57 protein-coding genes and 1 riboswitch (2 of these 58 only partly in view) are annotated in these 55,573 nt (G+C 68.9%); of the genes, 25 read left to right on the top strand and 32 right to left on the bottom strand.

Annotation, left to right across the window (positions count from 1 at the left end; translation table 11 throughout):
• Positions 1-380 carry the 5' portion of a hypothetical protein gene (locus nbrcactino_RS04580; RefSeq protein ID WP_161926293.1) on the bottom strand. Its footprint begins 127 nt before the window's first position, so the window shows 380 of its 507 coding nt (coding positions 1-380); the start codon lies at positions 378-380; the stop codon falls past the left edge of the window.
• A 49-nt stretch (positions 381-429) separates the two neighbouring features.
• Between nbrcactino_RS04580 and nbrcactino_RS04575 the strand changes: the two genes are divergently transcribed.
• Entirely contained in the window at positions 430-2,445 is a 2,016-nt protein-coding gene (locus tag nbrcactino_RS04575; RefSeq protein ID WP_228460674.1) for an NAD(+) synthase, read from the top strand.
• A 22-nt stretch (positions 2,446-2,467) separates the two neighbouring features.
• On the opposite strand, the gene nbrcactino_RS04570 is transcribed toward nbrcactino_RS04575, so the two are convergent.
• Together nbrcactino_RS04570 and nbrcactino_RS04565 are read right to left on the bottom strand one after the other, a co-directional pair.
• Entirely contained in the window at positions 2,468-3,262 is a 795-nt protein-coding gene (locus nbrcactino_RS04570) for a fibronectin type III domain-containing protein (protein WP_161926291.1), read from the bottom strand.
• Positions 3,259-5,097 carry a serine/threonine-protein kinase gene (locus nbrcactino_RS04565; protein WP_228460673.1) on the bottom strand — a complete coding sequence of 613 codons (1,839 nt, stop codon included), beginning with the start codon at positions 5,095-5,097 and terminating at the stop codon, positions 3,259-3,261. The genes nbrcactino_RS04570 and nbrcactino_RS04565 overlap by 4 nt, the downstream gene beginning before the upstream one ends.
• 54 nt (positions 5,098-5,151) lie before the next feature.
• On the opposite strand from nbrcactino_RS04565, the gene nbrcactino_RS04560 reads away from it, so the two are divergent.
• The 5 genes from nbrcactino_RS04560 to phoU all read left to right on the top strand — a co-directional run bounded on the left by nbrcactino_RS04560 (position 5,152) and on the right by phoU (position 10,815).
• Positions 5,152-5,679 (top strand): nuclear transport factor 2 family protein, encoded by a 528-nt coding sequence (locus nbrcactino_RS04560; RefSeq protein ID WP_161926290.1) that lies wholly within the window; start codon positions 5,152-5,154, stop codon positions 5,677-5,679.
• 141 nt (positions 5,680-5,820) lie between these two features.
• Positions 5,821-6,822, top strand: a complete 1,002-nt coding sequence (locus nbrcactino_RS04555; protein WP_161926289.1) for an acyl-ACP desaturase — start codon at positions 5,821-5,823, stop codon at positions 6,820-6,822.
• On the top strand, positions 6,819-7,967 hold the full coding sequence (gene dusB / locus nbrcactino_RS04550) for a tRNA dihydrouridine synthase DusB (RefSeq protein WP_161927587.1): 1,149 nt from the start codon (positions 6,819-6,821) through the stop codon (positions 7,965-7,967). The genes nbrcactino_RS04555 and dusB overlap by 4 nt, the downstream gene beginning before the upstream one ends.
• Before the next feature lie 168 nt (positions 7,968-8,135).
• Complete coding sequence (locus nbrcactino_RS04545) at positions 8,136-10,091, top strand: LCP family protein (protein WP_228460672.1); 1,956 nt, start codon at positions 8,136-8,138, stop codon at positions 10,089-10,091.
• A 46-nt stretch (positions 10,092-10,137) separates the two neighbouring features.
• Positions 10,138-10,815: a phosphate signaling complex protein PhoU gene (gene phoU, locus nbrcactino_RS04540; RefSeq protein ID WP_161926287.1), complete on the top strand. Its 678-nt coding sequence runs from the start codon at positions 10,138-10,140 to the stop codon at positions 10,813-10,815.
• Between the two features lie 6 nt (positions 10,816-10,821).
• Here phoU and mshD read toward each other — a convergent pair whose 3' ends face one another.
• Positions 10,822-11,691 (bottom strand): mycothiol synthase, encoded by an 870-nt coding sequence (mshD, locus tag nbrcactino_RS04535; protein WP_161927586.1) that lies wholly within the window; start codon positions 11,689-11,691, stop codon positions 10,822-10,824.
• Positions 11,692-11,746: 55 nt separating this feature from the next.
• Positions 11,747-12,484, bottom strand: coding sequence for a response regulator transcription factor (locus tag nbrcactino_RS04530; RefSeq protein ID WP_161926286.1), 738 nt, complete (start codon positions 12,482-12,484; stop codon positions 11,747-11,749).
• 124 nt (positions 12,485-12,608) lie between these two features.
• On the opposite strand from nbrcactino_RS04530, the gene nbrcactino_RS04525 reads away from it, so the two are divergent.
• The 3 genes from nbrcactino_RS04525 (at position 12,609) to nbrcactino_RS04515 (ending at position 14,958) form a co-directional block, all read left to right on the top strand.
• Positions 12,609-13,529 (top strand): LmeA family phospholipid-binding protein, encoded by a 921-nt coding sequence (locus nbrcactino_RS04525; RefSeq protein ID WP_161926285.1) that lies wholly within the window; start codon positions 12,609-12,611, stop codon positions 13,527-13,529.
• Between the two features lie 281 nt (positions 13,530-13,810).
• Positions 13,811-14,650, top strand: coding sequence for a sulfurtransferase (locus nbrcactino_RS04520; protein ID WP_161926284.1), 840 nt, complete (start codon positions 13,811-13,813; stop codon positions 14,648-14,650).
• A 2-nt stretch (positions 14,651-14,652) separates the two neighbouring features.
• Complete coding sequence (locus nbrcactino_RS04515) at positions 14,653-14,958, top strand: DUF1416 domain-containing protein (RefSeq protein ID WP_161926283.1); 306 nt, start codon at positions 14,653-14,655, stop codon at positions 14,956-14,958.
• A 90-nt stretch (positions 14,959-15,048) separates the two neighbouring features.
• On the opposite strand, the gene nbrcactino_RS04510 is transcribed toward nbrcactino_RS04515, so the two are convergent.
• Positions 15,049-15,363, bottom strand: a complete 315-nt coding sequence (locus tag nbrcactino_RS04510) for a DMT family transporter (protein WP_161926282.1) — start codon at positions 15,361-15,363, stop codon at positions 15,049-15,051.
• A gap of 11 nt (positions 15,364-15,374) precedes the next feature.
• Positions 15,375-15,438: riboswitch (guanidine-III (ykkC-III) riboswitch) on the bottom strand.
• A gap of 134 nt (positions 15,439-15,572) precedes the next feature.
• Here nbrcactino_RS04510 and nbrcactino_RS04505 point away from each other — a divergent pair.
• Positions 15,573-16,340, top strand: a complete 768-nt coding sequence (locus nbrcactino_RS04505; protein ID WP_161926281.1) for a crotonase/enoyl-CoA hydratase family protein — start codon at positions 15,573-15,575, stop codon at positions 16,338-16,340.
• A 2-nt stretch (positions 16,341-16,342) separates the two neighbouring features.
• On the opposite strand, the gene nbrcactino_RS04500 is transcribed toward nbrcactino_RS04505, so the two are convergent.
• Positions 16,343-16,885, bottom strand: a complete 543-nt coding sequence (locus tag nbrcactino_RS04500; RefSeq protein ID WP_161926280.1) for a TetR/AcrR family transcriptional regulator — start codon at positions 16,883-16,885, stop codon at positions 16,343-16,345.
• 44 nt (positions 16,886-16,929) lie between these two features.
• Here nbrcactino_RS04500 and zapE point away from each other — a divergent pair, with 44 nt between their 5' ends.
• A complete protein-coding gene (gene zapE, locus nbrcactino_RS04495; protein WP_161926279.1) occupies positions 16,930-17,889 on the top strand; it encodes a cell division protein ZapE in 960 nt (319 codons plus the stop codon).
• A gap of 161 nt (positions 17,890-18,050) precedes the next feature.
• Complete coding sequence (locus nbrcactino_RS04490; protein ID WP_161926278.1) at positions 18,051-18,668, top strand: heme-binding beta-barrel domain-containing protein; 618 nt, start codon at positions 18,051-18,053, stop codon at positions 18,666-18,668.
• A gap of 59 nt (positions 18,669-18,727) precedes the next feature.
• Here nbrcactino_RS04490 and cydC read toward each other — a convergent pair whose 3' ends face one another.
• The 5 genes from cydC to nbrcactino_RS04465 form a co-directional block, all read right to left on the bottom strand.
• Positions 18,728-20,395: a thiol reductant ABC exporter subunit CydC gene (gene cydC, locus nbrcactino_RS04485; protein ID WP_161926277.1), complete on the bottom strand. Its 1,668-nt coding sequence runs from the start codon at positions 20,393-20,395 to the stop codon at positions 18,728-18,730.
• Complete coding sequence (gene cydD, locus nbrcactino_RS04480) at positions 20,392-22,101, bottom strand: thiol reductant ABC exporter subunit CydD (RefSeq protein WP_161926276.1); 1,710 nt, start codon at positions 22,099-22,101, stop codon at positions 20,392-20,394. Before cydD ends, cydC begins: the two co-directional genes overlap by 4 nt.
• Entirely contained in the window at positions 22,098-23,123 is a 1,026-nt protein-coding gene (gene cydB, locus nbrcactino_RS04475) for a cytochrome d ubiquinol oxidase subunit II (RefSeq protein ID WP_161926275.1), read from the bottom strand. Before cydB ends, cydD begins: the two co-directional genes overlap by 4 nt.
• 27 nt (positions 23,124-23,150) lie before the next feature.
• Positions 23,151-24,713, bottom strand: coding sequence for a cytochrome ubiquinol oxidase subunit I (locus nbrcactino_RS04470; RefSeq protein WP_161926274.1), 1,563 nt, complete (start codon positions 24,711-24,713; stop codon positions 23,151-23,153).
• 157 nt (positions 24,714-24,870) lie between these two features.
• Entirely contained in the window at positions 24,871-25,764 is an 894-nt protein-coding gene (locus nbrcactino_RS04465) for an aminodeoxychorismate lyase (RefSeq protein ID WP_161926273.1), read from the bottom strand.
• 44 nt (positions 25,765-25,808) lie between these two features.
• Between nbrcactino_RS04465 and nbrcactino_RS04460 the strand changes: the two genes are divergently transcribed.
• The 3 genes from nbrcactino_RS04460 (at position 25,809) to nbrcactino_RS04450 (ending at position 28,551) form a co-directional block, all read left to right on the top strand.
• Entirely contained in the window at positions 25,809-27,038 is a 1,230-nt protein-coding gene (locus tag nbrcactino_RS04460; RefSeq protein WP_161926272.1) for a lipase family protein, read from the top strand.
• 9 nt (positions 27,039-27,047) lie between these two features.
• The gene (gene ygfZ, locus nbrcactino_RS04455; protein ID WP_161926271.1) at positions 27,048-28,229 is read left to right on the top strand and encodes a CAF17-like 4Fe-4S cluster assembly/insertion protein YgfZ; all 1,182 of its coding nucleotides are present in this window, start codon (positions 27,048-27,050) and stop codon (positions 28,227-28,229) included.
• A 151-nt stretch (positions 28,230-28,380) separates the two neighbouring features.
• Positions 28,381-28,551, top strand: coding sequence for a DUF3073 domain-containing protein (locus nbrcactino_RS04450; protein ID WP_161926270.1), 171 nt, complete (start codon positions 28,381-28,383; stop codon positions 28,549-28,551).
• Between the two features lie 123 nt (positions 28,552-28,674).
• On the opposite strand, the gene purM is transcribed toward nbrcactino_RS04450, so the two are convergent.
• The 10 genes from purM to purL all read right to left on the bottom strand — a co-directional run bounded on the left by purM (position 28,675) and on the right by purL (position 38,283).
• Positions 28,675-29,769, bottom strand: coding sequence for a phosphoribosylformylglycinamidine cyclo-ligase (gene purM, locus nbrcactino_RS04445; RefSeq protein WP_161926269.1), 1,095 nt, complete (start codon positions 29,767-29,769; stop codon positions 28,675-28,677).
• An 82-nt stretch (positions 29,770-29,851) separates the two neighbouring features.
• Complete coding sequence (purF, locus tag nbrcactino_RS04440; protein WP_161926268.1) at positions 29,852-31,447, bottom strand: amidophosphoribosyltransferase; 1,596 nt, start codon at positions 31,445-31,447, stop codon at positions 29,852-29,854.
• 61 nt (positions 31,448-31,508) lie between these two features.
• Positions 31,509-31,904, bottom strand: coding sequence for a sterol carrier family protein (locus tag nbrcactino_RS04435; protein ID WP_186343302.1), 396 nt, complete (start codon positions 31,902-31,904; stop codon positions 31,509-31,511).
• A gap of 67 nt (positions 31,905-31,971) precedes the next feature.
• Complete coding sequence (locus nbrcactino_RS04430) at positions 31,972-33,069, bottom strand: NAD(P)H-dependent amine dehydrogenase family protein (RefSeq protein WP_161926267.1); 1,098 nt, start codon at positions 33,067-33,069, stop codon at positions 31,972-31,974.
• A gap of 35 nt (positions 33,070-33,104) precedes the next feature.
• The gene (locus tag nbrcactino_RS04425; protein ID WP_161926266.1) at positions 33,105-33,650 is read right to left on the bottom strand and encodes a hypothetical protein; all 546 of its coding nucleotides are present in this window, start codon (positions 33,648-33,650) and stop codon (positions 33,105-33,107) included.
• A 50-nt stretch (positions 33,651-33,700) separates the two neighbouring features.
• Positions 33,701-34,129 carry a DUF2752 domain-containing protein gene (locus nbrcactino_RS04420; protein WP_371864551.1) on the bottom strand — a complete coding sequence of 143 codons (429 nt, stop codon included), beginning with the start codon at positions 34,127-34,129 and terminating at the stop codon, positions 33,701-33,703.
• A 50-nt stretch (positions 34,130-34,179) separates the two neighbouring features.
• Positions 34,180-34,644, bottom strand: coding sequence for a CD225/dispanin family protein (locus nbrcactino_RS04415; RefSeq protein ID WP_161926265.1), 465 nt, complete (start codon positions 34,642-34,644; stop codon positions 34,180-34,182).
• A 94-nt stretch (positions 34,645-34,738) separates the two neighbouring features.
• A complete protein-coding gene (locus nbrcactino_RS04410) occupies positions 34,739-35,236 on the bottom strand; it encodes a CD225/dispanin family protein (protein ID WP_161926264.1) in 498 nt (165 codons plus the stop codon).
• 115 nt (positions 35,237-35,351) lie between these two features.
• Positions 35,352-35,960: a hypothetical protein gene (locus nbrcactino_RS04405; protein ID WP_161926263.1), complete on the bottom strand. Its 609-nt coding sequence runs from the start codon at positions 35,958-35,960 to the stop codon at positions 35,352-35,354.
• Positions 35,961-35,979: 19 nt separating this feature from the next.
• Positions 35,980-38,283 (bottom strand): phosphoribosylformylglycinamidine synthase subunit PurL, encoded by a 2,304-nt coding sequence (gene purL, locus nbrcactino_RS04400; protein ID WP_228460671.1) that lies wholly within the window; start codon positions 38,281-38,283, stop codon positions 35,980-35,982.
• A 159-nt stretch (positions 38,284-38,442) separates the two neighbouring features.
• Between purL and nbrcactino_RS04395 the strand changes: the two genes are divergently transcribed.
• Both nbrcactino_RS04395 and nbrcactino_RS04390 read left to right on the top strand, forming a co-directional pair.
• Complete coding sequence (locus nbrcactino_RS04395; protein WP_161926261.1) at positions 38,443-38,649, top strand: hypothetical protein; 207 nt, start codon at positions 38,443-38,445, stop codon at positions 38,647-38,649.
• Positions 38,650-38,667: 18 nt separating this feature from the next.
• A complete protein-coding gene (locus nbrcactino_RS04390) occupies positions 38,668-38,931 on the top strand; it encodes a hypothetical protein (RefSeq protein WP_161926260.1) in 264 nt (87 codons plus the stop codon).
• Positions 38,932-38,938: 7 nt separating this feature from the next.
• On the opposite strand, the gene nbrcactino_RS04385 is transcribed toward nbrcactino_RS04390, so the two are convergent.
• Genes nbrcactino_RS04385 through cysD form a run of 3 tightly spaced genes read right to left on the bottom strand, consistent with a single transcriptional unit; the run spans position 38,939 to position 42,523 of the window.
• The gene (locus nbrcactino_RS04385; protein WP_186343301.1) at positions 38,939-39,730 is read right to left on the bottom strand and encodes a 3'(2'),5'-bisphosphate nucleotidase CysQ; all 792 of its coding nucleotides are present in this window, start codon (positions 39,728-39,730) and stop codon (positions 38,939-38,941) included.
• A 1-nt stretch (position 39,731) separates the two neighbouring features.
• Positions 39,732-41,588: an adenylyl-sulfate kinase gene (gene cysC / locus nbrcactino_RS04380; protein WP_161926259.1), complete on the bottom strand. Its 1,857-nt coding sequence runs from the start codon at positions 41,586-41,588 to the stop codon at positions 39,732-39,734.
• Positions 41,588-42,523, bottom strand: a complete 936-nt coding sequence (cysD, locus tag nbrcactino_RS04375) for a sulfate adenylyltransferase subunit CysD (protein WP_161926258.1) — start codon at positions 42,521-42,523, stop codon at positions 41,588-41,590. Before cysD ends, cysC begins: the two co-directional genes overlap by 1 nt.
• 30 nt (positions 42,524-42,553) lie before the next feature.
• Between cysD and nbrcactino_RS04370 the strand changes: the two genes are divergently transcribed.
• From nbrcactino_RS04370 to fdxA, 3 genes are all read left to right on the top strand, one after another.
• The gene (locus nbrcactino_RS04370; protein ID WP_161926257.1) at positions 42,554-43,450 is read left to right on the top strand and encodes a helix-turn-helix domain-containing protein; all 897 of its coding nucleotides are present in this window, start codon (positions 42,554-42,556) and stop codon (positions 43,448-43,450) included.
• A 157-nt stretch (positions 43,451-43,607) separates the two neighbouring features.
• The gene (locus nbrcactino_RS04365) at positions 43,608-44,222 is read left to right on the top strand and encodes a DUF2249 domain-containing protein (RefSeq protein ID WP_161926256.1); all 615 of its coding nucleotides are present in this window, start codon (positions 43,608-43,610) and stop codon (positions 44,220-44,222) included.
• Between the two features lie 8 nt (positions 44,223-44,230).
• Complete coding sequence (gene fdxA / locus nbrcactino_RS04360; RefSeq protein WP_161926255.1) at positions 44,231-44,581, top strand: ferredoxin; 351 nt, start codon at positions 44,231-44,233, stop codon at positions 44,579-44,581.
• A 6-nt stretch (positions 44,582-44,587) separates the two neighbouring features.
• Here fdxA and nbrcactino_RS04355 read toward each other — a convergent pair whose 3' ends face one another.
• Entirely contained in the window at positions 44,588-44,740 is a 153-nt protein-coding gene (locus nbrcactino_RS04355; RefSeq protein WP_186343300.1) for a hypothetical protein, read from the bottom strand.
• Between the two features lie 77 nt (positions 44,741-44,817).
• Between nbrcactino_RS04355 and nbrcactino_RS04350 the strand changes: the two genes are divergently transcribed.
• Genes nbrcactino_RS04350 through nbrcactino_RS04335 form a run of 4 tightly spaced genes read left to right on the top strand, consistent with a single transcriptional unit; the run spans position 44,818 to position 48,958 of the window.
• On the top strand, positions 44,818-45,747 hold the full coding sequence (locus nbrcactino_RS04350) for an enoyl-CoA hydratase (protein WP_161926253.1): 930 nt from the start codon (positions 44,818-44,820) through the stop codon (positions 45,745-45,747).
• Positions 45,748-45,751: 4 nt separating this feature from the next.
• Entirely contained in the window at positions 45,752-46,912 is a 1,161-nt protein-coding gene (locus nbrcactino_RS04345) for an acyl-CoA dehydrogenase family protein (RefSeq protein WP_161926252.1), read from the top strand.
• A 1-nt stretch (position 46,913) separates the two neighbouring features.
• Positions 46,914-47,885, top strand: a complete 972-nt coding sequence (locus nbrcactino_RS04340; RefSeq protein ID WP_161926251.1) for an acyl-CoA dehydrogenase family protein — start codon at positions 46,914-46,916, stop codon at positions 47,883-47,885.
• Positions 47,882-48,958 (top strand): acyl-CoA dehydrogenase family protein, encoded by a 1,077-nt coding sequence (locus nbrcactino_RS04335; RefSeq protein WP_161926250.1) that lies wholly within the window; start codon positions 47,882-47,884, stop codon positions 48,956-48,958. The genes nbrcactino_RS04340 and nbrcactino_RS04335 overlap by 4 nt, the downstream gene beginning before the upstream one ends.
• A gap of 17 nt (positions 48,959-48,975) precedes the next feature.
• On the opposite strand, the gene nbrcactino_RS04330 is transcribed toward nbrcactino_RS04335, so the two are convergent.
• From nbrcactino_RS04330 to hsaA, 6 genes are read right to left on the bottom strand one after another with little or no spacing between them, the layout of a single operon-like run.
• Positions 48,976-50,121: a sulfotransferase family protein gene (locus tag nbrcactino_RS04330; RefSeq protein ID WP_161926249.1), complete on the bottom strand. Its 1,146-nt coding sequence runs from the start codon at positions 50,119-50,121 to the stop codon at positions 48,976-48,978.
• Positions 50,114-50,896: an SDR family oxidoreductase gene (locus tag nbrcactino_RS04325; RefSeq protein WP_161926248.1), complete on the bottom strand. Its 783-nt coding sequence runs from the start codon at positions 50,894-50,896 to the stop codon at positions 50,114-50,116. The genes nbrcactino_RS04330 and nbrcactino_RS04325 overlap by 8 nt, the downstream gene beginning before the upstream one ends.
• Entirely contained in the window at positions 50,893-52,083 is a 1,191-nt protein-coding gene (locus nbrcactino_RS04320; protein ID WP_161926247.1) for a hypothetical protein, read from the bottom strand. The genes nbrcactino_RS04325 and nbrcactino_RS04320 overlap by 4 nt, the downstream gene beginning before the upstream one ends.
• Positions 52,074-52,646, bottom strand: a complete 573-nt coding sequence (gene hsaB / locus nbrcactino_RS04315) for a 3-hydroxy-9,10-secoandrosta-1,3,5(10)-triene-9,17-dione monooxygenase reductase subunit (protein ID WP_161926246.1) — start codon at positions 52,644-52,646, stop codon at positions 52,074-52,076. The genes nbrcactino_RS04320 and hsaB overlap by 10 nt, the downstream gene beginning before the upstream one ends.
• A gap of 7 nt (positions 52,647-52,653) precedes the next feature.
• A complete protein-coding gene (hsaC, locus tag nbrcactino_RS04310; protein WP_161926245.1) occupies positions 52,654-53,571 on the bottom strand; it encodes an iron-dependent extradiol dioxygenase HsaC in 918 nt (305 codons plus the stop codon).
• 35 nt (positions 53,572-53,606) lie between these two features.
• Complete coding sequence (gene hsaA / locus nbrcactino_RS04305) at positions 53,607-54,800, bottom strand: 3-hydroxy-9,10-secoandrosta-1,3,5(10)-triene-9,17-dione monooxygenase oxygenase subunit (protein WP_161926244.1); 1,194 nt, start codon at positions 54,798-54,800, stop codon at positions 53,607-53,609.
• A gap of 219 nt (positions 54,801-55,019) precedes the next feature.
• On the opposite strand from hsaA, the gene nbrcactino_RS04300 reads away from it, so the two are divergent.
• A protein-coding gene (locus tag nbrcactino_RS04300; RefSeq protein WP_161926243.1) for a 3-ketosteroid-9-alpha-monooxygenase, oxygenase component crosses the window boundary here: on the top strand, positions 55,020-55,573 show its 5' end (the start). The gene runs 631 nt beyond the window's last position; only the first 554 of its 1,185 coding nucleotides appear in the window; the start codon lies at positions 55,020-55,022; the stop codon falls past the right edge of the window.

The raw sequence follows: 55,573 nt of genomic DNA, 5'->3' as shown, positions 1-55,573 counted from the left end.
GCGATCACGGCGGTGACCAGGGCGTAGCACCGGGCGACCAGCACCAGCAGCACCGCACTGGCCGGGACGGCCACCAGGTGCCAGGCCAGCATCGGGCCCGAGTCGTATGCGTGTCCGGACGCCCCGTCGCCGATCCCGGCGGCGAGGTGGCCGGCCGCCTGTCCGACGGTGAGCACCGCCAGGGTGCGCGGCATGGAAATCCCGCCCGACGGGCCGCCGACGACGAGGGCCAGCAACCCACCGAGTCCGAGACACGCGGCGAACGCCGCCGCCTGCGGCATCATCCCGGTCGCCGTCGCGTGCGCCGTCAACGCCAACGCCGGCACCGCCACCGCGACACCGGTCCGCAGGGCGGGCAGGCCGGGATGCGGAGCAGACATGGTCCAAGCATCCCACACGGGTGCACCGGTCCCCGACTACGCTCGTGGCGTGAGCGCCAAACGCACCGCGAGGGCCAAAACCAGCGCCAAGGCCCAAGACTCGGCCGCCGACCACGGCTTCGTCCGGGTCAGCGCCGCCGTGCCCGTCGTGTCGCTGGCCGACCCGCAGGCCAACGCCCGGCGGACCGTCGACCTGCTGACCGCCGCCGCCGACGACGGCGCAGCCGTGATCGCCTTCCCCGAACTCGGCCTCACCGGGTACAGCGTCGACGACCTGGTCCAGCAGGACGCGCTGCTCGATGCCGCGCTCACCGGCCTCGACACCGTGCGCGCGGCCACCACCGGGCGCAGCGCCCTGGTCTGCGTCGGCGTGCCGCTGCGCATCGGCGACGGCCTCTACAACACTGCGGTGGTCCTGCACGACGGCGACATTCTCGGGGTCGTGCCCAAGTCCTACCTGCCCAACTACCGCGAGTTCTACGAGCAACGGCTGTTCGCCGCGGCCCGCGATGCCCCGGTCGAGGAGGCGACCGTCCTGGGCCGGGAGGTCCCCTTCGGCCCCGACCTGCTGTTCGAGGCGCGCGACGTACCCGGCCTGGTGCTGCACGTCGAGGTCTGCGAGGACGGGTGGGTGCCCATCCCGCCGTCGACGTGGGCCGCACTCGCCGGCGCGACCGTGCTGGTGAACCTGTCCGGCTCCCCGGTCACCGTCGGCAAAGAGGCCTACCGCCGCGAGCTGTCAACCTCGACGTCGGCGCGCAACGTCGCCGCCCACGTCTACGTCGCCTCCGGCTTCGGCGAGTCGACCACCGATCTCGCCTGGGACGGCGACGCCCTGATCACCGAGAACGGCACACTGCTGGCCCGCACCACCGCCTTCGCCACCGAGGATCAGACGATCACCGCCGACGTCGACCTGGACCGGCTGCGCCAGGAACGGGCCCGCATGATCAGCCTGCGCGACCAGGTCGGCGACTACGCCGAACACCTGCGCGGGTTGCGCCGCATCCCGGTCACCGTCGGCCCCCGCCACGACCGCGGCCCGCTGCGCCGCACCGTGCCCCGGTTCCCGTTCGTCCCGGTGCCCGGATCCGACCTCGACGCGCGCTGCCGCGAGGTGGGCAACATCCAGGTGCAGGGCCTCACCCAGCGCCTGCGGTCGAGCGGGATCGAGAACATCGTCATCGGGGTGTCCGGGGGGCTGGACTCCACGCTGGCGCTGCTCGTCGCCGTCGACGCCGTCGACCGCCTCGGCCTGCCGCGCACCAACATCCGCGCCTACACGATGCCGGGGTTCGCCACCGGCGACGCCACCCTGGGCCGGGCGTTGACGCTGATGGAGTCACTCGGGGTCACCGGCGCCGAGATCGACATCCGGCCCGCCTGCCGGCAGATGCTCGCCGACATCGACCACCCTGCTGCCGACGGCGAACAGGTCTACGACACGACCTTCGAGAACGTGCAGGCCGGCCAGCGCACGTCGTTGCTGTTCCGGCTGGCCAACGAGCACAACGCGCTGGTGTTGGGCACCGGCGATCTGTCCGAGCTGGCGCTGGGCTGGTGTACCTACGGCGTCGGCGACCAGATGTCGCACTACAACGTCAACGGTTCGGTCCCCAAGACGCTGATCCGCCACCTCATCACCTGGATGATCACCGGCAACCACTACGACGCGAAGACCGCCGCCGTTCTGCGCGAGGTCGTCGACGACGTCATCTCCCCGGAACTGGTGCCCCCCGGTGAGGATGGCGCCATCCAGAGCACCGAGGACACCGTCGGGCCCTACGAGCTCCACGACTTCTTCCTCTACTACCTGACCCGTTACGGCTACCGGCCGCGCAAGATCGCCTTCCTCGCCCGCCAGGCCTGGTCGGAGTCCTACGACGACGCAACGATCAGCAAGTGGCTGACCGTCTTCCTGAAACGGTTCATGGCCAACCAGTTCAAACGGTCGGCGATGCCCAACGGACCCAAGGTCGGATCCGGCGGGTCGCTGTCCCCGCGCGGCGACTGGCGCTCGCCCTCGGATGCCTCGATTGCGGCGTGGCTGCAGGATCTGGACTGATCGGCTCGTCGACCGCGGGGAGTCAGATCGGCAGGTCGTTGGCCACCGTGAGGAACTCCGAGCGCGACCCCGGTTTGTTGTCGGAATGGGCGATGCCGATGACGACCAGGGACAATTTCGGATCGTCGAACTTCAGGTAGCCCTCGTTCGTCGAACCCAACCAGAAACCGGAGCCGTGGTTCCAGCGCAACGCTTGCGAATCACGGATGACCTTGCTCATGTAGCCGTCAACGGCATCTTTCGACGTGAACCACATCGTGTGCAGCGAGAGCACCATGTCCGCCGCACAGATCAACCGGTATCGCATGCCGAGCGACCCGGCGCCGTGCTCGGACGGCCCCAATTCGTTCCTACCCGGGCGGATCTGCCAGTTGCAGCGCAGGCCCCGCCATTGTGCTTCGGTTTTGGGCGCCGGGGGCAGCAGCTTGGGGAAGAGTGCGACCAGGGGGGCACCGACCCCCCACCCCTCGCCCGCCTCGGTGGTGCGGGGTTCGCTCAGCGCCGACGATACGCCGCGCGCGATCGCCTGCACCCGATAGGTCTGCCGGCCCTTCGTGACGGTCACGTCGGTGCCGTGGGGCTCGGCACCCGCGTAGACAACCTCGTCGCCACGCAGCAACAGGTAACGGTCGGCGCCCGTGACCGATTGCCATTTCGCACTGACGTTGCCGACCCCGACGGTCAGTTCGAGTCCGGTCGGCGCGGCCGGCGCCGAGCCGCCCGGCGACAGAAAGCGGACACCGCCATAGGCGACGAGCGCCGTCACGAGTGCGGCGGCGAGGAGGGCGACGGTCCGCCAGGAGAACCGGGGCTTCACATCGGCAACCTTCCCGCCATCCGCACGGCGTCGTCGGCGGTGCCCGTGGCGACGCATATCTCGATAGCCGTCAGCGCGCGCTTGGGCATGTCGAATTCGATTCCGGCGCACTGTTTCTGGTTCATCGCATACTTGTAGACCTGACCGCGGTTGCCCTGCGCGGACGTGAAAGGACGCGCCGGCGCACCCATGAAGATCCGCCTCTTCGCATCGGCGAACCCCGCCGGATCCTGGGGAAAACCGTAGATGGTGAAGGAATAGACGACAGTCCGATCATCCATCTTCTGGCACGTGATGGTCTGTTGCGACGTGGTGTCGAAGAAGATCGACGCGTTCGCCCAGCAACCGACTTGATCAAAGCCGTTGCTGCTCAAGGGGGAGGCCGGTACGAGGTCCGGGTAGAGATCGGCGATCCACTGCGCCTGGCGCCAACTCGCGAACACCGTCGTCGGGGCGGACTTCAGCGAGAAGCGCGATCCGGCGGCCTCCCGGCTGCGCGCCGCGACCGAGTACTGGTAGACGCCCGGTAGCGGCAGCGGGTCGTTGAAGGTGGTGGCCGGACCCGCGTACACCTCGGTGTCGTTGCGCTTGACCACGTATTCGGTCGCGCCCTCGATCGGCTGCCAACTCACCTCGACCGCATACTTCGTGACGGTGGTGTCGGGCCGGTCCGGGCTGGCCAGCATCCCCGCCGAGTTCTGCACCCAACCGACCAAGCCGCCGACGAGCGCCGCGACCGACACCACGGCGGCCACGACTGCGGCGCGGCGCGCGGTGGACGGTCGGCGGGGCGGTGCCGTCAGTCCGTTCGGGGTCGGCAGTCCGTGCGGGGTCGGCGGGCCGGGCGGGGGCCAGCTCGGCGGCGGCACCGCGCCCGGTGGTGGCGACATCATCGGGGGCAGTGACCGCGGGGACACGGGGCCGACCTGCTGCGGCGGCGGCGGAATCGGCGATCCGATCAGCGTCCGGGCCGCGTCGGTTGCCGCGTCAGTGGTCATGGCGGCCACCAGCGCCCGCGCGAAGTCGCCGGCGGAGCGATAGCGCTGGGCGGGATCCTTCGCCATCGCCGTGGCCAGCACCAGGTCCACCTCAGGTGGCAGGCCGCGGTTGCGCTCGTGGGCCGACGGCACCGGGGCGAACAGGTGGGCGGACATGACACCGCTGATGCTGTCGGCGGTGTACGGCGGTGCGCCAGTCAGCAGTTCAAAGGTCGTGGCGGCGAGGGAGTACACGTCGCTGCGGGCGTCGACGGCGCCGGCGTTGATCTGCTCCGGCGAGGAATACCGCATCGTCCCGACCGTGAGGCCGGTCCCGGTCAGCCCGCCGCCGTCTTCGATGGCGCGGGCGATACCGAAGTCGCCGAGCTTGATCGCGCCGGCGTCGCCCGGGGTGAGCAGGATGTTGGCCGGTTTGACGTCGCGATGGGTCAGTCCGTGCCGGTGGGCCGCGTCGAGCCCGGCGGCAACGCCGGTGACGATCGCGATGACCTGGTCGCGGTCCAGGCCGCCGGGATGCCCGGCCAACAGTTGGGCCGCGTCGGTCCCGGGCACCCACTCCATGGCGATCCACAGCGAATCACCGATTTCGCCGCGGTCGTACACGCGCACGATGTTGGGATGGGCGATGGGGGCGATCAGGTCGGCCTCGCGCTCGAACCGGGTGCGCACGGCGTCGTCCGCGAGATGCGCCGCGCGCAGGACCTTGACCGCATCCGTGCGCGGCAGACGGGGATGTTGGGCCCGATAGACCTCGCCCATCCCGCCCGCGCCGAGAACGCTGACCACGCGGTAACCCGCGATGTCATCGCCCACCTGGTACACGTCGATCCCCCTCACGCCCGGTCCGACTCTCCTCCGGGTCCCAGAGCCATTGTCCGATACGATGCAGCAATGGCGCCAACCAGCCCGGACCCACGGTTCACCGCGGAGGAGCTCGACGAGGCCTTCGCCGGCTTCCAGGCCACCGTCGCCGAGGTCGCCCAGACCCGCGACTGGGACAAGTGGGCCGACCAGTTCACCGTCGACGCCGACTACGTCGAACATGCCATGGGCATCATGAAGGGCCGCGAAGAAATCCGCCGGTGGGTCACCAAGACGATGCACGCGTTTCCCGGCAGCCACATGACCGGCTACCCGTCGCTGTGGCACGTCGTGGACCCGTCGACGTCGCGCGTGATCTGCGAAATCGACAACCCGATGCGCGACCCCGGCGACGGTTCGGTCATCACCGCGACCAACATCACGATCCTCACCTACGCCGGCGACGGCCTGTGGAGTAAAGAAGAAGACGTCTACAACCCGCTCCTGTTCGGCCAGGCGGCGATGAAATGGTGCCGAAAGGCCGCTGAACTCGGCACCATCGACGAGCCCGCGCAACAGTGGATGGACACCGTCGGGCCCATGTTCGACCGCCGCTGACCCGTCGAATTTCATCGAGTGACCCACACCTCTGGTGACTTGGGCCGATGCTGGTCGTAACGTACGCTGGACCGTGAACGTTTGAAGTACACGTCCGGGCCGGTGCTCGGGCGACCCCAAATGCATTCGGAGGATCTGACCATGGCACGCGCCCTTACGCAGCTCGAGCTTCTGCGAGAACTCGCCCCGGTCGCCGAAGACAACGTCAACCGGCACCTCAAGCATGCGCGGAACTGGAACCCGCACGACTACATCCCCTGGGACGAGGGCGAGAACTACGCCGCCCTCGGCGGCCGGGATTACGACCCCGAGCAGTCGCAGCTCGACGAGGTCGCCAAGGCCGCCATGATCACCAACCTGCTCACCGAGGACAACCTGCCGTCCTACCACCGCGTGATCGCCGACAACTTCTCGATGGACTCCGCCTGGGGCCACTGGGTGGGCCGGTGGACTGCCGAGGAGAACCGCCACGGCATCGTGATGCGCGACTACCTCGTCGTGACCCGCGGCGTCGACCCGGTCGCCCTCGAAGAGGCCCGGATGATCCACATGACCAACGGGTATGACCCGGTGCTGGTCGCCGCCGACCGCATGGAGGACCTGGTCAACGAGTACGGCGACCTCGACGAGGTCGGCCTGCTGCACTCGGTCGCCTACGTGACCTTCCAGGAGCTGGCCACCCGCGTCAGCCACCGCAACACCGGCAAGGCCTGTAACGACCCGATCGCCGACCGCATGCTCCAGCGCATCGCCGCCGACGAGAACCTGCACATGGTCTTCTACCGCAACATCTGTGGCGCCGGCATGGATCTCGCGCCGGACCAGACCCTGCGCGCCGTCACCGACATCGTCACCAACTTCCAGATGCCGGGTTCGGGTATGCCGAACTTCCGCCGTCACGGCGTGCTGATGGCCAAGCACGGCATCTACGACCTGCGCCAGCACTACGAAGAGGTCGTCATGCCGGTCCTGCGCAAGTGGGACGTCTTCAACCGCACCGACTTCACCCCGGAGGGCGAGAAGACCCGCGACGAGCTCGCCGCCTTCCTGGAGCAGCTGGACAAGGACGCCACGCGCTTCGAGGAGATGCGTGACCGCGCCCTGGCCCGCGAGGCCGCCAAGCGCGAGAAGCAGGCATCCTGACCGCCAGCTCTTCCACCAGAACCGACCTGCGGATCGGCCCGTTTCGGGTCGATCCGCCGGTGGTTTTGGCCCCGATGGCGGGGGTCACCAACCGCGCCTACCGGCGTCTGTGCCGCGAATTCGGCAGCCGCGACGCCATCTACGTGTGCGAGATGATCACCGCCCGCGCGATCGTCGAGCGCAACGAGAAGACGCTGCACATGATGAGCTTCGACGACGATGAGTCGCCGCGCTCGATGCAGCTCTACGGCGTCGACCCGGTCAACCTGGGCGAGGCGGTGCGGATCGTCGCCGGCGAGGGCTGGGCCGACCACATCGATCTGAACCTGGGCTGCCCGGTCCCCAAGGTCACCAAGCTCGGCGGCGGCGCCGCACTCCCCTACAAACGGGGACTGCTGGCGCGGATCGTCGAGGCCATGGTCGGCGCCGCCCAGCCCTACGGCGTGCCCGTCACCCTCAAGTTCCGCAAGGGGATCGACGACGACCACCTCACCTTCCTCGACACCGGCCGGATCGCCGAGGACGGCGGGGTGGCCGCCATCGCACTGCACGCCCGCACGGCGGCGCAACGCTATTCCGGGCAGGCCGATTGGAACGCGATCGCCGAGCTCAAGGAGGCCGTGACCTCGATCCCGGTCCTGGGCAACGGCGACATCTTCAGCGCCGACGACGCCGTGGCGATGATGGCCCAGACCGGCTGCGACGGCGTCGTCGTCGGGCGCGGCTGCCTGGGGCGGCCATGGCTGTTCGCCGAGCTCTCCGCGGCTTTGCGCGGCGAGCCGCTCCCCACCCCGCCGAACCTGGGCGAGGTGGGCGCGATCATGCACCGCCACGCGGTGCTGCTGGCCGAGCACCACGGCGAGGAACGGGGCCTGCGGGACCTGCGCAAACACATGGCCTGGTACCTGATGGGCTTTCCCGTCGGCGGCGATCTGCGCCGGTCTTTCGCCGCCGTCTCGACGGTTGCCGAACTCGACGGCCTCATCGCCCAGCTCGACCCCGTCGTGCCCTTCCCCGCCGACGCGGGCGGACCGCGCGGTCGCCAGGGTTCGCCGGGCAAGGTGTCGCTTCCCTACGGCTGGCTCGACGACCCGGAGGACACCACCGTGCCCCGGGGCGCCGACGTGATGCACTCCGGCGGATAACGGACTCGATCGCGTAACGCACTGGTGACACGGTGCTTTGGTTTGCGTCACAGTCCGAACGCGACACGGGAAGCTCTCAGGTGCCCTGAGTAGGATGGGAACCCGTTATGCGCCGTGCACCAGCCCCACCCGGGATGCGCGCGCCCAGCAGACCGTGAAGGAAAGCCGTTGAGCCAGCACTCGGACGACGGAAGGACCGGTGCGGCCCAATCGGCCGGACACGATCCCAACGTCTTGCGCGAACCCGCAGCGCGGGATCGGATTGTCCGTGGACGCTCCCGGCTGACCGTTCGCGAGTTGATGGAGCAGCTGGACGCCACGCCGCGCCAGGCCCAACCCTACGTCGACCCCAACCCCACCAACCAGTGGCTCGACCAGAGCAAACCGGTGTACCGCACCCTCGACGACGGCGGACCGATCTCCGAGGACGTGACCCAGCGGATCCCGCTGGTCCGCCGTCGCACCGACGTCCCGGTCGACCTGTCGGCCACCGCCACCAACCGGCGGGTCCGCACCGAATCCCGGCACCAGGCGCTGCAGAAGACCCCCGATCCCGTCGACCTCGTCGTCAAGAAGGGGCGCAGCCGGCGCGAGCTGATGGCCCGCGACGCCCGGGTCGCCGGCCGCGTCGCCGCCACCGCCGCCTGCATCGTGGCCCTGGTGGGTACCGGTACCGCGTGGGCGATGAACGGCTCGGTCAACAACTCGTGGCGCAACGTCAAGGCCATCGACACCAACGACGCGAACATCAAGGGCAAGACCGCCCAGTACGGCGACGAGAACTACCTCATCGTCGGGACCGACACCCGCGCCGGGAAGAACTCGAAGTTCGGCGCCGGTGACGCCACACTGACCGAGGGCGCGCGGTCGGACACCATCATCCTGATCAACATCCCCGCCAACCGCAGCCGCGTCGTGGCGGTGTCCTTCCCCCGCGACCTCGCGGTGAGCCACCCCGAGTGCGAGGGGTTCAACAACGACACCGGTGAATACACCGGCGAATACGTCGACGCGGCCGACAACGTGAAACTCAACTCGGTTTACGCGATCGGCGGGCCGAAATGCCTGGTCAAGACGATCACCAAGATCAGCGGGCTCAACATCAACCACTTCATCGGCATGGACTTCGTCGCCTTCCGCAAGATCGTGGACACCGTGGGCGGCGTCTACGTCTGCTCGACCACGCCTCTCTACGACTATGAGATCGGCACGGTCCTGCCCAAGGCCGGGCGCCAAAAGCTCAATGGGCGTAAGGCACTCAAGTACGTGCGCGCCCGCATGATCTCCACCGAGGGCAACGGCGACTACGGCCGCATCAAACGACAGCAGCTGTTCATGTCGTCGCTGCTGCGGTCCACGCTGTCGGGCAACGTGTTGTCCAACCCCGGCAAGCTCAACCGTGTCGCACGCACCTTTACCCGCAACAGCTATGTCGACAACGTCGACACCCAATCGCTGCTGGACCTCGCCGATTCGATGCGCGGCATCGACGCCGGCCGGGTCACCTTCATCACGATCCCGACGTCGGGAACCAGTGAAGACGGCCAGAACAACGAGTTGCCGCGCGACGACGACATCCAGGCCCTGTTCACCGCGATCATCGACGACGAGCCGCTCCCCGGCGAGAAGCCCAAGCCGAAGCCGAAGAAGACCGCCGACGCCACCAGTAACGCGGCCGCCCCGGAGGCGGCCACCCCGTCGCGGGTCAGCGCGCTGGCGATGACCCCGTCCAATGTCGGCGTGCGCATCCTCAACGGCACGAGCACCGCCGGGCTGGCCGGCCACGCCAGCGAGCAGCTGACGCCCGAGGGCTTCGAGGTCCGCGGTATCGCCGACTCCAGCCAGAAGGTCGACGCCACCGTGGTCCGCTACGGCCCCGGGCAGCGGGACTCGGCCGCGACGGTGGCGCGCATGTTCCCCGGCGCCAAGATCCAGCTGGACCGAACGGTGAAATCCGGCGTGGAACTGATCCTGGGATCGGACTACACGATGTCGACGTCGCTGAAGTCCTACGCCACCCCCGGCACCAAGATCTCTGCGGAGCAGCTCCCGCCGCGCAAGGTCGAGGCCAACCTGCCCAGCGACCTCACGGTGACCAACGCGGGCGACGCCACCTGCGAATAGGGCTCTGACGACCTCGAATCCCCCCATCACCAGTAGGGTGGGAATCATGCGAAGAAAGCCCAAGACCAGCGCCTACCAGGAACAGGTGGAAGCGCTCAACGGCATTCTGGGTGAAATGTGCGATCTGGCAGGCGTCGCGATGGATCTCGCAACGCAGGCGCTGCTGCACGCGAACCTGCCCGTCGCCGAGCAGGTGATCACCGATCACGACCGGATGTTGGAGATGTCGGCCAAGGCCGAGAAGCAGGCCTTCGCCCTCCTCTCCCAGCAGGCTCCCAAGCCCGCCGATTTGCGCGCCACGGTGACCGGATTCCAGATCGTCGCCGACGTCGACCGGATGGGCGCCCTCGCCCTGCACGTCGCCAAAACCGCCCGGCGCCGGCATCCGAACAAGACCCTCCCCGAGGAGGTCGACGGCTATTTTGCCGAGATGGGCCGCCTCGCGGTGAAACTCGCACACGCCGCGCGCGAGGTCCTCGAATCCCAAGACCCCCAGGACGCCCTCCAACTTGAGGAGGACGACGACGCGATGGACGATCTGCACCGTCACCTCTTCTCGGTCCTGATGGACCGCGAGTGGAAGCACGGAGTGGAATCCGCCGTCGACGTGACCCTGCTGGGCCGCTATTACGAGCGGTTCGCCGACCACGCGGTGCTCATCGGCCGCCGCGTGGTCTTCCAGACCACGGGGATGACGCCACAGCAGCTGATTGAAACGACCTAGCCGCGGTCAGCGCCCATAGGCGACATCGGCCCGGTAACGCTCGAATCCCAGAGTCGAGTAGGTGTGCAGGGCGGCGGTGTTGTCCCCCTCCACGTAAAGGTTGACCGTCGGCACTCGGTCGGCCAGGTAGTACAGGCCGGCCAGCGTGACCAACTGCCCGAGGCCGCGGCCCTGCGCCGACGGGTCGACGCCCACGATGTACACCTCGCCGAGGTCCGGGCCGTGGATCTTGGTCCAGTGAAAGCCCAGCAACGTCGCCTCGGCCGTCCCCGCCTCCCAGGCCAGGAACAGCCCCGCCGGGTCGAACCAGTCGGCCGATAGCCGGGCCGCGAGCTGTTCGAGCGTCCACCCGCCCTGCTCGGGATGCCAATCGAATGCGGCGTTGTTGACCCGCAGGATCTCCGCGTCGTCGTCGTGGTCGCGATAGGTCCGCAAGGTGATGTCGGCGCGCACCGGCATCACCGGCAGCGGATGGTCGGGCCCGAGCGGGCGGCGCAGTTGCAGCAACTCGCGGCGCGCCACCAGTCCGGACCGTGCCGCGACGGCGCGCGCCGCGGGTAGATCGCCGTGGGCCCACAAACGGGTGTCCGGGCCGCCCGCCGCCACCGCGCGGCCGACCAGTTCGGCGCCGATGCCGCGTCCCCGGGCCGATGGCGCGACGACCACCTCGGCCGACGCGGGCTGGTCGTCGCGACCGGGAAGCACCGAGGCGTAGCCGACCGGAATCTGCTCGTGCGTCGCAATAATGTGGGTCACCGCGGGGGTGGCGCGCTCCAGGGCGGCTACCGGCGCCTCCCCCAGCGCCTCCACCCCGTCGACGGCCAGCGCATCGTCGAGCAGGGCGAGGACGGCCCGCCGCTCGTCGGCGGACAGCATCGGCGGTTGCGAATACTCGGTCACCTTCGACCTCCGGTCGCGACCGCGGCTCGGGTCACACGGTCTGTGGGTCGAGTATGTCATCGGCCGCGGCACCGCCGTCGACCTCGTCGTCGGAATCGCGCCCCCGGTTGGGGCGGACCGCCTTGTACCCGACGTTGCGCACCGTTCCGATGAGCGCTTCGTGGTCGGGCCCGAGCTTGGCGCGCAGGCGCCGCACGTGCACGTCGACGGTCCGGGTGCCGCCGAAGTAGTCGTAGCCCCACACCTCGTGGAGCAACTGGGCGCGGGTGAAGACCCGGCCCACATGGGCGACAAGGTATTTGAGGAGTTCGAACTCCTTGTACGTCAGGTCCATCGGCTTGCCGCGCAGCCGGGCCGTATAGGTCTCCTCGTCGATCGTGACCTCGCCGAGGGTCAGCGTCGTGCCGCCCTCGTCTTGGCGCGGGGCGACTCGGCGCGCGGTCAGCATGCGCAGCCGGGCGTCGAGTTCGGCCGGCCCGATACCGGCGAGGAGGAACTCGTCGAGGTTCCACTCACCGTTGACGGCGATTAGCCCGCCTTCGGTCAGCACGGCCACCACGGGGACCGACGCGGTGCTGGCCAACAGCCGGCAGAGGTTGCGCGCGGCGGCGAGATCGGTGCGCGCGTCGACGAGTACGGCGTCGGCGGACTCGGTGGTCAACAGTGCCGAGACATCGGCGGGGGCGTCCCGGACGGTATGCGCCAACAGGGATAGGGAGGGCAGGACCGAGCCAGGGTCAGGGTGAGAGGTCAGGAGCAACAGGTCCATCGCGCACTCCGCATCTGGGGTCTGGTCGCGAGGCCTTGCTCGGCTGCGACGGCGGTCAGGGCGTCGGAATAAGACGCCAGCACTGACAACGTCGGCAGCGGTAACAAGTGTAAGAATAACGCTGATGACACCCCCAGTTCACATCGCGGACTCGCGACGCCGACTCCGACGCGTCGCGATTGCCTCATTTGCGCTGTTCATTGCGGCAATCGCGGCCTTGGTGACTGTCGACACCCTGCGTGGCGCCCGCAGCGAACAGGGGCTGGCCAGGGCGCTGCTCGCCTCCCCGCGAATCGCCTACGAGCCCGAGGTGACCCTCGCCGGGTTCCCCTTCTCGCGCTCGGCCGCGCGCGGCGATTTCCCCGGGTTGGTGATCACCGCCCGCGGCGTGGCCATCGACGCCCCACCCGCGCTGCACGGCGTCCCGCAGACCTGTGCCACCACGCCGTGCCACGCCGAACTCGGGGTGCGGGCCTCGTCGGTGCGCACCGACTCGGGCCGCGGGTGGCACGGCAACACCCCCATCGCGCTGACCGGCGTCGAGGCGTACGCGAAACTCGACTCGGTGAACCTGGGCCGCATGCTCGACATCACCGACCTGACCATCAACACCCCCGCGCCACCCGACCGGGCCGGCGGCGGCGGCCCCGGCGACGGCCTGCTGGAGCGGACGTCGGGGGTTTTGCTCACCGGGACCGTATCGCTGCCGCCGCGGTACCCGAGTCCGCGCACCGACGGCCGTTTCCCACCGTCTGCCCACGGGTTCGTCGGGACTCGCGCCAAGGTCAGCGTCACCGTCGACCTGTCGGTCGTCGACGGTGAGCTGGTCATCGTCGCCACCGGGTTCTATCCCGGACCAGAGGAGCACGCCGACGACGACGTGCCCGCCGACCTGCAGCGCGCCGTCCTCGACCGGTTCAGTGCGCGGGTGCCCTTTCCCCGACTGCCGTGGGGAGTGCGGCCGACCAAGGCGAACAGCGCCGGTAGCGACATCCTGGTGAGCGGGAAGGTCGGATCGATGACGGTCGCGCCGGACCGGTTCTGACGATCGCCGCACACTGTTGTATGGTCGTTGGCATGCAATCAGGCCGAGAGCTCATGCTCACTCGCCGCTACGCGATCGACTTCTGTCGTTTCGCGGCCTGTTGCTGTCGCTAGACGGTGGTCGCCTCGCGCCTCCACCTGACGATGGCGGCAGCGGATTCTTCTGAGACTTCTCGTTCCCCACACCCGTGACCGGGTTGATCGGCACGGCCGTCATCACCTCGCGGAACCCCGGTTCCACACCCCCCCCCGATTGTTTGTCCACCTGTGAAAGGGAAAACCATGGCACGCACCGACGTCCTGGTCAGCGCCGACTGGGCTGAGCAGAACCTCAACACCGACAAGGTCGTCTTCGTCGAGGTCGACGAGGACACCTCCGCTTACGACGGCGGGCACATCCCCGGCGCCATCAAGCTCGACTGGAAGGAAGACCTGCAGGACGGCGTCCGTCGCGACTTCGTCGACGCAGACCGCTTCTCCGCACTCCTGTCCGAGCGCGGCATCGCCAACGACGACACCGTCGTGCTTTACGGCGGCAACAACAACTGGTTCGCCGCCTACGCGTACTGGTACTTCAAGCTCTACGGCCATCAGGACGTGAAGCTCATCGACGGCGGCCGCAAGAAGTGGGAGCTCGACGGCCGCCCGCTGAACGCGGATGCAGTGACCCGCCCGGCCACGCAGTACCAGGCCAAGGCCGCAGACAACTCGATCCGCGCCTTCCGCGACGAGGTAATCGCGGCCATCGGGACCAAGAACCTCGTCGATGTCCGCAGCCCAGACGAGTTCAGTGGCAAGATCCTGGCGCCGGCCCACCTCCCGCAGGAGCAGGCCCAGCAGCGCGGCCACGTCCCCGGCGCGATCAACATCCCGTGGTCGACCACCGCCAACGAGGATGGCACCTTCAAGACCGATGAAGAGCTCGCCACCCTCTACGACGAGAAGGGCTTCGACGACAGCCGCGAGACCATCGCCTACTGCCGCATCGGCGAGCGCTCGAGCCACACCTGGTTCGTCCTCACTGAGCTGCTCGGCAAGAAGAACGTCAAGAACTACGACGGCAGCTGGGTCGAGTACGGATCACTCGTCGGCGCGCCGGTCGAGCTCGGAGAGGGCAAGTAGCCATGTGTGCAGCACCCAAGCAGGGCCAGCAGTTGCCGGCCGGGGTCGACGTGGAGAAGGAGACCGTCCTGACCGGGCAGGTCACCGACGCCGGCGGCACCCCGGTTCCGGGCGCCTTCGTGCGTCTGCTCGACTCGACCGGTGAGTTCACCGCCGAGGTCGTGACCAGCGGAACCGGCGACTTCCGCTTCTTCGCTGCGCCTGGCACGTGGACGATCCGCGCGCTCAGCTCCGTCGGCAACGGCGATGTCATCGTCACGCCGGAGGGCCCGGGCGTTCACTCGAACACCATCACGGTCGCCAAGTAACGCGCAGCGCAGGTCCAACGCAACGGGACAGGGTCCACCACGTTTTCGTGGTGGACCCTGTCCCTTGTTGTTGGATCTGTCGGTGTCCGATCAGCTGACCATCTTCAGCCCGACCACGCACCCGACGATCCCGAGGATCAACAGGATTCGCACCGCCGAGGCGGGCTCGCTGCCGGTGACCATCGCGTAGGCCACCGTGAGCGCCGCACCGATCGCCACCCATACCGCGTAACTGGTTCCGGTGGGCAGCGTGCGCATCGCATAGGCGAGCCCGCCCATGGACGCGATGAGCGCGACGACGAACAGGATCGTCGGTCCCACTCGGTGCAACCCCTCCGAGCGCCCCAGGGCGGACGCCCACACGGCTTCGAAGACTCCGGAAACGATCAAGACCAGCCAGGCCATCGCACACCTCGTCAACGCCGTCTTGTCGCTGGCCGGGTACGGCGCCCCTCGTCCGGTGTCGATTACCGACCGTTCAACCCTACCTCTCGCCGACTGGGCCCCGTTTCCCGCCGACTGGGCCCCGTTTCCCGCCGAGTGGGCCCCGTTTCCCGCCGAGTGGGCCCCGTTTCCCGCCGACTGGGCCCATGGCGCCGGTACGCTGCGCCACCATGAGCGTTCTCGTCGAGCACGACGGCCCCGTCACGACGATCAGCCTGGCGCGCCCCGAGGTGCGCAACGCCGTCGACGGTCCCACCGCAACCGCCCTGGCCGACGCTCTGCGAGGCTTTGAGGCCGACGACGACGCCGCGGTCGCCGTGCTGACCGGAACCGGCGGCACCTTCTGCGCGGGAGCCGACCTCACCGCCGTCGCCGAGGGAGGGTCACGGGCGAACCAACTCTCCGACGACGGCGACGCACCGATGGGCCCGAGTCGGATGCACCTGTCCAAACCCCTGATCGCGGCGATTGAGGGCTACGCCCTCGCGGGCGGCCTCGAACTCGCCCTCCTCGCCGACCTGCGGGTGATGGCCGACGACGGGGTCCTCGGAGTCTTCTGCCGCCGGTTCGGCGTCCCGCTGATCGACGGAGGCACGGTGCGACTCCCGCGCATCGTCGGGCACGGCCGCGCACTCGACCTCATTCTCACCGGTCGTCCCGTCTACGCCGACGAGGCGCTGAGCATGGGACTGGTCAACCGCGTCGTCCGCACCGGCACCGCACTCGCGCAAGCGCACGCACTCGCCCACGAGCTCGCCGCCTTCCCCCAGACCTGTCTGCGCGCCGATCGCGCCAGCGCATACGGGCAGTGGGACCTCGAGGTCGACGCCGCGATGCGCGCCGAGTTCCGCGGCGGCATGGAGGTCGTCGCCAGCGGGGAGACCGTCGACGGGGCCAAGCGATTCCACGACGGCAGCGGCCGACACGGGACGTTCTGACTTCAGCGCAGCGCGGGAAACGCTCGAGCCACCAGCTCGCGGGTGTCGGCTGTCGCGTCCACGGAACCGTGCACGCCGGCAAAGGCAATGCCCTCCAACACGGCGAGCAACCGCCGCGAATCACCGTCGGGATCGGGTGACCCGCGGCCAGCCATCAGGTCGCGAGCGGCGTCGGCCGAGAAGAGACATCCGACGAGGAGTTGGCGCGTTGGACCCGAGACGGTCGGGTCGAGGAGCAGCGCCTGCCGCGCCAACACCTCGCGACGGCGGTTCCCGACCAGATCGGCCAGGTAGTCGGTGATCACGTCGAGGACGCCGTCGACTCCGGTGGACACACGGGCGAACTCCTCTCGGGACCGCTCCACCAACCGAGCCGCCGCGGCGCCGACCAGCGCTTCCCGGGTCCTGAAATAGTACGACGACGACCCCTTGGGGAGCCCGAGTTCACGATCGACGCCGTGGTGGGTGACGGCGTGGTTGCCGCCGGCGGCGGCGAGACCGATCGCGGCGTCGGCGATGAGTGAACGACGATCCTGACGAGGCACAACTCACAGTGTATCCACAAGCTCTATAATTGTAGAGTCAGGTCATGCGCAGCCTCCGCCGCCGTCAACGGCCCACCGTCACCGCCGACGCGCTGATCGCCGTCGTGGAACGCTCCGGATTCTCGCCCGACCCTGCCCAGCGCGCGGCCTGCGCCGCGCTCGCCGAGGACCGCAACACCTACCTCGTCGGCCCCGCCGGGCGCGGCAAGACGGCGCTGCTCGACGCCTATGTCGCCTCACTCCCAGCGGGCACCGCCGTCCGCGCCCATTGGCACGAGTTCATCCGCGACCTCCATGTACTGATCGGCGCCCATGGTGGACTCGACCCCGCGCTCGAGGCATTCCTCGGGTCGGCCGCCGTCCTCTGCTTCGACGAGCTCCACGTCGACGACCCGGCCGACGGCATCTTCCTGCGCGAGCTGATCGAGCGGGTCGGCACCCGTGGTATCCGCCTCGTGGTCACCTCGAACGACACCCCCGACGCGTTGATGCCGAATCCGCTGTTTCACGAAACCTTCCTTCCCACAATCGAATTCATCAAACACACCTGCAGCGTCGTCGAACTGGACTCCGGGATCGACTACCGCTCGCTGAGCACACATCGGATCGGCTTCGACACCGGCCGTTGGCTCTGCCCGCCGCCCGGGCCGCCTCACCGGCCTACCCGCACCGTCACCGTCGGCAGTCGCTCGCTGCCGGCCTGGGCGGCCGACGACAACCATCTCGGCGTCGGTTTCGACGACATCTGCGGCCGGCCGCTCGGCGCCACCGACTATCTCGCCCTCGCCCGCTCCCACCGCACCTGGACCATCAGCGACGTGCCCGACCTCACCGAGGCCGACCGAGAGGCCGCCCAGCGCTTCGTCCACCTCGTCGACGTCCTCTACGACCAGGCGGTTCCGACGACCATCACCAGCACCGTCCCCCGCGAGCGGTTCGCCCGCGCCGGACGGTTGCCGACCGGCGCCGCGCGGATGCGCAGCCGACTGTCAACACTGCGCTGAGTGACTCCGGTCGCCTTCTCCGCACCCACACCTTCGGCACCATCGTCACCGGCTAGACTCGACTCCGTGGAACATTTCTTTACCGCGCTGCTGGTCCTGTGCTCGATCCTGATCACCTGGTTCGGCATCTACGCGATCTACCGCCTGATCAACGACGAGTCGTGACCCGGTCGGGTAACGAGGCGATCGACGCCGCCGCTGCGATCGCCGACACCACCCGCTCACGCAATCTGCCGACGTGGGGCGATCTTCCGCTGCCTGCTGACACGGCCAACCTGCGCGAGGGCGCCGACCTCAATTCCGGTCTCCTCGCGCTCCTTCCGATGGTCGGCGTGTGGCGCGGCGAGGGTGTCGGTCATGGTCTCGGCGACGACGGGGCCGACCTGAGTTTCGCCGAGCAGATCATCGTCAGCCACGACGGCCAGAACTTCCTCAATTGGCAAACCCGGTCGTGGACGATCAACGCCCGCGGCGAGTTCATCGCCCCGTTGTTCCGCGAAAGCGGATTCTGGCGCATCAGCGAGGACGACTCGATCGAACTCCTCGTCGCACATGCGGAAGGCTCGATCGAACTCTTCTACGGGAAGCCGCTCTCGCAGACCGCGTGGGAAGTCGCCACCGATGCACTCGTGAGTTCGGCGACCGCGCCCAAGCTCCACGGCGCCAAGCGCCTCTACGGAATCGCCGAGGACGGCGCTTTCGCCTACGTGGAAGAACGACTCGTCGACGGGGAGCTCTCCCCTCGACTGTCTGCCAAGCTCGACCGCTACGCCGGCTAGGGCCCACTCGACGGAATCGAGGGCCCAGTCGGCGGATTTGAGGGCCCACTCGGCGGAGATCAGGGCCCAGTCGGCGAAGAGGTCAGGGGCGACAACTCGAGGTCGGCGTCGATGCCCTCGGGCAAATGGTGCGTCACCACGACGACGATCCGCGTCGGCCCGAACAGATCGCCCAACGCAGCGCGCAACAGGTCCGCGGAGTCCTCGGCGTCGAGGTGTTCGGTCGGCTCGTCGAGCAAGACCACCGGCGAGGTGTTGAGCAGGGCCCGCGCCAGCAACAACCGCCGCCGCTGACCGCCCGACACCGCCGCCGCGCCACCGTCGAACGTCGTCTCCAGCCCGTCGGGCAAGCCGGCCAACCACTCCCCCAAGCCGACCGTGTCCAGCGCGTCGCGCATCTCCGCCTCGGTCGCATCACCGCGCCCGACGAGCAGGTTCTCCCGCACCGACGTCGCAAACAGATGGGCGTCCTCGGCGCAGTACAGCGTCGCCGCCGCCAGATCGACGTCCTCGTCATCGAGGCCCCGGGTGACCACCGCCCCCGACCGGGGTGCCAACAACCCGGCCAGTGTGAGCAGCAGCGTCGACTTCCCGACGCCACTCGCACCGACAACGGCGATCCGCCCACCCGGCTCGATCACCGCATCCAGGGGGCCGCCCAACACCGCACCGTCGCGCCAACCCCATTCCAGCCCGTCGACGACGAGCCGCACCGGGTCGCGGTGGCGCGGCACATCGGCGGCCTCGGCCGACTCCTGTGACCAGGTCACCGGATCGCCGACGAGGTCCAACACCCGCTGTGCCGCGGCGCGGCTGTGCTGCCACGCCACCCCGGCCGACGCCAGCGGGGTGATCGTGTCGAAGGCCGAGAGTCCCACCAGGATGAGCACCCCGAGCCGCATCGGGCTCGGATCGCCGCCGCTGGCGAGCGAGACGGCGATGAGGCAGGCCGCGACGACCGTCAGCCCCATCCCCAGCGGGGTCGCGGCGGCGGCGAGCGCTTGGAGCCGTGCGCCCCGATCGGCGGCGTCGGCGACCCGGTCCTGCGCCGTCGCGACCTCGTCGAGCACGGCCTCGCGGCGCCCGGCCACGGCGAGCTCGGCACCGTGGTCGAGCACCAACATCGTCGCGTCGGCCACCTGGGCACGGCCCACCACCGCGGCGTCGGCGACGTCGGCCGCCCCGCGCGCCGCCAGGACCGGCGCAGCCACCCCGGCCGCAATCAACGCGACGGCCAGCACCACCGCGGCGATCGGTGCGACGACGGCCATGATCGCCACCGCGACCACCCCGGTGACGGCGGCGACGGCGACGGGCAGCACCGCGCGCACGAGGGCGTCGCCGATCTCGTCGACATCGGCCCCCGTGCGGGCGAGCAGGTCGCCGCGCCGGATGGACACCGTGGCCGCGGCATTCCCGTTCGCCAGGGCCAGGTACACCTTCTCCCGCGCGGTGGACATCGCGCGCAGGGCGACGTCGTGGATCGCCAACCGCTCCAGATAGCGGAACAACCCGCGGGTGATGCCGAGCAGCCGCACCGCCGTGATCGCGATGGACAGCGCGAGGATCGGCGGTTGCTGCCAGGCGCGGGTGATCAGCCATGCGGACAGCGCCGCGAGGCCGAGCGCGCTCAGCGATCCGCCGACCCCGTAGGCCAGCGACAGCGCCATCCCGCGGCGCCGGATATCCAGGGCCCGCAACACCCGCCACACGGGATCGCCGGTCATGGCGCCACCGCCGCCACGTCGACGACCCGGTCGGCCACCGCGAACCACTCCGGATGGTGCGCGGCGACGATGACCGTCGCCCCGGCCCGGGCCCGCGCGACCACGGCATCGATCACCCTGGCCCGGGCCTGGGCGTCGAGGTGGGCGGTCGGCTCGTCGAGGATGACGACGGGGACGTCGCGCGCGAGTGTCCGGGTCAGCGCCAGTCGTTGTTGCTGCCCAGTCGACAACCCGGCCGCAGCCTGATCGTCCGCGCCCTGACCGTTACCGCCCGGATCGCCGGCGAACCGCTCGGCGGCCACCCGGTCCCATCCGGTGGCGCTGGCCGCGGCGGCCAGCGCAGCCGGGTCCAACCGGCCGTAGAGGTCGAGGTTCTCCGCGATCGTGCCCGGCACGATCGCCGGGTGTTGCGGCAACCAGGCGATCTGCGGCTGACAGGCGGCACGTTGCGCCCGGGGCAGGACCCGGTCGGCCACGACGACCGCCCCTTCGTCGAGGCGCACGAGCCCCAGCAGGGCGGCCAGCGCCGTCGACTTGCCCGACCCGTTCGGTCCGGCGAAAACGGTGACGGCGCCGGGGGCGCATTCCGCGTCGAGACCCCGGGGCGCCCATCCGTCGCGCGACCGCACGCCGAGTCCGACGAAACCGATCACCGCCCCCGCCAACGACACCGGGGCACCGGCGCCGCGCCGCTCGTCGGCACCATCGTCGTCGGTGTGTTCCAGCAGGCCGAAGGCCTCGCTCGTTGCGGCCACCCCGTCGGCCGAATCGTGGAAGGCGGCACCGACCTGCCGCAACGGACGGTAGGCCTCGGGGGCCAGGATCAACGCAAAGACCCCGGCGAACAACGACATCTCGCCGTAGACCAACCGCAACCCGATGCTGACCGCCACCAGCGCCACCGAGAGCGTCGCCATCAGTTCCAGCCACGCGCCGGAGAGGAAGGCGACGCGCAGCGTGCTCATCGTCGACCGCCGCCAGGAGGTGCCGAGGTCCTCCACCTGCTTGGCGGCGCCCTGCGCCCGGTGCAGCGCGCGCAGCGTCGGCAGACCGCTGGCGAGGTCGAGCAGCATCGACTGCTGGCGGGCGGTGGCATCGAGCTTCGCCTGGGTCCGGTCGCGAGTCATCAAGCCGATGAGGATCCCGAAGATGGGGATCAACGGGATTGTCGCCACGATCAGGGCGGCCGACACCAGGTCGGCGGTGGCGATCACGGCGATGACGATCGGGGTGAGCGTGGCCGCCAGGATGAGTGACGGCACGTAGCCCGACAGGTAGGGCCCCAAGGCGTCGAGGCCGCGCAACAGCACCGTCGACGCGCGGTCGCGCACCGCCACCACCTGTCGGGCATCGGTCCGAGCCGGATCGGTGAGGGCGTCGAGCACGTCGCCGCGCACCTCCCCGATCACCGACGATGCGGCCCGCTGCGCATACCGCTGCGAGGCGTAGGTGGTGATCACCTGGACCGCAAACCCGGCGACCAGTAGCACCAGGTGCCACCGGTACCCGCCCAGGGCGTCGGCCATCCCGGACCGCGGCGGATCGGTCACCAGCCCGGCGAGGATCGAGGCCGCCGCATACGCCACGACGATGACGGCCACCGTCGTGACCAGGCCCGCCCCCACCGTCACCGCCAGATAGCGCCGGGCCGACGGCGACAGGCGCAGCAGTCGCGGGTCGAGCGGGGCCCGACTGGTCGTGCTCACCCCCGCAGCGACGCCAGGCCGATGGACGGCGGGATGGCGTCAGCGGAGATCCGCTTGCGGAACACCCAGTACGACCAGCCCTGGTAGAGCAGGACGACCGGGGTGATGAGCACCGCGGCCCAGGTCATGATGACGAGCGTGTAGTGGCTCGACGACGTGTTCGCGATGGTCAGGCTGTAGGCCGGATCGGTCGTCGACGGCAGGACCGCCGGGTACAGGCACCCGAAGAGCGTCACGATCGTCATGATGATCGCGATGGACGTGGCGCCGAAGGCCCAGCCCTCGCGCTTGGTCCAGGTGAAGCCGATGGTCGCAATGGCCGCGACGGCGGCGATGAGGACCGGCACCCACGTCCACGACTTGCCGTGCGCGAGCTGCGTCCACAGCAGGAATGCCGCGGCGACGACCGTCATGACCACCGACAGCCGCGCCGCCCACGCGGTGGCCTCTTCGCGCAGGCCGTCGGCGGTCTTCAGCGCCAGGAAGACGGCACCGTGGGTGAGGAAGACCAGCAGCGTCGTCAGGCCGCCGAGGAGCGCATACGGGTTCAGCAGACCCCAGAACGACCCGGTGAACTGTGCGTCGGCATCGATCGGCAGGCCGCGCACCACGTTGGCGAAGGCGACGCCCCACAACAGCGCAGGGATCCAGGAACCGATGGCGATGCACCAGTCCCACACGCGGCGCCACTGTCCGTCGTTGATCTTGCCGCGCCACTCGATCGCACACACGCGCACGATGAGGGCCACCAGGATGATCAGCAGCGGGATGTAGAACGCGGTGAACATCGTCGCGTACCAGCCGCCGAAGGCGGCGAACATCGCGCCGCCGGCGGTCAGCAGCCACACCTCGTTGCCGTCCCACACCGGGCCGATCGTGTTGAGGATGGCACGGCGCTTGTTGTCGTCGCCGCGGCCGATCAGGCCCATCAGCATTCCGACGCCGAAGTCGAACCCCTCGAGCACGAAGTAGCCGGTGAACAGCACCGCGATAAGAATGAACCAGAACTCGGGCAATCCCATGATCGTCTCGTCTCCTCGTTGTCCGGATCAGTACGCGAACGACAGTTGTTTGTCGTCGTCGGAGGCGTCGAGCTTGCGCTCCTCCTCGCCCGGGGCGGCCGGCCCCTCACGGATGTAGCGGCGCTGCAGGGCGAACCACACGACACCCAGGGCGCCGTAGAGCAGCGTGAACACGATCAGCGAGCCCAGGACCACGCCCGCGGAGTTGTTCGACACGCCCTGCTGTACGAGCATCGACACCCGCAGCGGGTCGAGGTCGTCGACCCAGTTCGGCGCGACGATCCACGGCTGGCGGCCCATCTCGGTGAAGATCCACCCCGACGAGTTCGCCAGGAACGGCGCCGGGATCATCAACAGCGCGATGAAGGCGAACCGTCTCGATGTGACCACCCGCTTCTTCCGTGTGAGCCACAGCCCGCCGAAGGCGACGACCACCGACCCCAGCGCCCAGGTGATCATGGCGCGGAACGACCAGTAGGTGACGAACAGGTTGGGCGCGTAGTTCTGGCCGGCGTGGGCCGGATTGTCTTTGAACCTCTCGGCATACTGCTGCTGCAGTTCCTTGACGCCCTTCACCTCGGTGTCGAAGCGGTGGTCGGCGAGGAAGGACAGCATGCCGGGCACGGCGATGACGTGGGTGATGCTGTCGCAGTTGTTCTGCCGCCCGATGGACAGGATGGAGAAGGCCGCGCGGTGCTCGGTCTCGCACAGCGATTCGGCGGCGGCCATCTTCATCGGCTGCTGCTTGAACATGATCTGCGCCTGTATGTCGCCGGTGAGGAACAGGGCGACGCCGGCGGCCATGGTCAACCACAGCGCGAACCGGGTGACCGGGCGCCACATGGTGGCGGCGTCGTTGTCGAGTTGCTCGGGCGAGGCGTCGACGAGGCTCGGAGCGGTGGTCTCCTCGACCTCGGCGGCCTCCCCGGCGGCGGCGAGGCGCAGCTGGCGGGCCCGCCACGAGGCGCGCGCCATCCACCAGATCCCGATGGCCGCGACGAAGGTCGACGCGGTCAGCAGCGCGCCGGCGACGACGTGCGGGAAGGCGGCCAGGGTGGTGTTGTTGGTCAGCAGCGCGACGATGTTGTTCATCGCCGGGCGGTCGCGGCTGGTGTCCCACTCGACGCCGACCGGGTGCTGCATCCAGGAATTGGCCGCGATGATGAAGTACGCGGAGGCGTTGACGCCGAAGGCGACCATCCAGATGCACAACAGGTGGATACGACGACTCAACCGCCCCCAGCCGAAGACCCACAGACCGATGAAGGTGGATTCGGCGAAGAAGGCGACGAGGCCCTCCAGGGCCAGTGGCGCACCGAAGACGTCGGCGACGAACCGGCTGTATTCGCTCCAGTTCATCCCGAACTGGAACTCCTGCACGATGCCGGTGGCGACGCCGAGGGCGAAGTTGATCAGGAACAGCTTCCCGAAGAACTTGGTCGCGCGTAGCCAGGCCTCGTTTCCGGTGACGTGCCACACGGTTTGCATGACCGCGATCATCGGGGCCAGCCCGATCGTCAGGGGGACGAGAATGAAGTGGTAGACGGTGGTGATACCGAACTGCCACCGGGAAATGTCGACGACATCCATACGCTTGCCTCATCTGCTGGGCTGGAGCTGAAAAGCGGCTGTCTACTACCGTCGATAGTAGATGACTTCAACGTACGTTCGCTATGAAGTTGAAACAAGGGACTCCGGTCCCTCATCAGGGGTGTTGCTCGTCACGAATCCTCGGACAAGGGTGACGTTAAGCCGTCACCACGGCCCGCTGGGCCAGTTCGGCGAACTCGGCGGCCCCGCGAGCCGCATCCGCGTCGAGGGCGAGGTCCGTGTCGTCGATCCGGGTGACGCGGGCGGCGATCGTGACCGACGAGCACAGCCAGACCGAGTCGGCGGCCAGCAGATCGTCGGGGGTCAGCGGCTCCGTCCGGCACACCCAGCCCCGGGCCTGGGCCAGCGCAAAGATCGCGGCGACGGTGGTCCCGGGCAGGATGCCCGACTCCACCGGCGGCGTGCGCAGCTCCCGGTCGCGCACCGCGACGACGGTGGACCGCGGCCCTTCCAGCACCGCGCCGTCGGATGACAGGTAGACGACGTCGTCGAAACCGTGGGCGGCGGCATACCTCAACGCCGCCATGTTTGCGGCATAGCTGAGCGTCTTCACCCCGATCAACTGCCACGGCGCGCGCCCGGCGAAGTCCACCGGATAGCCCCGGTCCAGCAGGCAAACCCGTACCCCTCGCTCCCGCGCGTGCGCCGCGTTGGCGCCGACCGCGGTGATCATCACCAGCGCCGTGGCCGCGTCCGGCGACTGCGGCCCGGCCGGTGCCGATTCACGCCCGCGCGAGTAGACGAGCCGCATCAGCCCGTCGGCGTTCTCGTTGTCCTGCGCCCACGCCGCGACCGCCCCCTCGACCGCCGTCCGCCACGCCGCGACATCGGGTGCAGGCAGGTCCATCCGCGCCGCGCCCGTCGCGAACCGGTCGAGGTGGCGCTGCAGGTTGCATGCCCGGCCATCGCGGACCAGCAGCGTCTCGAAAATCCCATCACCCCGCACCACCGCCAGGTCGTCGGCGTGGATCTGCGGTTGCCGCGGGTCGCGGCGCCCGTGGTGGACGTCGAAAAGGACGGTGGTGACCATGGCGCAAGGCTATCTTGACGGGGACGGATCCGACGGGAGCAGCCATGACGGCGATACGACGATGGGCGGCCCGGTTGATCGTCGGCCTTGTTGCCGTGACGGCCTCGGCCGCGACCCTGACGGCATCCCCGACGACGGGCCACGCGAGTCCGGCCACCCCGTCGACCGACCCGTTCTACCGATCCCCCGGCAATCTGGCGGCCCACCGGCCAGGTGCGGTGCTGCGGACCAGGAGAGTCGCGCTGGTCATCGACGGCGTGCGGGCACCGGTCTCCTCAACCCAGGTGCTCTACCGCAGCACCGGCGAATTCGGCCAGCCGATCGTCGGTGTCACGACGGTGCTGCGCCCCGCCGCGGGCACCGCCGGTCTGATCTCCTTCCACATGGCCTACGACGCCCTCGGATCGCAGTGCGACCCGTCCTACACGCTGCGCGGCAACCATCCCAGCACCGCGGGGCGCTTGGAGCAGCTCGTCCTGTCCGGCTACCTCGCGCGCGGCTTTACCGTCACCGTTCCCGACTACGAGGGGACCGACCAGCAGTGGACGATCGGCCGCCAATCGGCGCAGCTGGCACTCGACGGGATCCGGGCGGCGCTGCGGATCACCCGGCTGCCCACGCGCACGCCGGTGGGCATGCTCGGCTACTCCGGCGGTTCGGTCCCCACCGAGTTCGGCGCCGAACTGGCGCCCGCCTATGCACCCGAGCTGTCCATCGTCGGGGCCGCGGCGGGTGGGCTCCCGGTCAATCTCGCCCACAACCTCGGATACGTCAGCGGCAGCCGCGAGTGGGCGGGCGTGATCCCGGCCCTCACCGAGGTGTACCGGCGCACCTACGGCCTCGACGTGACGTCGATGCTGTCGCCGCGCGGGATGGCCGCGATCGCCCGGGTCCGTACCGGTTGCATCGCCGAGTTCGCCGCGAAGTTCCCCGGCCTTACCAGCGCGGCCATGGTGCGCCCGCCCTACCGCGGCCTGCTCGACGTCGCAGCGGTGCGCGCGGCGATCAACCGCAACGTGATGGGCACCCTGGGCCGACCGCGCGTCCCGCTGCTCCTCGGCGTCGGGGCATCCGACCCGATCGGCGACGGGGTGATGATCACCGCCGACGTCGCCGCCCTCGCCCGCCGCTACTGCGCGACCGGGGTGCGGACCCGTTTCCTCCGATACGCGGGCCAGGGGCATGCCGAGGCGTTCCTCCCCTTCGAGCAGGACGCGGCCGCCTTCCTGGCCGCACGATTCCGCGGCGCGCCGACGCCGAGTTGTTCCACGTAGGCTGGAATCGTGAACCAGTCGGTCATCCTCAGCAGCCTCCTCGACGCGCAGACCGCCAGCGCGGTCGCCGAACCGGATGGGGCCTACGGCCACGGCCCGCAATCGCGCCGCGTCGCCTGGCACTACGGTGATCCCCTCGGCGAACAGCGCGCCGCGACCACCGGTGTGATCCTGGTGGACCGCTCCGACCGCGCCGTCCTCGAGATCTCCGGTGACGAGCGGTTGTCGTGGCTGCACACGATCTCCAGCCAGTTCGTCGCCGACCTGGCCGACCGTCACAGCGCCGAGAACCTCTCCCTCGATCTCAACGGGCGCATCGTCGAACATTTCGTCCTCACCGACATCGACGGTGTCACCTGGATCGACACCCCCGGGCCCCGCGGGCCCGAACTGGTCGACTTCCTCACCAAGATGGTCTTCTGGGCCAAGGCGGTACCCGCCGCCCGGCCGGACATGTGCGTCCTCACTCTCGTCGGCGACCTGACCCCCGCCCTCGCCGAGACGCTGGAGATCCCCACCCACGCGCAGGTCTACGACGCCGGCGACCTGCCCGAACTGCACCACGACGACGAGCCGCTCGGGTTTTGGCGGATCATGCCGCCGATCGGCGAGGGCCGCCGCCTGCCGGTCGTGGACCTGGTCGTCCCCGAATCCGAGGCCCCGCAACGCTGGCGGGCGCTCACCGAGGCCGGTGCGCGGCCCGCCGGTTCGTGGGCCTATCACGCCCACCGCATCGCCGCGCGGCGCCCGCTGGTCCACGTCGACACCGACGAGCGGGCGATCCCCCACGAGGTGCACTGGATCGGCACCCCCGCCGAGCAGGGCGCGGTGCACTTGGACAAGGGCTGCTACCGCGGCCAGGAGACCGTCGCCCGGGTGCACAACCTCGGCCGCTCCCCGCGGCGCCTGGTCCTGCTCCACCTCGACGGCAGCACCGACGCGCGCCCCGAGACCGGCGATCCGGTCACCGCGGGCGGACGGGCCGTCGGACGGATCGGCAGCGTCGTGGATCACTTCGAGTTCGGCCCCATCGCCCTCGCGCTGGTCAAGCGCAGTGTCGACGCGACCGCCGAATTGGTCGTGACCACCGGTGACCAGTCGGTCGCCGCCCGTATCGACCCCGATTCCATCGTCGCCGACGAGCATCGACAGGCCGGTCGGGAAGCGGTTGACCGGTTGCGAAACCGCTGAACAACGGCGGGCGAATCGCGTTGCGGTGCCCGATTCCCGCATTCGGGCCCCGTTCAGGCTAGACTGGGAGCCACGACAGATATTCCGACTGAAGCACGGGGCCGCCGCCATCGGATGGTGGCCGCCCCGGCAGTGTGCAAGGGGGTCCCAGATGGGCCGCGGCCGGGCAAAAGCCAAGCAGACGAAGGTTGCTCGTCAACTTAAGTACTCGACGCACCAAACCGACCTGGAGAGGCTGCAACGCGAGCTCTCCGGCAGCGACAACCCCCAGCCGGACCCGGTGGACGCCTGGTCCGACGAGGATGAATGGCGCCGCGCCTGACGCCGCGCGTCAGGCCGCACATCTGATCACCGGATAGACCCGGGCCGCACGGCCCGGGGTCAGCCATGCCCCGAGGTCCATCCCCGGACTCCCCTACCCCCCGTACAGACGGGCGGCCGGCTGTCAGAAGCGCGGGTGGTCGCCCAGCAGCTTCGCCTCGCCGGTCTTCGCTTTGGTGTTGCTACCGGACTTGACGGTTCCCAACACCCAGTTGTCGACGTGGCGCGCGGTCAAGACGGCCTGGGCTCGGTCGGTGTCCTCCGGAGCGACGATCGCCACCATCCCGACGCCCATGTTGAAGGTGCGCTCCATCTCTTCGCGGGCCACCCGGCCGCGCTGCGAGATGAGGGCGAAAATCGGCGCCGGCGACCAGCTCGACCGGTCCAGCTCGGCGACGACCCCGGGCGGCAGCACCCGCGACAGGTTGTCGGCCAACCCGCCGCCGGTGACGTGGGCGAAGGTCCGCACGTCGGCCTCGGCGATCAGCGCCAGACAGTCACGCGCGTAGATGCGGGTCGGTTCCAGCAGCTCCTCGCCCAGCGTGCGGTCGAGCTCCTCCACATGGCCGTTGAGGTCCATGTGGCCCCACTCGAGCAGCACCTTGCGGGCCAGCGAGTAGCCGTTGGAGTGCAACCCCGACGACCCCATCGCGATGATGACGTCTCCCGGGCGGACCCGGTCCGCCGACAGCACCGCGTCGGCCTCGACCACGCCCACGCCGGTCGCGGAGATGTCGTAGTGGCCGTCCTCCATGAGTCCGGGGTGTTCGGCGGTCTCGCCGCCCAACAGCGCGCAGCCAGCCTCGACACAGCCGTCGGCGATACCCTTGACGATCTGCTCGACGGTCTCGGGTACGACCTTGCCGATCGCGATGTAGTCCTGCAAGAACAGCGGCTCCGCGCCGCACACCACCAGATCGTCGACGACCATGGCGACCAGGTCGCGCCCGACGGTGTCGTGGATGCCCATCGCCTGCGCCACCGCCAGCTTGGTGCCGACCCCGTCGCTCGAGGCGGCCAGCAGCGGCTCGCGGTAGCCGCCCTTGAGGGCGAACAAGCCGGCGAACCCGCCGATACCGCCGAGCACCTCGGGCCGCGTCGCCCGCTTGGCGTGCGGGGTGATCAGCTCCACGGCGCGATCCCCGGCGTCGATATCCACACCCGCCGCCGCGTAGGACGCGTTCTGCGGGGGCAAGGGGGCCGAGTCGCGTTTGGACATGGCGGAACTCCTGGTGCAGGAAGTGGGGACGAACGTTTACGCTACCTGACGGCGTCAGGCCGGATTCACGGCGCGGGTGGGCTCAGGGGCGCATCACGGCGCTGACGTTGTCATTGGCAACGGTCAGCGGGTCGACGCCGGGGGCGCCGCGCAGCGATTCGAGGACCGCCTTGCCCATCGCGGTCTCGGTGGGCAGCTCGATCGGGTACTCCCCGTCGAAACAGGCCCGGCACAGTTCGGAGGCCGGCTGCTCGGTTGCCGCGACCATCTCGTCGATGGAGATGTACCCGAGGCTGTCGGCGCCGATCGCCTGCCGCACGCCCTCGACCATCGCCTCGGGCTCGTCGGCGTCCATGCCGTTGGCGATCAACTCGGCCGGGGAGGCGAAGTCGATGCCGTAGAAGCACGGCCAGCGCACCGGCGAGGAGGCGATGCGGACGTGGACCTCGGCGGCCCCGGCCTCGCGGAGCATCCGGATCAGCGCGCGCTGGGTGTTGCCGCGGACGATGGAGTCGTCGACGACGACGAGGCGCTTGCCCCGGATCACCTCGCGCAGCGGGTTGAGCTTGAGCCGGATGCCGAGTTGGCGGATGGTCTGCGACGGCTGGATGAAGGTTCGCCCGACATAGGCGTTCTTCATCAGGCCCTGGCCGTACGGGATACCCGACTCTTGGGCGTAGCCGACCGCGGCCGGGGTGCCGGACTCGGGCACCGGGATGACCAGGTCGCCCTCGACGGGGTGTTCGCGGGCCAGCCGGCGGCCGATCTCGACGCGGGCGGAGTGGATGGTCCGGCCGTTGATGACACTGTCGGGGCGGGCGAGGTAGACGTACTCGAAGATGCAGCCCTTGGGGGTCGGCTCGGCGAATCGGGTCGACCGCACCCCGTCGGCGTCGATGGCGAGGAGTTCGCCCGGTTCGATGTCGCGCACGAAGGAGGCGCCGACGATGTCGAAGGCCGCGGTCTCCGACGCCACGACCCACCCGCGGTCCAGACGCCCCAGCGACAGCGGGCGGATGCCGTGCGGGTCGCGCGCCGCGTACAGGGTGTTTTCGTCCATGAACGTGAGGCAGAAGGCGCCCTTGAGTTCCGGCAGGAGGTCGAGGGCGGCCTGTTCGAGGGTCTTGTCGGCGGCTCCGTGGGCGAGCAGGGCGCCGACGATGTCGGAGTCCGAGGTGGCGCCGCCGCTGCTGTCGAGCCCGAGTTCGTGCGCCTTGGCCGCCAGTTGGGCGGTGTTGACCAGGTTTCCGTTGTGGCCCAGGGCCACGCCGCTGCCGGCCGGGGTGGTGCGGAAGATCGGCTGGGAGTTCTCCCAGGTGGTGCTGCCCGTCGTCGAATAGCGGCAGTGGCCGATGGCGACGTGTCCGACCATCGATGCCATGGTCTGCTCGTCGAAGACCTGGCTGACCAGGCCGAGGTCCTTGAACACGATGACCTGGGCGCCGTCGGCGACGGCGATTCCGGCCGCCTCCTGGCCGCGGTGCTGCAGCGCGTAGAGGCCGTAATAGCTGAGCTTGGCGACATCCTCGCCGGGCGCCCAGACGCCGAAGACGCCGCATTCCTCGCGGGGCTCGTTGTCGGGCTGGTCGACCGGCTCCGGGCTCGGCCGCGCGCACGACGAGGTCGCGGGTGCGTCGGCGGAGAGGAGATTGGGCGAATGGATCGTCAGATCGGTCACGCGGCGCTCCGGGTGAATCGAGGTTGAGGGCTGACCTCAGTCTACGGGCCGATTGTGCAGATCAACGAATCTTCAGCGGTGTGATCGGCAACAATCCCGCCAACTCGGCGGCGCGCGACCCCGAGGCGTCGATGGCCCCGGCGGCCACCGCATCGTCGAACCGTTCGATCCCGGCGACCAATCGCAGCCAGGTCCGGGGATCCGTTTCAACGACGTTGGGCGGCGTTCCGCGCGTATGTCGCGGCCCGGAGATGCACTGCACCGCGACGTACGGCGGGACGCGGACCTCCACCGAGGAACCGGGCGCCACCTGCGGCAACGTCCGTGCCGTCAGGCGCACGGCCGCCGCAATCTCGCCGCGCGCGGGTCGTGGCGCCGCCTCGTCGAGGATCCACGCGGCGACCGCCTCGACCGCCGCCCGCGTCTGCGCCGGATCCGGCTGGATGAAAGGTCGCACGCGCCAATCCTGCCACGCGCCTCCGCCCCGGTTCGGTTCAGTGGCGTCCCGTTCAGTGGCGGCTGGTTCAGTCGGCGGCTGGGGCCGCGGCCCCGGCGACGAGGCCGCGTCCGGTGACCAGCGGCAGGTCGAGTGCGGTGACCAGTCCGGGTTCGGCGGCGACCACGGCAGGCACGGCGTTCACCAGGCGCATGGCGGTCACCACCATGCCGGAGACGTTGTGGTCGCCGTTCTCGCCGTGGTGGCCGAACTCGACGTTGAGTACCGGGTCGCCGGTGATGTCGATGCGGTAGCACCCGTCGCCGTTGGTCGGCGTGGGCCACTGCGGGCATTGCTCCGGGTGGGTGCGGGTGTAGTGCTCGAGGACGACGCGATCGACGCCGTCGACCTGGCCGACCACCTCGAAGTGCAGCGCGGCCATCGTGCCGGTGGGGATGGCCACCGATACCGTGTCGTAGTCGCGGTCAGCGGCCACCACCTCGGTCCGTTCGATCAGCGGTTCGTCGAGGGTGATCCCCAGCCCGGCGGCGATCTGGCGGACCACCGATCCCCATGCCATCGACAGCACGCCGGGAGTCAGCAGCGGCGGGGTCGCGTCAACGGGTTGGCCGAATCCGAAGATCTGGCTCATGACCACGGGTTGGTAGTACGTCGAGTAGTCGGCGATCTCGGCGCAGCGCACCTCGTCGATCCGTCGCGACAGACTCGTCATCGCCAACGGCAGGACGTCGTTGGCGAAGCCGGGGTCGATCCCGTTGACGTGCAGGCTGGCACCCCCCGCCTTGGCGGCCTCGATAATCGGATCGGTGACCGACTCGGGCACCACGCCGAACGGGTATTGCAACAGGACCGGCCCGGAGGAGACGACGTTGATCCCGGCGCGGACGAACTCGGTGAGATCGCCGATCGCCTCGAAGATGCGGTCGTCGGTCATCGCGGTGTGCACGATGGCGTCTGGTTTGAGGTCCAGCAGCGCCTGCCGGTCGTCGGTCGCGAGGATCCCCAGATCGCGATCCAATCCGGCGAGGCGGCCGGCGTCCTTGCCTACCTTCTCCGGGTCGGACACCCACACCCCCACCAGTTCAAGGTCGGGGTGGCGGTCGATTCCTTCGATGGCGTGTCGACCGACAGTTCCGGTCGACCATTCGACGACGCGAAGAGTCATACCCACCAGACTAGAACACGTTTCAGTTTTTCGGGTCAGAAGTCCACCGAGTAACCCAACCATCGCTTCGTCGGCGGCGCCGCTGCCAAGGCCAACGTCACCATGGCGAACACGACGGTGAGCAAGGTGAGTGCCACGAGCGCGACGGACGAGAGCCACATGAACACTCCAAGGTGAACCCAGGGAAGGAATCCGACCACGAGGGAGATCACCGCCCATACGGCGGCACCGACACACCCGATCACCAACGCCTTACTTCCTCCTTCTCGGCGCCGGAGCACACCCACGGCACCGACGACGAGGAGGATCGTGACAGCGAGACTCACCACGATGAGCAGTACCACGAGAGCAACCTCGACGCTGATCGGGTCGACAAACCCGCGCATAGACACCACCGATCCCCCCACCGTCCACACCAGGAGAACGAGCATCCAAAGGGCTCCGAGGAGACCGAGGATCGCCGCCGTGACCGCCATGGCACCCGACGGCGAGGGTTGGCCATACCGCTGTGGTGGATAGCCCTGTGGTCGATAGCCGTGCGGTACGTGACCGGTCTGCGGATACCGCGGATCGAATGCCATGCTTTCCCCTGGATCAGTGAACGACAGTCGGTGAACGGCCTGGTGGATGGTCACACCCGCAGTGACAAAAATGGTGCGACCGGGATATTGCGGACGACGAACCAGCCGACCACGACAACGAGGATCGTCGTCGACGCGTATCGCCAGTGCTGCCAGGTCCGCCTCCGCCGTCCCGTCCACAACCGGGCGCAGTAGGCGGCAAAGGACCAGGCCAGCAGGGCGAGCGCCACCACCCCGACCGCGTTGTAGTGCAGCGCCGCGCCCAGATCGCCGTGCATGAGCGAATAGATCATGCGCATCGATCCGCAGCCCGGACAGACGATCCCGAGCAGTGCCTTCGTCGGGCACGTCGGCAGGTGTCCGCCCGGTGTGGTCGGATCACCCGCCCAGATCACCGCACCCACCGCAGCCGTGGCCGCCACGATGACCGCCGGCCCGGCCACCGGGTGGGCGGCACAACGCCCCGCCGACGCGAAGATCCGCCCGGTGAGGTCGACGTGGTCGGTCTCGTCCTGCACGGGAACGTGGATCAGTAGGTCGGGTAGGTATAGGTCGTGGTGTAGCTGTAGGTGGGCGTGTACGTGTACCGCGACGTGGTCGAATTCGCGCCGATGGCCCCAACCGCAATCATGACGACGGCGATGATGCCCCACAGCAGGGCCCACACGCCGCCAGCGATCGCACTCCAAATCGACCAGCGCTTGGCGTCATCGGCGGCCGCTTGAGCGCCGGCGAAGTCGCCCGCCGCCCACAGCTTGTCCACCGAGACGGCTTTGACAATGGCGACGATGCCGAGGGGAAGGCAGCACATCAGCGTCGCAACGATGGCCCACACCAGGTTGTTTTCCGGCTTGCCCGCGGACGGGTAACCCCCCGGCCCGGGCGCACCGTACGCGGGCGCACCGTACGCGGGCGGGCCGTAGCCCGCCGGCGGTTGGCCGTAGCCCGACGGGTCGCCGCCGGGGTTCGCGTTCGGGTCATAGGGATAAGACATGGTCGTGCTCCATTCCGCACCTCATGTGCGCGTGTCATCGATGCCGCGAGAGTACTAGACCGCTGTCTCACCCGCGCGACGGGAATCCAAAACCTCAGACGCCTGCCGACGCCATGAAGACGAAGTAGACGACCCAGAAGACGATGGCCAGAACCAGCATTACACCGCCGACAATCGTGCCGATCGTCGCGTACTTCTTCGCGTCATCGGCGGCCGCCTGGGCGCCGGCGAAGTCGCCGGCGTTCCACGACGACGAGACCGAACTCGCCTTCACCGCCGCCACCACGCCGAGCGCCAGCGGAATTGCCCCGAGGCAGCAGCTGAACATGGCGATTGCGCCCACGACGATTGCTGCGATGGACCACCCCATGCTGTTCTCCGGCGGGGTGCCGTAAGCGGCACCGTAGGCCCCGTACGGCTGGGACGCATAGGGATCGCCCGTCGGAGACGCGTAGGGATCGCCCGCCGGAGACGCATAGGGATCGCCCGTCGGGTAGGCCCCGGGCTGCTGGTAGGCGCCGGCGCCGTAGGGGTCCTGCCCCCCGGTAGCGGGCGGGACGTAGCCCGAATTCGGGTCATAGGGGTTGGTCATCGACTCTCCTTGCGAAGCCAAAAGTCGCGTGCCAGCGTAGACGACGACCATCCGCCCGCCGATGCTCGGTGGCGGTTGGGGCGGCCCGTCCGTGGCGGTGCCGCCCGGCAACCGACTACGCGTGCGCAATCCCCGGACCGACGCCCATCTGCGGCGCTTGGAGCCAGCGCAGGGTCGCAGGCAGCAGCGCCAGAACCACCGTGACGACGGGCGGGATCATGGCGAGCACGGCCCCGATGACTACTCCGATCAGGTACGCACCGGCCTGGTTACCTCCCGTTCCTGCGAGCACGCCGGTGACAACACCGCCGACCACCCCGGCGAGCAGGGTCACCGCACACCCGGCGACAACGAGGATGCGCCCCGCCTGACGTCGGCGGATCATCATGGTCGCGCCGATGGCGAGGAGGGTGATCGGGATCAGATCGAAGATGGCGCTGGCCCAATAGAAGACCGGCAATCGATGAGCCCCGGAAACCGTTCCGAGACTTAGTCCGACGATGCTGGTGATCATGCCGACCACGCCCGCAGCCACCCCCAAGTACGCCAGCACGATGGCGGTGATGGCCGTCCCGCCCGACGGCGCGCCATAGGGGCCCATCGGCCCATAAGCCGCGACATACGGGTCATAGGCGGCGGGCATCCCGGGCGCCGGGTAGCCGGGCATGGGATAGCCGGGTGCCGGATATCCGGATTGCTGCCCGTAAGGGTCATTCGGTTGCATGATCGTCTCCCCCCGCGGCTCAGACCGAGTGCAGTCCTTCGCCGAACAGCGCCGGCAGCGTCGCCCCGTGGACCTGACGCAACTCCGCGAGCGGGATGGAGAACTGTCCTTGCACGCTCACGTCGTCGGCCCCCTGGTCGACGACGCCGATCCGGGTCCACGGCATGGACCGGGCGTCGAGCATTGAACAGAACCGGGACTCTTCGGTGCGCGGAACCGCGACGAGTGCACGGCCGGCCGATTCGGAGAACAACCAGACGAAGGGGTCGGCATCCTCGGGCAGGATGATCCGGCAACCGGTCTCCCCCGCCAGGGCCGCCTCGATGACCGTCTGGATGAGCCCGCCCTCGGACAGGTCGTGTGCCGCAGACACCAGGCCGTCGCGCGAGGCGGCGACGAGGATCTCGCCCAGCAGGCGCTCGGCCTCCAGGTCGACCTGCGGCGGCACACCGCCGAGATGATCGGCGGTGACCTGGGCCCAGATCGAGCCGTCGAACTCGTCGCGGGTCTCACCGAGAAGGATCAGGGTCTCGCCCGGCTCGGTGCCGATCCCGGTCGGGATCCGGCGCCGCACGTCGTCGATCACCCCGAGCACGCCGACGACCGGTGTCGGCAGGATCGGCGTCGAACCGGTCTGGTTGTAGAAACTGACGTTGCCGCCGGTGACCGGGATGCCGAGCTGCGCGCAGCCGTCGGCCAGCCCGCGCACGGCCTGGCTGAACTGCCACATCACCGCGGGGTCCTCGGGGGACCCGAAGTTGAGGCAGTTGGTCACCGCGACCGGCGACGCCCCGGAGACCACGACGTTGCGGTAGGCCTCGGCCAGCGCTAGCTGGGCGCCGCGGTACGGGTCGAGGTAGGTGTAGCGGCCCGACGCGTCGGTGGCGAGTGCGATGCCGCGATGGGTCGACTCGTCGATGCGGATCATGCCGGAATCGGCGTGCTCGGCCAGCACCGTGTTGCCGCGCACGTAGCGGTCGTACTGCTCGGTGATGAACGCACGGCTGCACAGCGCCGGCGAGGCGATCATCGCCAGGGTGGTGTCGCGCAGTTCTTCCGGGGTGGACGGCCGTGGCAGCGAGGCACTGGTGTCGGCGACGACGGCGTCCTGCCACTCCGGCCGGGCCACCGGCCGCTCGTAGACCGGCCCCTGATGGGCGACGGTGCGCGGCGGGACGTCGACGACGGTCTCGCCGTGCCAGTCGATGACCAGGCGGTCGCCATCGGTGACCTCGCCGATCACGGTGGCCAGCACGTCCCAGCGCCGGCACACCTCCATGAACTTCTCGACATTCTCCGGGGAGACGACCGCGCACATGCGCTCCTGCGACTCGCTGGACAGCACCTCGGCCGGGGTCATGCCCTCGGCGCGCATCGGCACCTGCTCCAGCTCAATGTGCATGCCGCCGTCGCCGGCGGCGGCCAATTCCGAAGTGGCGCAAGACAATCCGGCGCCCCCGAGATCCTGGATACCGACGACGAGGTCCTCGCGGTAGAGATCGAGACAGCATTCGATCAGCACCTTCTCGGTGAACGGATCGCCCACCTGGACCGACGGCAGCTTCTTTCGACTCGGGCCGTCCTGGCCGTCGTCATCGAAGGTCTCCGACGCCAGCACCGAGACGCCGCCGATGCCGTCGAGACCGGTGCGGGCGCCGAACAGGATGATCTTGTTGCCCGCCCCGGAGGCGAACGCGAGCTTCAGGTCCTCGGTGCGCAGCACTCCGGCGCACAGCGCGTTGACCAACGGGTTGCCCGCGTAACTGGCGTCGAAGACGGTCTCACCGCCGATGTTGGGCAGGCCCAGCGAGTTGCCGTACCCGCCGATGCCGCGCACCACGCCGTCGACGACCCGCCGGGTGTCCGGGGCGTCGGCCGCACCGAACCGCAACTGGTCCATGACGGCGATCGGCCGCGCGCCCATCGCCATGATGTCGCGCACGATGCCGCCGACGCCGGTGGCCGCGCCCTGGTACGGCTCGACGTAGGACGGGTGGTTGTGCGACTCGACCTTGAAGGTGACCGCCCAGCCGTCCCCGATGTCGACGACGCCGGCGTTCTCGCCGATCCCGGCGAGCATCTTCGAGCGCATCTCGTCGGTGGTGGTCTCGCCGAAGTACCGCAGGTGCACCTTCGACGACTTATAGCTGCAGTGCTCGGACCACATCACCGAGTACATGGCCAGTTCGGCGTCGGTGGGCCGCCGGCCGAGGATCTCGCGGATCCGCGCGTACTCGTCGTCCTTCAGGCCGAGTTCGGTGAAGGGCTGGGGCTGATCGGGGGTCTGCGCGGCATTCGACACGGTGTCGACATGGGGAGTCACGCCCACAAGTCTAGGCGAGCTGGTCGGGTCCGCATGATCCTGCATATTCAGTTACTCGATCCGCCACCATCTGCTTGCCACCGGCCTAGCATTTCTAGGGAGCACTCCCCGTGCGCGGTCACCGGGATCACGCAGGACAACGGTAGGGACGGTGGTTCGATGTCAATGATCGGAAAGGCGGCACTATGCGCGCCGTTGGTAGCCCTGGCCCTTGCCATGGGCGGCGGCCCTGCGTCGGCGGGCGGCTGGCACGACGATGATCCGAGTGGCCACGGATGCGTCCTCAAGAACGGCCAGTCCGGCGTGTACAAGTACCAGCACAGCAAGAACGGTCGGCACCACTTCCACTGTGTGCCGAAGCGCTGAGACGGGAGGAGAAGAGACATGGTGACGACTATCGGACGTAGGACGGCAGCGGTGGCCGCGTTGGCTGCAGCGGCGGCGATCGGGTTCGGGGCGATGGGTGCCGGTGGCGCATCCGCGGAGCCGCGGGTCGGCGCACCGTGCACCGATCAGAATGGCGCTCCTGGTTATTACATCTGGGAGAACCCGGACAAGTCCGCCTTCCACAACAACTTGATCTGCAACATCACCGGCGATGCGCCGAGGGCGAAACCGCGCCCCGATCCCAGCCCGTTCGGGAGCTGACGGCAGATCAGGGGCGGCTCGCGCCAAGGACCGACTCCGCCACCTCCGGGCGGCAGATGATGAGGTCGGGCAGGTAGGTGTCGCGCTGGTTGTAGACCAGCGGCGAGCCGTCGATCCGACTGCACCAGAGGCCCTTCGCCTGGGCGACGACTACCGGCGCGGCCGAGTCCCACTCGAACTGGCCGCCGCCGTGCACGTAGGCGTCGGCCTCGCCGCGCACGACGGCCATGGCCTTGGCGCCGGCCGAACCCACAGGGACCAACTCGGCATCGAGCGCGCTGGCCACCGAGTCGGCGAAGGCCGGGGGCCGCGATCCGCTCACGACCACCCGGGCGCGGTCGGTGCGCGGCGGCGCCAACCCGACAACCGGTGCAACCGGCGCCGGGTCCGATGCGTAGGTGATCCCAAGAGCGGGCAAGGCCACGGCACCAGCGGTCAGATTCCCGTCGCCGGACTCGCCGCGTTCCCACAGCGCCACGTGCACCGCCCAGTCCGCCCGTCCTTCGGTCCCATACTCGCGGGTGCCGTCGACCGGGTCGACGATCCAGACCCGCCGCGCGTCCAGGCGCGCCAGGTCGTCGGTCGACTCCTCGCTCAGCACGGCATCGTCGGGGCGCAGTCGGGCGAACTGCTCCTGCAGGAAGTCGTCGGACCGGCGGTCGCCTACATCGCCCAGGTCCCGTCCAGACAGTCCCGAGTCGGCGCGGACCGAGAGCAGCAGGTCGCCGGCAGCCGTCGCGAGCGCGACGGCCAGCTCGAGATCGGTCAGGTCAGCGTTCAGTTCTGCGCGCACGGCCATGTCACAACCCTAGGTCGCGCAGGATGGCCTCGGCGACGTCGCCGGCCGGCCCGTCGGCGGGTTTCACGACGATCTCCGCATTGAGGGGGCGCTCATAGGGCGAGCTGATGCCGGTGAAGTCGGGAATCTCGCCACTGCGCGCCTTGGCATACAGCCCCTTCGGATCACGGTGCTCGCAATCAGCCAGCGGGGTGTCGACGAAGATCTCGTGGAACTCCAACGCCTGGTCCTGGTGCACCTCGCGGGCGTAGGCACGGTCCGCGGCGAACGGGCTGATCAGCGACACGATCACCACGATCCCCGCGTCGGCGAACAAGGCCGCCACCTGCGCGGTGCGCCGGATGTTCTCGGTGCGGTCGACGGCGGTGAAACCGAGATCCGCATTGAGGCCGTGGCGAAGATTGTCGCCGTCGAGGATGTACGCCGGGCGGCCCTGCGCGACGAGGCGCCGCTCCAGCTCGATCGCCAGCGACGACTTGCCCGAGCCGGACAGGCCGGTCATCCACAGCGTCGCGCCGAGGTCGGCGCGCTGGTCGCGCCCCACCTTCGTGGTCTGCCACACGATGTTCGCGTTGTGCGTGTGCGGACCGGTGATCATGCCCGCCGCGACGGTCCGGTTGGTCGCCTCGTCGACGAGGATGAAGCTGCCGGTCTCCCGGTTGCGGACATAGGGGTCGAACATCATCGGCTCGCGCAGATGCAACCACATCCGGCCGATCTCGTTGAGCGACAACCGATCCGCGTCTTCGTCGCGGTGCAGCGTGTTGACGTCGAGGCGGTAGTTGAGCTCGGACACCTCCGCGCGGGTCGACGAGGTGGCGCCCTGCAGGATGTAGCGCCGGCCCGGTTCGAGGTCGATGTCCTCGGCGAACCAGCACACCAGCGCGTCGAGGTCGCGACCGACGTGCGGCCGGTTGTTCGGCCGCGCCAGCATGTCGCCGCGGACGATGTCGATCTCGTCGGCGAGCTCGGCGGTGACCGCCATCCCGGCGAAGGCCTCGTCGACTTTGCGTCCGCCCGGCGCCCACAGGCTGGTCACCGTCGAAGTGAACCCGCTGGGCAGGACCACCACCTCGTCGCCGACCGAGAAGCGGCCGCCGGCTACGGTTCCCGCGTAGGCCCGGTGGTCGGACCCCTCGCGGTCCTGTGGCCGCACCACGTACTGCACCGGCAGCCGCGCATCGATCAGGTTGCGGTCGCTGGCGATGTACACCTCTTCGAGGTGGTCGAGCAGGGGGCGACCGGTGTACCACCCCATGTTCGCCGACCTGGTGACGACGTTGTCGCCGGCGAGAGCGGAGATGGGGATGAAGGTCAGGTCGGTGACGTTGAGCTTGGCGGCGAAATCGATGAACTCCTCGCGGATCTCGTCGAACCGCGCCTGCGACCACTCGACCAGGTCCATCTTGTTGACGCAGATCGTCAGGTGCGGGATGCCCAGCAGCGAGGAGAGGAAGGCGTGGCGGCGGGTCTGCTCCAACACGCCTTTGCGGGCGTCGATGAGGATGATCGCCAGATCGGCCGTCGATGCCCCGGTGACCATGTTGCGCGTGTACTGCACGTGGCCGGGGGTGTCGGCGATGATGAACTTGCGCCGCGGTGTGGCGAAGTACCGGTAGGCGACGTCGATCGTGATCCCCTGCTCCCGTTCAGCCCGCAGGCCGTCGGTCAGCAGCGCCAGATCGGTGAACTCGGTGCCGCGCTGGGCGCTGGTCCGCTCGATCGCCTCGAGCTGGTCGGTGAAGATACTCTTGGAATCGAAGAGCAGCCGGCCGATGAGCGTCGACTTCCCGTCGTCGACCGAGCCCGCGGTGGCCAGCCGCAACAGTTCGCTGCGGTCGCGATCCTCCCCTGCCATCAGAAGTACCCCTCCTTCTTCCGGTCTTCCATGCCCGCCTCCGAGATGCGGTCATCAGCACGGGTGGCCCCGCGTTCGGTCAGCCGCGTCGCGGAGATCTCCTCGATCACCTTCTCGACGGTGTCGGCGTCGGACTCGACACAGCCGGTACAGGTGGCGTCGCCGACCGTGCGGAAGCGCACCCGCTCGAGGTGGCTGGTCTCGCCCGGGTAGGTCTCCAAAAAGCGCGTCTGCGCCAGCAGCATCCCGTCGCGCGGGACCACCTCGCGTTCATGGGCGTAGTAGATCGACGGCAGTTCGATCTCCTCGGCGGCGATGTACTGCCAGATGTCGAGCTCGGTCCAATTGGAGAGGGGGAAGACGCGGATATGCTCGCCGGGGTGGTGGCGGCCGTTGTAGAGGTGCCAGAGCTCGGGGCGCTGGGCCCGCGGATCCCAGCCGCCCTCGCGGTTGCGGAAGCTGAAGACCCGTTCTTTGGCACGGGCCTTCTCCTCGTCGCGGCGCGCGCCGCCGAACACCGCGTCGAAGCGGTTCTCGGCGATACCGCGCAGCAGGGCGGCCGTCTGCAGCCGGTTGCGGCTGGTGCCCGGCCCGGTCTGCTCGACGACCCGGCCGGCGTCGATGTCGTCCTGGACGCTGCTCACCACCAGGCGTGCCCCGGTCTGCTCGACGAGCCGGTCGCGGAACTCGATGACCTCGTCGAAGTTGTGCCCGGTGTCGACGTGCATCAGGGTGAACGGCGGCGGCGCCGGCCAGAAGGCCTTGCGCGCGATCGCATACATCACCACCGAGTCCTTGCCTCCGGAGAACAGTAGGCCGGGGTTGCGCAACGTTGCCGCGACTTCACGGAAGATGTGCACCGCCTCGGCCTCAAGGGCCTGGAGGTGTGTCAGTTCGTAGCGCGTTTCGCTCACTCTGACGCCTTCTCTTGACATGTCGAATATTCGACACTATGTGTTGACAATATGACAGCGACCGTAGGCGACGATGTTGCCGGACGTCAACCTTCACCGCCGACCCGCCGCGCGGTGGCCGTCGTCGACGCCGTCGTCGACGCGGTCACCCGCGACCCCGAGCGCAAAATCACCCTCGCTGACATTGTGCGCGACACCGGGTTGTCCAGGGCGACGACTCACGCGATCGTCGCCGAACTGGTCGACCTGGGCTGGTTGCGCCGCGACGACGACGGGATCATCACCCTCGGCACCGGCCTGCTCGCCACGGCGACGCGCGTGCTGGGCGCGGACCGGCTGACCACCGCGGCCCGCCCCATCCTGTCCGACCTGGCCGACGCGGTGCGGGCCCCGGTGTTCTTGGCACGGCGGATCGACGACTCCCGCGTCACCGTCGTCGAGTACCTCTGGCCCCAGCGCAGCAGCGCGAAGACCCCGCCCGACCTGCCCGCCGGGCGGCGCATCGCCCTGCGCCCGCCGATCTGTCGGGAGTTCCTCGCCTGGGAACCGCCGGCAGTCCAGGAGGCGTGGATCGAGCTGGCCCCCGACGCCGACCGCGCCCGACTGCGCCTGGTCTTGCCCGCCGTGGCGGAGCGCGGATACTCGATCGAGCGGGTCGCCGACGAGCACCGAGCGGTGATCGACGCGCTGACCACCATGTCGAGCGTCCCGGCGTCGCTGCGCCACCGCGTCGGAGCACTGGTCTCAGAGTTGTCGGTGATCGACTACCTGCCCGGCGAGTTGGTCGGCGAGGTCGGCGCCGTCACCGTGGGGGCCCCGGTGTTCGACGGCGAGCGGGTGATCGCCTCGGTGGTCGCGTGCCCCAACACCACGATGTCCGCCGATGAGTTGGCCCACATCGGCGCGGCCACCGTCGCCGCGGCCGCCCTGCTGAAAGAGTCCCCCTGACGACGCCGAAAGGGAGGATTTCCCTTCGTCAGTCGTCACGGTGGGTTTTCCAGCAGGCCGAAGGTCCCCTGTCTGCCGCGGCCACACGTCGGTAGGATTTTCACTACAAATGTTGGTTAAATTCGCTACCTGCGAAGACTAGGTGAAAGGCGGGCCCATGGCTGCCGATTCGAATGCCCCGGTGATTGATGTTCGCGAGATCCCGAAACCCCAGCGGCATCCGAAAATCTTCGCTCTGTTCGACAGTCTGGGCGCCGGCGAGGCCCTGATCCTGGTCAACGACCACGACCCCCGCCACCTCCACGACGAGTTCGACGTCGAACGCCCGGGCAGCTACTCCTGGGAGTACCTGGTCCGGGAGAAGCGCGACTACCGGATCCGCATCGGCAAGACCACCTCGGCGGCCCTGCCCCGCAAGCTCGGCAACACCACCGACCTGACCCAGGCCCCGACCGATGCCGCCGACGTGGCCTGGAAGCTCGAGCTGCGCGACCGCCACCTCGACTCCAACCTCATCCGCCTGGCCCCCAACGGGAAGATCGACACCCACACCGGCGGGGAGGTCGACGTGCTGATCCACGTCCTGGCCGGATCCGGGACCGTCGGAACCGAGGGCGAGGCCGTCGAGGTCGGCGCCGGCGACCTGCTGTGGCTGCCGCGCTACTCGCAGCGCTCGTTCACCGCCGGACCCGACGGGCTGAGCTACCTGACCGTCCACAACCACCGCGAACCCTCGCTGACCATCGAGCCGTTCAACGCCGATCGGAGGTAATCAGACCCATGACCTATGTCATCGCGCAGCCCTGCGTTGACGTCAAAGACCGCGCCTGCGTGGAGGAATGCCCGGTCGACTGCATCTACGAGGGGTCGCGCAGCCTCTACATCCACCCCGACGAGTGCGTCGACTGCGGCGCGTGTGAACCGGTGTGCCCGGTCGAGGCGATCTTCTACGAGGACGACCTCCCCGACGAGTGGGCCGACTACCAGACCGACAACGCCGACTTCTTCGAGAAGCTGCTGCCCGGCCTGGCCGATCCGCTCGGCTCCCCCGGCGGCGCCGCGAAGACCGGCGTCACCCCGGCCGACGCACCCCTGGTCGCCTCGCTGCCGGCGCAGGAGACGGCCGGCTAGCGCGGATTATCCCGACTTGCTCTTGCTATCGCTGAACAGGACGATCGCGCCGTAAATGGCCAGCGCGATGACGCCGAGCCAGATCAGGCTCTTGATCAGCGGGTAGAGGAACATCAGGGCGATCAGCCCCAAGGCGATGATCGCGAGCGCTTTCCACATATCTCTACTGTGCCCGTTTCGGCGTCCGATTTCACCTGCCCTACCAACCAAGCACTTGCTAGGTTAGGCTTGCGGGCATGAGTGATGCCGTCATCCCACCGCCGCTGCGCCCCGAGGAACTAGGCCCGGACACCTCGCCGGTCGCGTATGACACCGCCCTCGACGGTGCCCTGGCGTACGTGACGCTCAACCGCCCGGACTACCGCAACGCGCAGAACTCGGTGATGACCTACTCCCTCGACGCCGCGTTCCGCCGCGCTGTCGACGACCCGGCGGTGAAGGCCATCGTGCTGCGGGCCAACGGCAAGCACTTCTCCGCCGGCCACGACATCGGCACCCCCGAGCGCGACTTCCACGTCCACTACGACAATGCGGCCACGCTGCACTGGGACCACACCGTCCCCGGGGGCGGTCCGGACACCCCGCTGACCGCCGACCAGCGCCTGGCCCGCGAGATCGAGGTCTACCTGGGGATGTGCCGCCGGTGGCGCGAGATCCCCAAGCCGGTCATCGCCCAGGTCCACGGCGCCTGCATCGCCGGCGGACTGATGCTGGCGTGGATCTGCGACTTCATCGTCGCCGCCGACGACGCGTTCTTCTCCGACCCGGTCGCCCGGATGGGTATCCCCGGCGTCGAGTACTTCGCCCACGCCTTCGTCCTCGGCCCGCGCCGCGCGAAGGAAATCCTGTTCACCGGCGAACGGTTCACCGCCGCGCAGGCCCTCGACTGGGGCATGGTCAACCACGTGGTGCCGCGCGACGAACTCGACGCGAAGGTCGTCTCGATCGCCGAACAGATCGTCGCGATGCCGATGCAGGGGCTGTTCCTGTCGAAGAAGGCCGTGAACATCTGCGAGGACCAGATGGGGATGCGCACCGCGATGGACTCGGTCTTCGGATGGCACCACTACGCCCACAGCGCCAACGCCGAATCCGGCGACTCCCTCGGCGGGATGGACGCAAAGTCGATGAAGGCGGGCAGCGCCGCCGCGGAAAAGAAGGACTGACGACGTGGACCTGCTTTTCGACGACGACGCGCAGGCGTTTCGGGCCGAGGTCCGCTCCTGGCTCGCCGACCACGTGCCGGCGCAGCCGCTCCCCTCGATGGACACCGCCGAGGGATTCGAGGCGCACCGCGCCTGGGAGGCCGAGATGGCGGCCGACGCCATGTCGGTGGTCAGCTGGCCGGTCGAGTACGGCGGGCGCGACGTGCCGCTGCTGCACTGGGTCATCTTCGAAGAGGAGTACTACCGCTCCGGCGCCCCCGGCCGCGTCAGCCAAAACGGCATCTTTCTGTTGGCGCCGACGCTGTTCGAGCACGCCAGCAAGGAACAGCTGGACCGGATCATGCCCCGCATGGCGCGGGCCGACGACATCTGGGGACAGGCGTGGAGCGAGCCAGAGTCCGGCTCCGACCTTGCCTCGCTGCGCTCCACCGCGACGCGCACCGAGGGCGGCTGGTTGCTCAACGGCCAGAAGACGTGGAGCTCGCGCTCTTCCTTCGCCGACTGGGGCTTCGGGCTCTTCCGCTCCGACAAAGCGGCGCAGAAGCACCGTGGCTTGACGTATTTCATGTTCGACCTGCGCGCCCCCGGGGTCACGGTCCGACCGATCGCCCAGCTCGACGGCGAGCCGGGTTTCGCCGAGCTCTTCCTCGAGGACGTCTTCGTGCCTGACGACCCGGCCGACCCGGCGAACTCCGGTGTCATCGGCGAGGTGGACAACGGCTGGAAGGTGGCAATGAGTACCGCGGCCAACGAGCGCGGCCTCTCGCTGCGGTCCCCGGGGCGCTTCCTCGCCACCACCGATCGGCTGCTCGAACTGTGGCGCACGGCCGACGTCCCCGCCACCGCGGCGACCGACAAGGGCGTAGTCGACGCGTGGATCGGCTCGCGCGCCTACGAACTGTCCACCTACGCCACGGTCAGCCGTCTGGCCGCCGGGGGGCAGTTGGGCTTGGAGTCCTCGATCAACAAGGTCTTCTGGTCGCAGTGGGACATCGCCGCGCACGAGACCGCACTGGAGTTGCAGGGCGCCGACGCGGAGCTGGTCGACGCCTGGACCGACGGCTACCTCTTCTCGCTGTCGGGCCCGATCTACGCCGGTACCAACGAGATTCAACGCAACGTCATCGCCGAGCGACTTCTCGGCCTGCCCCGAGGGGACCGCTGAGATGAGATTCCTTCTCGACGACGAGCACGTCGGCCTGGCCGACACGATCGACGGCCTGGCCTCCCGTGCCGACGCCATCGCCGCCAACCGGGCCTGGGCCGACGGTGACACCGCGCCCGGGCTGACCCTGTGGGGTTCGCTGGCCGAATTGGGCGTCACCGGCCTTCTCGTCGCGGAGGAGCACGGCGGGGCCGGGGCCGGAGCCGTCGAGATGGTCGTCGCAGCCGAGGCACTGGGCCGCCACGCGGTGCCCGGCCCGGTCGCCGAGACCCTCGCCGCGGTGCCCGTCGCCCTTCGACAGGCCGGGCGGAGCGCCGAACTCACCGAGGTCGCGTCGGGTACGCCCGCCACCATCACGGCGGGGATCTGGCAGCCGCGCGCCGCCGACCCTACGACGTCGACGGTGTTCACCCTGGTCGACGGCGTGCTGCACGCCGGTACCGCCGATGAACCACTGGCCACGGTCGACCCGTCGCGCACCGTCGCCGAGGTGGCGCCCGCCGACTCCTTGGGCGTCGGCATCGCTCTCGCCGACGTGTTGAACCACGGTGCGCTGGCCACCGCCGCGCAACTCCTCGGCTTGGGCACCGCCATGCTCGACCTCGCCACCGAGTACGCAAAGACCCGCCACCAGTTCGGCCGGGCAATCGGTTCCTTCCAGGCGGTCAAACACCACCTCGCCGATGTGGCGGTCGCACTGGAAATGGCACGGCCTCTCGTTCACGGCGCCGCTCTGGCTCTCGACGGCGCGGTTCCCGACGAGGTCAACGCCGATCGGGAGGTCTCCGCCGCCAAGGTCGCCGCCGCCGATGCCGCCTACCTCTCGGCGCGGCGCAGCCTGCAGGTCCTCGGTGCGATCGGCTACACCGTCGAACACGACCTTTCGCGGTACCTCACCAAAACCCAAGCGCTGCAAAGCGCCTGGGGCACGCCCGCGGCACACCGGGCGCGGATCCTGGACACCCTGCGATGAGTTCCGAGGCAATCTCGGCCGACGACCTGGTCGCCTTGCGCGACTCGGTCGCCGACCTCGTCGCCCGGGGCGGGGGCAGCGAGGCCGTGCGGGCATCGATGTCCTCGACGACGCGCACCGACGCGCCGTTGTGGTCCGGCCTGGTCGAGGTCGGGGCCGCGGCACTGGCGATTCCCGAGGAGGACGGTGGCGTCGGCGCCGGTTGGGGCGCATTGGCCGCCGTCGTCGAGGAGCTCGGCGCCTCGCTGTCGCCGGTCCCGCTGTTCTCCTCGGCCGTCCTCGCCACCGGCGCGCTGCTCGTCGCGGCCGAGCGGGGCGGCCACGGACCCGCCGGACTGCTGGCCGATCTGGCCGCCGGCGAGCGGACCGCCACCTTGTGCCTGGCCGGCGAAACCTCCTGGGAGACACCGGGGGTGACCGCGGACGGCGGGATCCTGTCCGGCACCGCCCACTACGTCACCGATGCCGAGGCGGCCACCGACCTGGTGGTCGTGGCCGGCCCGACCCCACACGCGACCCTGCACGTCATCGCCGCCGACGCACCCGGCGTCGAGGTCGTCCCGGTCGCCACGATGGATCCCACGCGCCCGCTATCGCAGGTGCGGTTCACCGATGCCGCGGCCGAGGCCATCGCCGCCCCCGACGACCTTCTCGCCCGGCTGCGCGATGTGGCGTGGGCCATGCTCGCCGTCGAGCAGGTCGGTGCGGCGTCGGCGGCGCTGCGGCTCACGGTCGACTACACCAAGGCGCGCAAGCAGTTCGGGCGCGTGATCGGGTCGTTCCAAGCGCTGAAGCACCGCATGGCCGACATGTATGCCGACATCGAGACGGGGCGCTCGGTTGCCTACGCCGCGGTCGAGGCCATCGGCACCGGTGAGGGGGCGGAGCTGGCCGCCGCGGCGCACGTGTACTGCTCCGAGGCGTTCACCCGCGTCGTCGCCGAGGCGGTCCAGTTGCACGGCGGCATTGGCATCACCTGGGAACACGACATTCAGCTCTACTTCAAGCGGGCCCATTCCAGCGCGCAATTCTTCGGCCAACCGGTCGACGTCGTCGCCGCCGTGTCGCTCTAGCGCGATCCAGCGACGACTCAGGTGAACGCCTCGCGGACCTGCTCGACGGTGAGCCCGTAGTCGGCGAGATCGTAGCGGTGCTGCGGCTTGCGGTCACCCGTGCGGCTCTCCTCGTCGAGGGCGACCATCGCCGCGCGGGCCTGCTCGGCCGGCTCGGTACCCAACGCCGCATAGACGCGGTCGACCGTGCCGAGCGGGTCGCTGCGCAGGTCGGCGAAGTCGACGTCGACGAACTGGGCCGGGTCGTACTTGGCGCGCGCGGCGGTGAACTCGCGCAACCCCCGCGACCACAGATCCAGCTGATCGCGCCCGACGGTCTCGCCGACGAACGTCGTCGACCACCCCGGGGTGGCGTGTTCGGCCAAGCTGCACATCGAGGCGATGATCGTCTCCGGCGCACGGTGGGTCTGCACCACCAGTGCATCGGGATAGGCCGCCATCAGCGCGTCGAGGGCGAACAGGTGGCTGGGGTTCTTCAACACCCACCGCTTGTCCGGGTCATTGCTGCCGATCAACTGCAGGTTGCGCCGGTGCCGTTGATAGGCCGGCGTCCAGTCCTGGCCCGCCAGCCACGACGAGTACGACGGCACATGGGCCAGCGACTCGTAGGAGATCGACATGACGTCCTGGCGCAACAACTGCCAGCACTCCTCGACCTCGCCGGCGTCCATGTAGTGCAGCCCCATGAACTCGGGGTTCTCGACGTGGTGCTGTGCCAGCCCCGCGTCGATCTGCTGGTAGACCGGGTTGGACTCCCACGTGTCGCGCGGCGGGCGCGGCTGCGGGAACTCGGCCAACCACATCTGGAGGCCCTGGTGCGCCGGGTCGGCCGACAGCAGTCGGTGCAACGCGGTGGTGCCGGTGCGCGGCAGCCCGGTCACAAAGATCGGCCGGGTGACCTCGACATCGGCGTAGCCCGGATTACCCGTCCACGACGCCTCCGACAGCAGCCGCGCGACGAGGGCACCCTTGAGGAAGTAGCGGAACATCTTCGACCCGAGTGGGGTCAGTCCGGCTTCGGCACGATAGGAGTCGAGAAGCACCTGCAGTGCCTCGCGGTACCCGGTGTCCTCGCCAAAATCGCTCAACCCGGTTGCCCGCGTGGCAGATTCGTGCAGGTCGTCGACCGTGCCGACGCTGGTCTTGTCCGCCGTTTCAGTCATGGTATTCCCCGCAGTTCACATCGAGGGTGTGGCCGGTGATGGCGCTGGCCAGGTCCGAGGCCAGAAAGAGCGCCGCCCGGGCGATCTCGTCCGGCTCGGGCAACCGCTTGAGGTCGCTGCGCGACGCGGTCTGTTCGTACACCTGCTCGGGGGTGATGCCGTACTTCTTGGCGACCTCGCCGAAATACCACTTCAGCTGGTCGTCCCAGATGTATCCCGGGGCCACCGAGTTGATCCGAATCCCCTTGTCCCCCAGCTCCGTCGCCAACGTTTGCGACATGGCCAGCAGCGCCGACTTAGTCAGTTTGTAGCTGCCGTAGCGCGGCTCGGAGTGTCGGATCACCATCGAGTTGATGTTGACGATGGACCCCTTCGACGCCTCGAGCGCCTCGGTGAACGCCTTGATCACCCGCAGCGTCCCCAACACAGTCAGGTCGATGCTCGACGCGATCTGCTCGAAGTCGGTGCGCGCCAACGATTTCATCGACGGCATCGCGAAGGCGTTGTTGATTACGACGTCGACGCCGCCGTACTCGGCGACCGCCGTCCGCACGAGGTTGTCGACCTGGTCGTCGTCGGTGATGTCGGTCGGCACCGCCAGCGCCGTGCCGCCCCGGCCATGGATCTCGTCGCGGATCTCGGCCAACCGCGACTCGGTGCGGGCTGCGAGCACGACCGTCGCACCGTGGGCCGCGGACTGCAGACACAGTGCCTTCCCCAGCCCGGGACCCACCCCGGATACGACGACGACCTTGCCCTGCAGCAGTCCGCTCACGCCAACATCCTCCTCGCGAACGCCCGTTGCCGCGCTGCGATCCGCGCCGCCCAGCCGTCCTCGTCGATCGAGTTCGATTCGTAGTACGGGAGTTTCGCCGACACCTCGTCGAAGTCGACGACCTCGGCAACCGGACCGAGTTCGGGGCCGATCGGCTTGTCGGTGCGCTGCCAGCGGAACTGGATGATTCCGCGGCGGCGCCCGGTGGTCTCCACCCAATTCGCGACGCCGGGGTTGCGCGCCGCGATCACCATGCGGATCTTCCCGTCGGGGTCGACCTGGGCCTGCGCCGAGTTGAGGCTGGTCTGGTGGTTCACATAGTCCAGGGAGATGTACCAGAGGCTGCCCAGTTGAAAGCCCTGGTACGGGGCGTCGCTACGCGGCACCGTGACGATCATCGCCTTGTCCGCCGGCAGGTCGAAATGCCCGACGGAGGAGAACTGGGTGGCCAACCCGCCGGGGGTCAGCCGCGGCTCGGTGAAGGTGTTGACCGGCTCGTCGAGGTAGAACCACTGGGGAAAGTTGAACCAGGTGTTGACCCGCGAGGTCAGCATCTTGGCCGCGGTCGTGTAGCGGCGCTTGATGCGTTCCAGACTCGGCTCCGCCGGTGCGGTACCGGCGGTGTCGACGCGCTCGATGGTGACCGATCCGCGCTCCTGGGTATCCCAGTCGGAGTAGACCTCCCGCACGGCCAGCGTCGTCGCCCCCTCGGGCAGCACGAAGTAGCTCTTCTGCGGGTTGTCGACCGCCGGGCCGAAGGTCAGCTCGAAGGACCCGTCCTCGGCGATGGTCAGGCGGCGGTCGTCGAAGGCCGAGTCGCCGTCGGGCACCGAATCCGCGGAGTACTCCCCGCACAGCACCTGGAAGCTGAGATCGGCGGTGTTACCGCGCTTTCCGCGCACGACGTAGGTGGCGTCGGGCTCGACGACGGCGTGGTAGTAGATGGTGTCCGGGTTGTCCAGACCCATCTTGGAGTACGGGCCGGTCGAGGTGACGAAGTACGGGTGGCTGCGGTTGTGCGCCCGCACCAGTTGCAGGATCGCCGAGATGGATCCGGCGAGGTAGTCATACCCCTCGGCGAGATCGGCCTCGGTTTCGGCGAACTCGGCACCGGCGATCAGTCTCTCGGCATCGGCGATGGCCGCCGAGAACGGAGCGGTCGCCAGTTCCTCGTCGCTCACAGCCACGTGTCCCCTCCCGTCCAGGTCAAGAAGTCGTCGAGTGCCTCCTGCGCCGGGGTGACCCGCGGGTGTTCGGTGGACAGGTAGCCGCCGCGGTAGAACAACAGCGGCTTGTCCTGCAGCACCTCGCCCAGGGTGGTCGCCCGGCCGATCACGATGTGGTGGTCACCGCCGTCGACGACGTTCTCGATTTCGCACTCCAACCAGGTGAGGCTGTGCCGGATCACCGGCAGCCCCAACGGGGACGGGTCCCACGCGACCGACTTGAACTTGTCGTCGCCGGGCGCGCCGAACGTGGAGCTGACCTCTTGCTGCCGGTTGGCCAGGACGTTGACGACGAACTTGCCGGACTCCTCGATCACCGGCCAACTGCGCGAGGTCTTCATCGGGCAGAACAGCACGAGCGGCGGGTCCAGCGACAGCGCCGCGAACGACTGGCACGCGAAGCCGACCGGGGCCCCCTCACCGGTGAGTGTCGTGATGACGGTGACACCGGTGCAGAACTGCCCCATCGCCGTGCGGAACTGGCGCGAGTCGAACTCGCTGGAACCGAAGGGCTGGTTGGCCATCGCCGGGTCAGCCCTTGAAACCGATGGAGAAGTCGTGGCCCCACAGGCTGACCGCGGTGGACTCGCGGGCGATCCACTCGTCGTCGTCGACTTGCCTTCCCTCACAACCGAACTCGACGTCGAACCCGCCGGGGGTCTTCATGTAGAAGGACAGCATCAGGTCGTTGACGTGCCGGCCGATCGTGGCCGACTGACGGATCTTTTTCCGCAGCGCCCGGTCGTGGGCCAACCCGACGTCGTCGACGTCGTCGACCTCGACCATGAGGTGCACGATGCCGGTGCCGTTGGAGAACGGCGAGAAGGCGATCGAATGGTGGCGCGAGTTGACGCCGAGGAACCGGAGCCACGCCGGGTCGTCGCCCTCGCCGCGGCCGACGACCTGCGGCGGCAGCTGCATCGAGTCGCGCAGCCGGAAGCCGAGGACGTCGCGGTAGAAGGTGAGGGCCTTCGCGTCGTCCTGGCTGGAGAGGACGACGTGGCCCAGCCCCTGCTCGCCGGTGACGAAGGTCTGGCCGTACGGCGGCACCACGCGGCGGTGCTGCAGCGCGATGCCGTGGAAGGCCTCCAACACGTTGCCGTCGGGGTCGGCAAAGACGATCAGGCCGTCGACGGCGCGTTCGACCCTCTCCTCCTTGGTGCCCTCGCGGAACTCGACGCCGGCGGCGGTGAGCCGGTCGCGGACCTCCTGAAGCCCTTCGGCCGTGGCGCACTCCCAGCCCGAACAGGCCAGGTGGTCACGGTCGGACGGGACGATCACCAACCGGGCCGGAAAGTCGTCCATCCGCAGGTAGAGGGCACCGGGCGTGGTGCCCTTGCCCTCCACCATGCCGAGGACCTTCAACCCGAATTCGCGCCACGCATCCATGTCGGTCGCGTCGATGCGCATGTAGCCGAGGGAGCGAATCGGACTGTCGCTGCTCGTCATTGCCTACCCCTTGTTCGTTGCGTGCGCGTGAGCAATCAGACCATCGTGTCGCCGATGGGGATGCCGAACTCTCCGTTTCCGTATGCCACGTAGGCCCGCTCGGGATCGTTGGCGGCGTGGACGCGGCCGCCGTGGGCATCGCGCCAGAACCGCTGGATCGGCGAGTCGAGGTTGAGGGCACCGGCACCGGAGTTCTCGAACAGCATGTCGATGGCGGCGATGGCGCGGCCGGTGGCGCGCACCTGGTCGCGGCGGGCCGCGAGCCGCAGCTCCATCGGCACCGTCTCACCGGCGAGGATGCAATCGTACTCGTCCTGCAGGTTGCCCGAGAGCTGGCGCCACGCGGCGTCGATCTCACTGGCGGCCTGGGCGATGCGGACCTTGGCGAACGGGTCGTCCTTGCTCTTCTCGCCGGCATAGGCGGCGCGCACGCGCTTGCCCTGGTGCTCGACGTGGGCGGCGTAGGCGCCGTAGGCCATGCCGACGATCGGCGTGGAGATGGTGCTCGGGTGGATGGTGCCCCACGGCATCTTGTAGACCGGCGCGGTGTTGCGCTCGAGTCCCGGGCTCTCGTTCTTGCTCATGGTGCCCATCGACAGGACGCGGTGGCGCGGGACGAAGACGTCCTTGACCTCCAGGGTGTTGGAGCCGGTGCCCTTGAGGCCGACGACGTTCCAGACGTCCTTGATGTTGTAGTCCGAGCGCGGGATCAAGTAGCTGACGAAGTCGACCGGTCGACCGTCCTTGATGACCGGGCCGCCGACGAAGGTCCAGTCGGCCAGCTCGCAGCCGGAGGAGAAGGCCCAGTTGCCGTTGACCTTGTAGCCGCCCTCGACGACCTCGCCCATGCCCATCGGCGCGTACGACGACGAGATGCGGACGTTGGGGTCGTCGCCCCACACGTCCTCCTGTGCCTGCTGGTCGAAGAGCGAGAGGTGCCAGTTGTGCACGCCGATGATGCCGGCGACCCATCCGGTGGAACCGCAGGCGGTGGCGATGCGGCGCACCGCCTCGTAGAAGGTGACCGGATCGGTCTGGTAGCCGCCCCACTGCTCGGCCTGCAACAGCTTGAAGAATCCGGCGTCCTGCAGAGCCTGCGCACTCTCGTCGGAGACCCGGCGCGCGTCCTCGGTCTGCTGCGCGCGCTGGGCAAAGTCCGGCAACAACGCATCAATGTTGTCGAGGACCTGCTGCGCCTGTTCGCTGCGCTGATTCGTGTTAGCTGCCATCTACCTCTCCTGCCTGTGAGTGGCGGGTCGATACGAGCACCGCCTCGCCACGAAGCGTACGAGGTAAGACTAGAACACGTTCTTATTTCTGTCGAGAACGGGGCCAAACGTCCTGTTTGCTGCTGTAATCGTTGTAAGCGAGGAGCACTATCCGGCACACTTTTGTAACGTGTTCTAGTATTGAAGCAAGGACGCCGCAGCCCGACAGAGGAGTGAGCTATGACCCCCGCACAAGATTCCGCGGTGCGTGAGATCGACACCGGGGAGGTGCCGACCCGATTCGCGCGCGGTTGGCACTGCCTCGGCTTGATCGACGAGTTCAACGACGGCAAGCCGCATTCGGTCGAGGTCTTCGGCACCAAGCTGGTGGCCTGGACCGACACCCAGGGCGAGCTCAAGGTGCTCGACGCCTACTGCCGCCACATGGGCGGCGACCTGTCCCAGGGCGTGCTGCGCGGCGACAACGTCGCCTGCCCGTTCCACGGCTGGCAGTGGAACGGCAAGGGTCGCTGCGCGACGGTCCCCTACGCCAAGCGCAACCCGAAGCTGGCCAAGACCCGTACCTGGCCGACGATGGTCCGCAACGGCCAGGCCTTCATCTACAACGACCCGGAAGGCAACCCGCCACCGGAGAATTGCTACATCCCCGAGCTCGAGGAGCTCGGGACCGATCAGTGGACCGGCTGGACCTGGAACCGGATCGTCATCGAGGGATCCAACTGCCGCGAGATCATCGACAACGTCGTCGACATGGCGCACTTCTTCTACGTGCA

This window comes from Gordonia crocea, assembly GCF_009932435.1.
In the GTDB taxonomy this organism is placed as follows: Bacteria; Actinomycetota; Actinomycetes; order Mycobacteriales; family Mycobacteriaceae; genus Gordonia; species Gordonia crocea.
This window is presented reverse-complemented; position numbering and strand designations above follow the sequence as displayed.

Excerpts from the sequence above, each read along its gene's own strand:
- nbrcactino_RS04555 (WP_161926289.1), top strand. The coding sequence starts at position 5,821 with ATGGCACGCGCCCTTACGCAGCTCGAGCTTCTGCGAGAACTCGCCCCG.
- nbrcactino_RS04450 (WP_161926270.1), top strand. The coding sequence starts at position 28,381 with ATGGGCCGCGGCCGGGCAAAAGCCAAGCAGACGAAGGTTGCTCGTCAA.
- nbrcactino_RS04505 (WP_161926281.1), top strand. The coding sequence starts at position 15,573 with ATGAGCGTTCTCGTCGAGCACGACGGCCCCGTCACGACGATCAGCCTG.
- nbrcactino_RS04510 (WP_161926282.1), bottom strand. The coding sequence starts at position 15,363 with ATGGCCTGGCTGGTCTTGATCGTTTCCGGAGTCTTCGAAGCCGTGTGG.
- hsaB (WP_161926246.1), bottom strand. The coding sequence starts at position 52,646 with ATGGCCAACCAGCCCTTCGGTTCCAGCGAGTTCGACTCGCGCCAGTTC.
- nbrcactino_RS04390 (WP_161926260.1), top strand. The coding sequence starts at position 38,668 with ATGGTGACGACTATCGGACGTAGGACGGCAGCGGTGGCCGCGTTGGCT.
- nbrcactino_RS04395 (WP_161926261.1), top strand. The coding sequence starts at position 38,443 with ATGTCAATGATCGGAAAGGCGGCACTATGCGCGCCGTTGGTAGCCCTG.
- hsaC (WP_161926245.1), bottom strand. The coding sequence starts at position 53,571 with ATGACGAGCAGCGACAGTCCGATTCGCTCCCTCGGCTACATGCGCATC.
- fdxA (WP_161926255.1), top strand. The coding sequence starts at position 44,231 with ATGACCTATGTCATCGCGCAGCCCTGCGTTGACGTCAAAGACCGCGCC.
- nbrcactino_RS04385 (WP_186343301.1), bottom strand. The coding sequence starts at position 39,730 with ATGGCCGTGCGCGCAGAACTGAACGCTGACCTGACCGATCTCGAGCTG.
- nbrcactino_RS04340 (WP_161926251.1), top strand. The coding sequence starts at position 46,914 with ATGAGATTCCTTCTCGACGACGAGCACGTCGGCCTGGCCGACACGATC.
- cydC (WP_161926277.1), bottom strand. The coding sequence starts at position 20,395 with ATGACCGGCGATCCCGTGTGGCGGGTGTTGCGGGCCCTGGATATCCGG.
- zapE (WP_161926279.1), top strand. The coding sequence starts at position 16,930 with ATGCGCAGCCTCCGCCGCCGTCAACGGCCCACCGTCACCGCCGACGCG.
- cysC (WP_161926259.1), bottom strand. The coding sequence starts at position 41,588 with ATGGCAGGGGAGGATCGCGACCGCAGCGAACTGTTGCGGCTGGCCACC.
- cydB (WP_161926275.1), bottom strand. The coding sequence starts at position 23,123 with ATGGGATTGCCCGAGTTCTGGTTCATTCTTATCGCGGTGCTGTTCACC.
- nbrcactino_RS04530 (WP_161926286.1), bottom strand. The coding sequence starts at position 12,484 with ATGGACCTGTTGCTCCTGACCTCTCACCCTGACCCTGGCTCGGTCCTG.
- nbrcactino_RS04520 (WP_161926284.1), top strand. The coding sequence starts at position 13,811 with ATGGCACGCACCGACGTCCTGGTCAGCGCCGACTGGGCTGAGCAGAAC.
- nbrcactino_RS04465 (WP_161926273.1), bottom strand. The coding sequence starts at position 25,764 with ATGGTCACCACCGTCCTTTTCGACGTCCACCACGGGCGCCGCGACCCG.
- nbrcactino_RS04525 (WP_161926285.1), top strand. The coding sequence starts at position 12,609 with ATGACACCCCCAGTTCACATCGCGGACTCGCGACGCCGACTCCGACGC.
- nbrcactino_RS04560 (WP_161926290.1), top strand. The coding sequence starts at position 5,152 with ATGGCGCCAACCAGCCCGGACCCACGGTTCACCGCGGAGGAGCTCGAC.
- nbrcactino_RS04365 (WP_161926256.1), top strand. The coding sequence starts at position 43,608 with ATGGCTGCCGATTCGAATGCCCCGGTGATTGATGTTCGCGAGATCCCG.
- cysD (WP_161926258.1), bottom strand. The coding sequence starts at position 42,523 with ATGTCAAGAGAAGGCGTCAGAGTGAGCGAAACGCGCTACGAACTGACA.
- nbrcactino_RS04350 (WP_161926253.1), top strand. The coding sequence starts at position 44,818 with ATGAGTGATGCCGTCATCCCACCGCCGCTGCGCCCCGAGGAACTAGGC.
- nbrcactino_RS04425 (WP_161926266.1), bottom strand. The coding sequence starts at position 33,650 with ATGGCATTCGATCCGCGGTATCCGCAGACCGGTCACGTACCGCACGGC.
- nbrcactino_RS04335 (WP_161926250.1), top strand. The coding sequence starts at position 47,882 with ATGAGTTCCGAGGCAATCTCGGCCGACGACCTGGTCGCCTTGCGCGAC.
- nbrcactino_RS04515 (WP_161926283.1), top strand. The coding sequence starts at position 14,653 with ATGTGTGCAGCACCCAAGCAGGGCCAGCAGTTGCCGGCCGGGGTCGAC.
- hsaA (WP_161926244.1), bottom strand. The coding sequence starts at position 54,800 with ATGGCAGCTAACACGAATCAGCGCAGCGAACAGGCGCAGCAGGTCCTC.
- nbrcactino_RS04370 (WP_161926257.1), top strand. The coding sequence starts at position 42,554 with ATGACAGCGACCGTAGGCGACGATGTTGCCGGACGTCAACCTTCACCG.
- nbrcactino_RS04355 (WP_186343300.1), bottom strand. The coding sequence starts at position 44,740 with ATGTGGAAAGCGCTCGCGATCATCGCCTTGGGGCTGATCGCCCTGATG.
- nbrcactino_RS04410 (WP_161926264.1), bottom strand. The coding sequence starts at position 35,236 with ATGACCAACCCCTATGACCCGAATTCGGGCTACGTCCCGCCCGCTACC.
- nbrcactino_RS04430 (WP_161926267.1), bottom strand. The coding sequence starts at position 33,069 with ATGACTCTTCGCGTCGTCGAATGGTCGACCGGAACTGTCGGTCGACAC.
- nbrcactino_RS04470 (WP_161926274.1), bottom strand. The coding sequence starts at position 24,713 with ATGGATGTCGTCGACATTTCCCGGTGGCAGTTCGGTATCACCACCGTC.
- purM (WP_161926269.1), bottom strand. The coding sequence starts at position 29,769 with ATGTCCAAACGCGACTCGGCCCCCTTGCCCCCGCAGAACGCGTCCTAC.
- nbrcactino_RS04330 (WP_161926249.1), bottom strand. The coding sequence starts at position 50,121 with ATGACTGAAACGGCGGACAAGACCAGCGTCGGCACGGTCGACGACCTG.
- nbrcactino_RS04405 (WP_161926263.1), bottom strand. The coding sequence starts at position 35,960 with ATGCAACCGAATGACCCTTACGGGCAGCAATCCGGATATCCGGCACCC.
- mshD (WP_161927586.1), bottom strand. The coding sequence starts at position 11,691 with ATGCTGTCCGCCGACGAGCGGCGGGCCGTCCTCGCCCTGCTCGACGAT.
- nbrcactino_RS04415 (WP_161926265.1), bottom strand. The coding sequence starts at position 34,644 with ATGTCTTATCCCTATGACCCGAACGCGAACCCCGGCGGCGACCCGTCG.
- nbrcactino_RS04460 (WP_161926272.1), top strand. The coding sequence starts at position 25,809 with ATGACGGCGATACGACGATGGGCGGCCCGGTTGATCGTCGGCCTTGTT.
- phoU (WP_161926287.1), top strand. The coding sequence starts at position 10,138 with ATGCGAAGAAAGCCCAAGACCAGCGCCTACCAGGAACAGGTGGAAGCG.